Origin of the sequence: Streptacidiphilus jeojiensis (assembly GCF_042510965.1) — a bacterium.
Lineage (GTDB): Bacteria > Actinomycetota > Actinomycetes > Streptomycetales > Streptomycetaceae > Streptacidiphilus > Streptacidiphilus jeojiensis.
The window spans coordinates 280,674-336,766 of sequence record NZ_JBEUKS010000005.1; the positions used below are offsets into that span (position 1 = coordinate 280,674).

52 protein-coding genes and 1 pseudogene (2 of these 53 cut by a window edge) are annotated in these 56,093 nt (G+C 72.4%); 21 read left to right on the forward strand and 32 right to left on the reverse strand.

The genetic code is table 11. From position 1 onward, the window contains the following. On the reverse strand, positions 1-303 hold the 5' portion of the coding sequence (locus tag ABUW04_RS16255; protein ID WP_380565430.1) for a hypothetical protein. 75 nt of this gene lie to the left of the window's left edge; the window shows 303 of its 378 coding nt (coding positions 1-303); the start codon lies at positions 301-303; its stop codon lies beyond the left edge, outside the window. Between the two features lie 141 nt (positions 304-444). Between ABUW04_RS16255 and ABUW04_RS16260 the strand changes: the two genes are divergently transcribed. Both ABUW04_RS16260 and ABUW04_RS16265 read left to right on the forward strand, forming a co-directional pair. Beyond that, complete coding sequence (locus ABUW04_RS16260; RefSeq protein ID WP_380565431.1) at positions 445-915, forward strand: carboxymuconolactone decarboxylase family protein; 471 nt, start codon at positions 445-447, stop codon at positions 913-915. 187 nt (positions 916-1,102) lie between these two features. Further along, positions 1,103-1,522 carry a TOBE domain-containing protein gene (locus ABUW04_RS16265; RefSeq protein ID WP_380565433.1) on the forward strand — a complete coding sequence of 140 codons (420 nt, stop codon included), beginning with the start codon at positions 1,103-1,105 and terminating at the stop codon, positions 1,520-1,522. A gap of 156 nt (positions 1,523-1,678) precedes the next feature. Here ABUW04_RS16265 and ABUW04_RS16270 read toward each other — a convergent pair whose 3' ends face one another. From ABUW04_RS16270 to ABUW04_RS16295, 6 genes and pseudogenes are all read right to left on the reverse strand, one after another. Then, entirely contained in the window at positions 1,679-2,116 is a 438-nt protein-coding gene (locus ABUW04_RS16270) for a ricin-type beta-trefoil lectin domain protein (protein ID WP_380565645.1), read from the reverse strand. A 3-nt stretch (positions 2,117-2,119) separates the two neighbouring features. Then, a pseudogene (locus ABUW04_RS16275) lies at positions 2,120-3,391 on the reverse strand (alginate lyase family protein); the annotation flags it as partial. A gap of 269 nt (positions 3,392-3,660) precedes the next feature. Continuing rightward, positions 3,661-4,434 (reverse strand): ABC transporter ATP-binding protein, encoded by a 774-nt coding sequence (locus ABUW04_RS16280; RefSeq protein ID WP_051724827.1) that lies wholly within the window; start codon positions 4,432-4,434, stop codon positions 3,661-3,663. Positions 4,435-4,523: 89 nt separating this feature from the next. After that, a complete protein-coding gene (locus tag ABUW04_RS16285) occupies positions 4,524-5,144 on the reverse strand; it encodes a MauE/DoxX family redox-associated membrane protein (RefSeq protein ID WP_380565435.1) in 621 nt (206 codons plus the stop codon). Continuing rightward, entirely contained in the window at positions 5,110-5,652 is a 543-nt protein-coding gene (locus ABUW04_RS16290; protein WP_030249268.1) for a hypothetical protein, read from the reverse strand. Before ABUW04_RS16290 ends, ABUW04_RS16285 begins: the two co-directional genes overlap by 35 nt. Before the next feature lie 109 nt (positions 5,653-5,761). Further along, positions 5,762-5,965, reverse strand: a complete 204-nt coding sequence (locus ABUW04_RS16295; RefSeq protein WP_030249265.1) for a hypothetical protein — start codon at positions 5,963-5,965, stop codon at positions 5,762-5,764. A 176-nt stretch (positions 5,966-6,141) separates the two neighbouring features. Between ABUW04_RS16295 and lepB the strand changes: the two genes are divergently transcribed. Together lepB and ABUW04_RS16305 are read left to right on the forward strand one after the other, a co-directional pair. Next, entirely contained in the window at positions 6,142-6,657 is a 516-nt protein-coding gene (gene lepB, locus ABUW04_RS16300) for a signal peptidase I (protein WP_380565436.1), read from the forward strand. A 113-nt stretch (positions 6,658-6,770) separates the two neighbouring features. After that, a complete protein-coding gene (locus ABUW04_RS16305) occupies positions 6,771-9,695 on the forward strand; it encodes an FtsX-like permease family protein (RefSeq protein ID WP_380565438.1) in 2,925 nt (974 codons plus the stop codon). A 33-nt stretch (positions 9,696-9,728) separates the two neighbouring features. Here the strand turns inward: ABUW04_RS16305 and ABUW04_RS16310 are convergent, their stop codons facing one another. From ABUW04_RS16310 to ABUW04_RS16320, 3 genes are all read right to left on the reverse strand, one after another. Next, entirely contained in the window at positions 9,729-10,514 is a 786-nt protein-coding gene (locus tag ABUW04_RS16310; protein WP_030249259.1) for an AfsR/SARP family transcriptional regulator, read from the reverse strand. Further along, complete coding sequence (locus ABUW04_RS16315) at positions 10,511-12,424, reverse strand: ABC transporter ATP-binding protein (RefSeq protein ID WP_380565440.1); 1,914 nt, start codon at positions 12,422-12,424, stop codon at positions 10,511-10,513. The genes ABUW04_RS16310 and ABUW04_RS16315 overlap by 4 nt, the downstream gene beginning before the upstream one ends. Before the next feature lie 339 nt (positions 12,425-12,763). Beyond that, positions 12,764-15,529 carry a discoidin domain-containing protein gene (locus tag ABUW04_RS16320; RefSeq protein WP_380565442.1) on the reverse strand — a complete coding sequence of 922 codons (2,766 nt, stop codon included), beginning with the start codon at positions 15,527-15,529 and terminating at the stop codon, positions 12,764-12,766. A 203-nt stretch (positions 15,530-15,732) separates the two neighbouring features. Here ABUW04_RS16320 and ABUW04_RS16325 point away from each other — a divergent pair, with 203 nt between their 5' ends. Together ABUW04_RS16325 and ABUW04_RS16330 are read left to right on the forward strand one after the other, a co-directional pair. After that, positions 15,733-16,317 (forward strand): Uma2 family endonuclease, encoded by a 585-nt coding sequence (locus tag ABUW04_RS16325; RefSeq protein WP_030249250.1) that lies wholly within the window; start codon positions 15,733-15,735, stop codon positions 16,315-16,317. Beyond that, positions 16,314-16,514: a helix-turn-helix domain-containing protein gene (locus tag ABUW04_RS16330; RefSeq protein WP_380565444.1), complete on the forward strand. Its 201-nt coding sequence runs from the start codon at positions 16,314-16,316 to the stop codon at positions 16,512-16,514. The genes ABUW04_RS16325 and ABUW04_RS16330 overlap by 4 nt, the downstream gene beginning before the upstream one ends. Positions 16,515-16,525: 11 nt before the next feature. Here ABUW04_RS16330 and ABUW04_RS16335 read toward each other — a convergent pair whose 3' ends face one another. Both ABUW04_RS16335 and ABUW04_RS16340 read right to left on the reverse strand, forming a co-directional pair. Continuing rightward, positions 16,526-17,602, reverse strand: coding sequence for a YbfB/YjiJ family MFS transporter (locus ABUW04_RS16335; RefSeq protein ID WP_380565646.1), 1,077 nt, complete (start codon positions 17,600-17,602; stop codon positions 16,526-16,528). 172 nt (positions 17,603-17,774) lie between these two features. After that, positions 17,775-18,077, reverse strand: a complete 303-nt coding sequence (locus ABUW04_RS16340; RefSeq protein ID WP_380565446.1) for a muconolactone Delta-isomerase family protein — start codon at positions 18,075-18,077, stop codon at positions 17,775-17,777. 226 nt (positions 18,078-18,303) lie between these two features. Here ABUW04_RS16340 and ABUW04_RS16345 point away from each other — a divergent pair, with 226 nt between their 5' ends. Both ABUW04_RS16345 and ABUW04_RS16350 read left to right on the forward strand, forming a co-directional pair. Then, positions 18,304-18,717, forward strand: coding sequence for a DUF2218 domain-containing protein (locus tag ABUW04_RS16345; RefSeq protein ID WP_380565448.1), 414 nt, complete (start codon positions 18,304-18,306; stop codon positions 18,715-18,717). A gap of 207 nt (positions 18,718-18,924) precedes the next feature. Beyond that, positions 18,925-20,610 carry a beta-1,3-glucanase family protein gene (locus ABUW04_RS16350; protein ID WP_030249237.1) on the forward strand — a complete coding sequence of 562 codons (1,686 nt, stop codon included), beginning with the start codon at positions 18,925-18,927 and terminating at the stop codon, positions 20,608-20,610. A 150-nt stretch (positions 20,611-20,760) separates the two neighbouring features. Here ABUW04_RS16350 and ABUW04_RS16355 read toward each other — a convergent pair whose 3' ends face one another. After that, a complete protein-coding gene (locus ABUW04_RS16355) occupies positions 20,761-22,500 on the reverse strand; it encodes a protein kinase (RefSeq protein ID WP_380565450.1) in 1,740 nt (579 codons plus the stop codon). Positions 22,501-22,947: 447 nt separating this feature from the next. Between ABUW04_RS16355 and ABUW04_RS16360 the strand changes: the two genes are divergently transcribed. The 4 genes from ABUW04_RS16360 (at position 22,948) to ABUW04_RS16375 (ending at position 27,325) form a co-directional block, all read left to right on the forward strand. Further along, positions 22,948-24,354, forward strand: coding sequence for a PucR family transcriptional regulator (locus ABUW04_RS16360; RefSeq protein ID WP_380565452.1), 1,407 nt, complete (start codon positions 22,948-22,950; stop codon positions 24,352-24,354). A gap of 279 nt (positions 24,355-24,633) precedes the next feature. Continuing rightward, positions 24,634-24,837 (forward strand): helix-turn-helix domain-containing protein, encoded by a 204-nt coding sequence (locus tag ABUW04_RS16365; protein WP_198037251.1) that lies wholly within the window; start codon positions 24,634-24,636, stop codon positions 24,835-24,837. A gap of 130 nt (positions 24,838-24,967) precedes the next feature. Beyond that, complete coding sequence (locus ABUW04_RS16370; RefSeq protein ID WP_380565453.1) at positions 24,968-26,842, forward strand: glycoside hydrolase family 15 protein; 1,875 nt, start codon at positions 24,968-24,970, stop codon at positions 26,840-26,842. A 75-nt stretch (positions 26,843-26,917) separates the two neighbouring features. Further along, a complete protein-coding gene (locus ABUW04_RS16375; protein WP_030249224.1) occupies positions 26,918-27,325 on the forward strand; it encodes an SHOCT domain-containing protein in 408 nt (135 codons plus the stop codon). A 27-nt stretch (positions 27,326-27,352) separates the two neighbouring features. Here ABUW04_RS16375 and ABUW04_RS16380 read toward each other — a convergent pair whose 3' ends face one another. From ABUW04_RS16380 to ABUW04_RS16400, 5 genes are all read right to left on the reverse strand, one after another. Further along, positions 27,353-28,273, reverse strand: a complete 921-nt coding sequence (locus ABUW04_RS16380; RefSeq protein ID WP_380565454.1) for an SGNH/GDSL hydrolase family protein — start codon at positions 28,271-28,273, stop codon at positions 27,353-27,355. 114 nt (positions 28,274-28,387) lie between these two features. Next, on the reverse strand, positions 28,388-29,680 hold the full coding sequence (locus ABUW04_RS16385) for a class I SAM-dependent methyltransferase (protein ID WP_380565456.1): 1,293 nt from the start codon (positions 29,678-29,680) through the stop codon (positions 28,388-28,390). 137 nt (positions 29,681-29,817) lie between these two features. Then, complete coding sequence (locus ABUW04_RS16390; RefSeq protein WP_380565457.1) at positions 29,818-30,555, reverse strand: ribonuclease H family protein; 738 nt, start codon at positions 30,553-30,555, stop codon at positions 29,818-29,820. 110 nt (positions 30,556-30,665) lie between these two features. Next, the gene (locus tag ABUW04_RS16395) at positions 30,666-31,094 is read right to left on the reverse strand and encodes a hypothetical protein (RefSeq protein ID WP_380565458.1); all 429 of its coding nucleotides are present in this window, start codon (positions 31,092-31,094) and stop codon (positions 30,666-30,668) included. Between the two features lie 38 nt (positions 31,095-31,132). Beyond that, positions 31,133-31,609, reverse strand: coding sequence for a hypothetical protein (locus ABUW04_RS16400; protein ID WP_380565460.1), 477 nt, complete (start codon positions 31,607-31,609; stop codon positions 31,133-31,135). A 365-nt stretch (positions 31,610-31,974) separates the two neighbouring features. Here ABUW04_RS16400 and ABUW04_RS16405 point away from each other — a divergent pair, with 365 nt between their 5' ends. Then, the gene (locus tag ABUW04_RS16405; RefSeq protein WP_380565462.1) at positions 31,975-32,958 is read left to right on the forward strand and encodes an aldo/keto reductase; all 984 of its coding nucleotides are present in this window, start codon (positions 31,975-31,977) and stop codon (positions 32,956-32,958) included. A 48-nt stretch (positions 32,959-33,006) separates the two neighbouring features. Here ABUW04_RS16405 and ABUW04_RS16410 read toward each other — a convergent pair whose 3' ends face one another. Continuing rightward, positions 33,007-33,831 (reverse strand): PIG-L family deacetylase, encoded by an 825-nt coding sequence (locus ABUW04_RS16410; RefSeq protein WP_380565463.1) that lies wholly within the window; start codon positions 33,829-33,831, stop codon positions 33,007-33,009. Positions 33,832-33,929: 98 nt separating this feature from the next. Here ABUW04_RS16410 and ABUW04_RS16415 point away from each other — a divergent pair, with 98 nt between their 5' ends. After that, a complete protein-coding gene (locus ABUW04_RS16415) occupies positions 33,930-35,108 on the forward strand; it encodes an epoxide hydrolase family protein (RefSeq protein WP_380565464.1) in 1,179 nt (392 codons plus the stop codon). Here ABUW04_RS16415 and ABUW04_RS16420 read toward each other — a convergent pair. After that, positions 35,081-35,548 (reverse strand): VOC family protein, encoded by a 468-nt coding sequence (locus tag ABUW04_RS16420; RefSeq protein ID WP_380565465.1) that lies wholly within the window; start codon positions 35,546-35,548, stop codon positions 35,081-35,083. The two genes, ABUW04_RS16415 and ABUW04_RS16420, sit on opposite strands and share 28 nt — an antisense overlap. A 50-nt stretch (positions 35,549-35,598) precedes the next feature. On the opposite strand from ABUW04_RS16420, the gene ABUW04_RS16425 reads away from it, so the two are divergent. Further along, a complete protein-coding gene (locus tag ABUW04_RS16425) occupies positions 35,599-36,270 on the forward strand; it encodes a TetR/AcrR family transcriptional regulator (protein ID WP_380565467.1) in 672 nt (223 codons plus the stop codon). A gap of 40 nt (positions 36,271-36,310) precedes the next feature. On the opposite strand, the gene ABUW04_RS16430 is transcribed toward ABUW04_RS16425, so the two are convergent. Beyond that, positions 36,311-37,807 (reverse strand): APC family permease, encoded by a 1,497-nt coding sequence (locus ABUW04_RS16430; protein ID WP_380565469.1) that lies wholly within the window; start codon positions 37,805-37,807, stop codon positions 36,311-36,313. Between the two features lie 143 nt (positions 37,808-37,950). Here ABUW04_RS16430 and ABUW04_RS16435 point away from each other — a divergent pair, with 143 nt between their 5' ends. Continuing rightward, a complete protein-coding gene (locus tag ABUW04_RS16435) occupies positions 37,951-38,604 on the forward strand; it encodes a TetR/AcrR family transcriptional regulator C-terminal domain-containing protein (protein WP_380565471.1) in 654 nt (217 codons plus the stop codon). Positions 38,605-38,670: 66 nt separating this feature from the next. Further along, entirely contained in the window at positions 38,671-39,024 is a 354-nt protein-coding gene (locus ABUW04_RS16440) for a VOC family protein (RefSeq protein ID WP_380565472.1), read from the forward strand. Positions 39,025-39,124: 100 nt separating this feature from the next. Here the strand turns inward: ABUW04_RS16440 and ABUW04_RS16445 are convergent, their stop codons facing one another. Further along, on the reverse strand, positions 39,125-39,946 hold the full coding sequence (locus ABUW04_RS16445) for an alpha/beta fold hydrolase (protein WP_380565474.1): 822 nt from the start codon (positions 39,944-39,946) through the stop codon (positions 39,125-39,127). Between the two features lie 110 nt (positions 39,947-40,056). Beyond that, on the reverse strand, positions 40,057-40,791 hold the full coding sequence (locus ABUW04_RS16450) for an alpha/beta hydrolase (protein WP_380565647.1): 735 nt from the start codon (positions 40,789-40,791) through the stop codon (positions 40,057-40,059). A gap of 247 nt (positions 40,792-41,038) precedes the next feature. Here ABUW04_RS16450 and ABUW04_RS16455 point away from each other — a divergent pair, with 247 nt between their 5' ends. Further along, on the forward strand, positions 41,039-41,419 hold the full coding sequence (locus tag ABUW04_RS16455) for a helix-turn-helix domain-containing protein (protein WP_030249182.1): 381 nt from the start codon (positions 41,039-41,041) through the stop codon (positions 41,417-41,419). Between the two features lie 80 nt (positions 41,420-41,499). On the opposite strand, the gene ABUW04_RS16460 is transcribed toward ABUW04_RS16455, so the two are convergent. Both ABUW04_RS16460 and ABUW04_RS16465 read right to left on the reverse strand, forming a co-directional pair. Further along, positions 41,500-42,102 carry a ClpP family protease gene (locus ABUW04_RS16460; protein WP_030249180.1) on the reverse strand — a complete coding sequence of 201 codons (603 nt, stop codon included), beginning with the start codon at positions 42,100-42,102 and terminating at the stop codon, positions 41,500-41,502. Position 42,103: 1 nt separating this feature from the next. Further along, a complete protein-coding gene (locus ABUW04_RS16465) occupies positions 42,104-42,742 on the reverse strand; it encodes an ATP-dependent Clp protease proteolytic subunit (protein WP_380565476.1) in 639 nt (212 codons plus the stop codon). A gap of 201 nt (positions 42,743-42,943) precedes the next feature. Here ABUW04_RS16465 and ABUW04_RS16470 point away from each other — a divergent pair, with 201 nt between their 5' ends. Genes ABUW04_RS16470 through ABUW04_RS16480 form a run of 3 tightly spaced genes read left to right on the forward strand, consistent with a single transcriptional unit; the run spans position 42,944 to position 46,535 of the window. Continuing rightward, the gene (locus ABUW04_RS16470) at positions 42,944-43,468 is read left to right on the forward strand and encodes a PadR family transcriptional regulator (RefSeq protein ID WP_030249174.1); all 525 of its coding nucleotides are present in this window, start codon (positions 42,944-42,946) and stop codon (positions 43,466-43,468) included. Next, positions 43,465-44,199 carry an ABC transporter ATP-binding protein gene (locus ABUW04_RS16475; protein ID WP_380565477.1) on the forward strand — a complete coding sequence of 245 codons (735 nt, stop codon included), beginning with the start codon at positions 43,465-43,467 and terminating at the stop codon, positions 44,197-44,199. Before ABUW04_RS16470 ends, ABUW04_RS16475 begins: the two co-directional genes overlap by 4 nt. Then, a complete protein-coding gene (locus tag ABUW04_RS16480; protein WP_380565479.1) occupies positions 44,196-46,535 on the forward strand; it encodes an FtsX-like permease family protein in 2,340 nt (779 codons plus the stop codon). Before ABUW04_RS16475 ends, ABUW04_RS16480 begins: the two co-directional genes overlap by 4 nt. A gap of 58 nt (positions 46,536-46,593) precedes the next feature. Here ABUW04_RS16480 and ABUW04_RS16485 read toward each other — a convergent pair whose 3' ends face one another. The 7 genes from ABUW04_RS16485 to ABUW04_RS16515 form a co-directional block, all read right to left on the reverse strand. After that, the gene (locus ABUW04_RS16485) at positions 46,594-46,998 is read right to left on the reverse strand and encodes an SgcJ/EcaC family oxidoreductase (protein WP_380565481.1); all 405 of its coding nucleotides are present in this window, start codon (positions 46,996-46,998) and stop codon (positions 46,594-46,596) included. A 93-nt stretch (positions 46,999-47,091) separates the two neighbouring features. Continuing rightward, positions 47,092-49,440: a xyloglucanase gene (locus ABUW04_RS16490; protein WP_380565483.1), complete on the reverse strand. Its 2,349-nt coding sequence runs from the start codon at positions 49,438-49,440 to the stop codon at positions 47,092-47,094. Between the two features lie 110 nt (positions 49,441-49,550). Then, on the reverse strand, positions 49,551-51,539 hold the full coding sequence (locus ABUW04_RS16495; RefSeq protein ID WP_380565485.1) for a beta-galactosidase: 1,989 nt from the start codon (positions 51,537-51,539) through the stop codon (positions 49,551-49,553). Between the two features lie 2 nt (positions 51,540-51,541). Continuing rightward, positions 51,542-53,575, reverse strand: a complete 2,034-nt coding sequence (locus tag ABUW04_RS16500; protein WP_380565487.1) for a glycoside hydrolase family 31 protein — start codon at positions 53,573-53,575, stop codon at positions 51,542-51,544. Positions 53,576-53,626: 51 nt separating this feature from the next. After that, positions 53,627-54,640: a LacI family DNA-binding transcriptional regulator gene (locus tag ABUW04_RS16505; protein WP_380565489.1), complete on the reverse strand. Its 1,014-nt coding sequence runs from the start codon at positions 54,638-54,640 to the stop codon at positions 53,627-53,629. A 175-nt stretch (positions 54,641-54,815) separates the two neighbouring features. After that, positions 54,816-55,757: a carbohydrate ABC transporter permease gene (locus ABUW04_RS16510; protein WP_198037249.1), complete on the reverse strand. Its 942-nt coding sequence runs from the start codon at positions 55,755-55,757 to the stop codon at positions 54,816-54,818. 2 nt (positions 55,758-55,759) lie between these two features. Continuing rightward, positions 55,760-56,093, reverse strand: partial view of an ABC transporter permease gene (locus ABUW04_RS16515; RefSeq protein WP_232241996.1) — the end only. It continues 653 nt past the right edge of the window; 334 of the gene's 987 nt are visible here — the last part of the coding sequence; its start codon lies off the right edge, out of view — the gene reads right to left on this strand; the stop codon is at positions 55,760-55,762.

A 56,093-nucleotide genomic window follows, 5' to 3' on the forward strand; every position in this document is an offset into this window, starting at 1 on the left:
TTCGGCCTCGGCCTCGTGGGCGGCCAGGAGCTGTTCGGTCACCTGCGGACCCAGCACCTCCGACCATGCGTCGGCGACATAGCGCCGGTGGGCGCGGAGGGTCTCGATCTCACGGTCGATGCGCCAGGTGCCCAGCACCGCCAGGATCCAGGGCCGGCCGCGGAGGACCGGGTGCAGCCACTGGTCGGCGGGCAGGGCCTGGTGGAGCCAGCCGAGCGCGGCCTCGGGCAGGTCCCGGCTCAGTGGTGCGGGGAGGGCGGAGGGCCAGTCGTCAGGGGTCGGGCGGGACGAGCGTTCGCGCATACGTTCGATTCTGCCTTCATCTGCCGACACATACCAGACAGGAGACGCAGGTCACATCCAGCCGTGTCACAGCTCGCCGGGCTGTCCTGTCCTAAGGGGTGTATCCGCCGAACAGCGGCGGACAACGCCAAGGAGCGCACCATGGAAGCCCGCCTGACCGTCCTCGACAACCCGGTCGCAGCCAAGTCCGTGAAGCACATCATCGCCGCGAACCGGGCGCTCGCGGACTCGACGCTGCCGATCGCGACGCAGGAGCTGGTGCGGCTGCGCGCCAGCCAGATCAACGGCTGCTCCGGCTGCGTCGACATGCACACCAAGGAGGCCGTGCACGCCGGGGAGAGCCACCAGCGCCTGCACCTGGTCGCGGCCTGGCGCGAGGCCACGGTCTTCACCGAGGCCGAGCGCGCCGCCCTGGAGCTGGCCGAGCAGGGCACCCGCACCGCCGACACGGCCGGCGGCGTCCCGGACGAGGTCTGGGCCAACGCCGCCAAGCACTTCGACCAGGACCAGCTCGCCGACCTGGTCTGCGTCATCGCCCTGATCAACGCCTTCAACCGGCTGAACGTCATCACCCAGCAGCCGGCCGGCAACTACCAGGTCGGGCAGCACTGACGACGTCGGGGAGACGGCGAGGAGACGGCGAGGAGAGGACGGCCCGCCGATGCGGCCGACAGGGGCGACTCCCCCTCGCAGCTGCGACGGGGTCCCGGCGGGGCAGGCCGATGCTGGCTACGGTGAAGGAGACACCGCAGGCGGACACCTGCCCCCACCCCACCGCACCACGTGAGGACCGACCCCCATGAGCCTGAGCATCCGCAACCAGATCCCCGGCACCGTCACCTCGATCACCGCCGGGGAGGTCATGGCCACGGTGCGGACCCGGCTGACCGGCGGTCAGGACATCACCGCGGCCATCACCCTGGAGGCCGTCAAGGAGCTGGGGCTCGCCGAGGGCACCGCGGTGCGCGCCATGGTCAAGTCCACCGAGGTCTCACTGGCCACCGGACCGGTCCAGGGGCTGAGCATCCGCAACCGGATCCCCGGCACCGTCACCGACGTCGCCACCGGCGGCGCGATGGCCACCGTCAAGATCACCGTCGACGGCGGCGAGCTCACCGCGGCGATCACCAAGGACGCGGTCGCCGACCTCGGCCTGGCGGCCGGCAGCCGGGTCACCGCGCTGATCAAGTCCACCGAGGTCTCACTGGCCACGGTCTGACAGTTCAGCGGGAACGCATTCGGCGGGGACGCATGGGAACGGGCACGCGCCATGCCTCCGGGTCTCCCCGACGGCTGACGCGTGCCCACCCCGGCGCGACTCCCCAAGCCACGCCGGTCCGGACCCTTCACTGCACGGTGCCGGAGCCGGAGCCCGTCAGCTGGGCAGGGTCCAGGTCTGGTTGGCCGCCGCGGTGCAGGTCCAGATCTGCAGCGGGGTGCCGTTGGCGGAGCTGGGGCCGGTGGCGTCCAGGCACTTGCCGGACTGGGGGTTGACCAGTGAGCCGCTGGCCCCGGCGGTCCAGGTCTGCGATCCGGTGCCGTTGCAGTCGTACAGGTCCACCTTGGTGCCGTTGGCGGTGCCTGCGGAGGTGACGTCCAGGCACTTGCCCAGGGCCTGCAGCGATCCGTCGGACTCGACCGTCCAGGTCTGCGCGGCGGTGCCGTTGCAGTCGTAGAGGTCGATCGCGGTGCCGTTGGCGGTGCCGGCCGCGGTGACGTCCACGCACTTGCCGCCGTAGCCGGTGATCTGCCCGCTGGGGGCGGCCGGGGGTGCGGTGGTGGGCGGCGTGGTGGTACTGCCGGTGGGGACCACGTCGGGGTTGTCGGCGTTGGTGAGCGTCTGCCAGGCGACGAACAGGGCGTTGGTGCCCTGCGGGCGCATCTGCTCGGTGAGCGTCTGGGTGTTGGTCATCGCGATGCCCTCGCGGTTGTGCAGGGCGTTGAAGCCGACCTCGGTGACCGGGCCCAGGCCCTTGTTGACGCTGCCGCCGCACAGCCAGCTGGGCACGGCCGCGCCGAGTTCGTACTTCGACTGGAAGCCCAGGGCCTGCTGGAGCCTGGGGCCGACCTCGGGGTAGAGGTCCTGACCCTGGATCAGGGCGGTCTCGGCGACACTGGAGATCGAGGCGATGCCGTAACCGGTGTGGGTGAAGTCGCGGCAGGTCTCCTGGGTCAGTCCGTCGACGAAGGTCGACTGGCCCTGCCAGTAGGAGATGATCTGCGCACTGGTGGTGAGGTTCTGACTGGGCACCGTCTTGGGCAGGGCCCCGTCGGTGGACAGGTAGATGTAGGCCGGGACCCGGACCAGGAACTTGTTGACGGCCTTGGTGTAGTCGGCGGTGTCGTTGAGGTAGATGGAGATGCCGACCGCGGCCTGCATCATCACCAGTTCCCAGTTGCCGTTGCTGTTGGAGCCGTTGATGACCTCGGGCAGGTAGACGTTCTTCAGCATGGTGCCGAAGCGCGCCTGATTGGCCCAGCCGCCGGTGTAGGTGTAGCGGATGATCTCGGCGGCCTGCGGCCACATCGAGCCGGCCCAGCCGGTCTGCAGCGGGGCGTTGCTGTTGGTGTGCTCGGTGATGGTGGCCGACCAGGCGTCCATCAGCTTGATGGACTCCTGCGCGTAGGCCGCGTTGCCGGTGATGTACCAGGCCAGCGCATCGGTGTAGGCGGCGATGGCGTCCTGACGCTCGTCGGTGCAGCCGTAGTTGGGGTTGGAGACCGGGCCGCACTCGACATTGGCGCGCGGCGCGGGCACCCGGCTCAGCGAGGCGTAGGAGCTCGCCATCATCTGCGCGTAGGCGTCCTTCCAGGGCTCCGCACCGGCCTGCACCTGGGTCTTGACGTAGGCGAGCTGGGGCAGGCTGACGCCGACGCCGGGGTGGACGAAGGAGGTCGGCGCGGGGGCGACGGCCGGGGTGACCGCGGCGGCGTTCAGGCCGGCGGCGGGGGTGGTGGCCGCCAGGCTGGACGGGACGGTGAGTACACCGGCCAGCACCGCGATCAGCAGGCCGGTCAGCCCGGCGGCCCAGGCCGTCCTGCGCCGCCGGTGCGCCGGCGATCGCGGGGACTCGGGGGACGAACTCACGGGGGACGAACTCACGGGGGACGAACGCATGGGGAACGAACGCATGGGATGCCTTCCTGTGGGGGCGGAACCGATCCCGGGTTCAAGGATGTGAACTCATGTCATTGACATGAACTTGCAGGGGTAGGTCAGGAAGATAGGTCTGAACCAATCCCGCGTCAAGTCCCGTTCGATCGACCGTCAACTCATCTGCGGCGGAAGGAATCTGCGGCCGTCGTCGCGGCAGCGCCCGGACCTGCACCGATCGGCGCAGGCGGCAGGGACCGGGGTCACCGGCCGTCGGGCGCCTCCAGCCGTCCGTCCAGCAGGACCACCTTGCGCTCGCAGGTGTCCGCCGTGGCCGGGTCGTGGGTGCTCAGGACGACGGTCATCGGGTGCCGGGTGCGCAGGTCCAGGAGGAGGTCCAGGACCTCGCGGCCGGTCCTGGAGTCCAGGTTCCCGGTCGGCTCGTCGGCGAGCAGCAGCCGGGGGCGGTTGATCAGGGCGCGGGCGATGGCCACGCGCTGCTGCTGGCCGCCCGAGAGCCGGGACGGCAGCGCCGATTCGCGCCCGGCCAGGCCGACCGCGTCCAGCAGTTCCCGGGCCCGCTCGACCCGGTCGAACCCCGGCCTGCGGTAGGGCAGCACCGGCGCCAGCACGTTGTCCAGTGCGGTCAGCGCCGGCAGCAGGTGGAACCGCTGGAACACGAAACCGACACCGCGCCGGTAGGCCGTCAGCGAGCGGCGGTTGGCGGTGGCCAGGTCCAGCCCGTCCACGGTGAGCGAGCCCGAGTCGGCACGTTCGATCGCGCCGATCAGGTGCAGCAGGGTGGACTTGCCCGAGCCGCTGGGGCCGGTGAGGGCGGTGAGGCTGCCGGGCGCCAGCTCCAGGTCGACCGCGTCGACCGCGGTGAGCGACTTGCCGTCGGCGACCGGGAACGACTTGGACACTCCGACCAGACGCACCGCGGCGCCGACCGCGGCCCCGTCCTCGGTACCGCCCGGCGGGGTCCGCGGGTCGGAGCCGGACAGCGGGGCGGCGGGCGGAACTGCGCGGGAGGTCATACTGCTGGGCTCCAGGGTCCGTGCGGGAGTCGGTGTCGCGAGGCGGATCGGTGCCGCGTAGCGGATCGGTGGCTCGGTACGGGTCGGTGTCACGGTGCGGATCGGGCCGGGGGTCGGGCGTCAACGGTATCGGGCAACCGGCTTCCCGGGGCAGGGCGCAGCAGTTCGGCCAGGTCGTCGAGGCGGGCCACGGCGACGACCGGGGCCGAGGCCGCCAGCAGGCACAGCAGCAGCGCCGCGGCCGGGACCCGCCACGGCGCGGTGTCCGGTCCGGGATCCAGTGCCGCGACCAGCCCGAGGGCCAGCAGCAGCAGGTTCCTGACGATGTGTCGGACCGCCACCGGTGCCTGCGAGGCGCCGAAGCAGTTGCACGGGGCCGCGGTTCCCTGACGCAGCGTCAAGGAGAGCACCCCGGTGAACCCGCCCAGCAGCAGCACGGCCAGGGCCGGTCCGATCCGGCCCGCCCCGGGCAGCGCCCACAACGACGCGGCGACGCACTCCAGCAGCAGCACGACGGCGGCCGTCACCGAAGCGGCCCGCCCGCGCAACCCCAGCAGCGGGTCCAGCGAGCGGACGAAGGCCGACCGGGCCCGGTGGCTGCGCAGCTTCGAGGCTGCGGACGTCGCGAATACCCCGGCCAGCACCAGGTCGCAGCAGAGCACCAGGTAACGCACGTCAGTGCCGGACCAGTTCGGGAAGGTCGTCGACACCGTGCCCGGCGACCGCGACCCGGCCCCGGTCGAGCAGGTAGAAGCAGGGGTACGACTCCGCCGCGAAGGCCGTCGCCAGCGCCGAGGCGTCCGCTCCGGTGACCACCCTGGCCACCTCCCGCAGACCGGCGACGAGTTGGTCCCGGTGTCCGTCGGCCGCGCCGCGACCGGTGACCACGGCGAGCACGTCGTCCCGCCCGCCCGGCATCCGACCGGCGTAGCCGGCGGCGGCGCCGACCTCGGCCAGGCAGGAGTTGCAGGTGTCCGACATCAGCACCACCAGCCGGGTTCCCTGCCGCAGCCAGTCGGCGGTGACCGGCTGCCCGTCCAGATCGGCGGCGGTCGCCGCCCCTATCCGCGCGCCCACCGGCAGCAGCCGGTCCGCTCCGGCCACCCGTTCCAGCCGCGACGCGTGCTCGCGCAGCCGCCGGATCACGGCGAAGGTCAGAAACAGGTCGAACAGGCACAGCAGGCCCACGACGGTGACACCGGTCGCCAGGTACAGCACGCGCTCAACACTCCTTGGGGGAGGGCTCCTTGCGGGGCGGCCGGGGGCGCCCCCCCACCGCCGGGGTCGGCCCGGTGGCGGTGGCGCCGATGGGGGGACGGGGCGCGAGTCAGCCGCCGCTGCAGTAACTCCGGGTCGTACAGACCACGTTGCTGCTGGTGTAGCCGGTCGTGGTGTAGACCCACTCGCAGCCGGGCTCCCCCAGCAGGTAGCTGGTGGTGCGGTAGTAGGCCACCGTGCAGGCGGCGGCCGAGGTGCTGGGCAGCAGGACGGCGAGCATCCGGTCGCCGATCGAGCGGATTCTGCTGGTCATGCGTCTCCTCAGTGCTGTCGGTGCTGGGCCGGCCGGGTCGGCGGGCGACTGCGGCTGAGCCTGCGCCCCGTCCGTACCGACCCGCTACCGGGTCCCTACCGGACGGCTACCGACGGCCTGACGGCTCGCTACCGGTGGCGTTGAGACCGCTGGTCGGGAGCCGGAGAGTGGTCCGCATGCCGCACCGAACCGACGACCGCCCGGCCCCGCACCCCCTGGCGGCACACCCGGCGCCGTCGACCGTGGCCGTCCTGGCCGCTCTCGGCTGCGGCGCGGCCCTGGCCGTCGGAGCGCTGCTGGCGCTGCGCAGGCGGCTGCTGGTGGTGCGGGTCGACGGCGGAAGCATGCGCCCCGCGCTGGTGCACGGGGACCGGGTGCTGGTCTCCCGTACCCGCAGCCGCAACCGCAGCCGTACCCGCCCGAAGGTCGGCGACGTGGTGGTGTTCCGGCTGCCGGGCACGCCCGCCGACTACGGCGGGCGGCTGATCAAGAGGGTGGCCGCGGTCCCCGGCGACCGCGTCCCGGCGTCCGTCGCCGCCGCCGTCCCCCCGGCCGCGACCGACCGGGTGCCCGACCGCAGCCTGGTGGTGATCGGCGACGACCCGGGGAGCGTGGACTCTCGCACCTGGGGCTACCTCCCCGCCCCGCTGGTGGTGGGAGTGGTGCTGCGGCGGCTGCCCCGAACCGGTTGACGGGACGGCCGGGGCCAGGAAGCCTGGATCACAAGAGAGCGCTCTCCCCACGGTGGCGCGAGCCATGACAGACCATCATCCCACCATCGGCACAGTCCCTGGAGGTCCCCGGCGTGTGGACGGCAGTGCGGGCGCAGCTCCGCTACCGGCGGGAGCGGACGGCCGCGACCCTGCTGGCGATCCTGCTGGCGGTGACCAGCTTCGCCCTGCTCAGCTCGGCCGCCGAGGGCGCGCAGCTGCAGGCCGTCGGCACGGTGAAGGCCAACTTCCGTCCGCTGTACGACATCCTGGTCCGGCCCGCCGGCACCGCCTCCGCGCTGGAGCAGAGCCGCGGCCTGGTGCAGACCGACCAGCTCAGCTCACTGGGCGGCGGCATCACCCTCAGCCAGTGGCAGAAGATCCTGTCGCTGCCCGGGGTGTCGGTCGCGGCGCCGGTGGCGGTCGGCGGCTATGCGATGCAGACCGGTGAGGTCTCCGTCGACCTCGGCAGGTACCTCAAGCCGGGGGTCGAGAACCAGATCCTGAAGATCGACCCGACCTGGGTCACCGACCGGGGCACCAGCCGCATCCCGGACGGTCCGATCTACCTCTACGTCACCCGGGACCCGCTGCGCGGCGACCCCAAGGACCTGGTCGACCAGATGTACGCGTTGCAGCAGCACCCGGACGGCTCGGTGAGCCGGGTCTGCGTCTACGACGGTTCGGCCGCGGGCCCGTCCGCGACCGGCGGCAGTACGGTCCAGGGCCCGGCGCTGGACCCGGCCTCCCGCAGCCGCACCGCCTGCTGGTCCGGCAACCAGGACACCACCTACCCGACCTACGTCACCGACACCCCCGCGCAGAGCCGGTCCCCGCACGTGGTCATCGGTCTGACCGTGCCGATGCTGATCGCCGGCATCGACCCGGTCCAGGAGGCCCGGCTGGACGGCCTGGACCACGCCGTGGTCGACGGACGCTACCTGGCCGAGACCGACGGACCGTCGACCAGCACGTTCACCGACAGCGACCGCTACGACCGGACGGCCAACGGCCAGGTCTACAGCTCGCCCTCGATCCCGGTCCTGGCCTCGTCGACGCCGGACACCTCGGACCGGATCGACATCACCGTGAGCTCCCTGCAGCCGACCGTCGCCGACGCGGTGGCCGCGGGCAGCACCCTGATCTCCCGGCCCGACCTGCTCGCCCGACAGCCCGCGACCCCCTCCGGGAAGCTGACCGTGACGACCGATCAGGCCTACCGGCAGATCCTCGCCGCCATGGCCGCGCCACTGCCCAGTCTGGCGGCCCAGGCCTCCGGCTACGACCCGGTGGTCTCCGACATCTGGACCACCGGCAACACCACGCTGACGGCGCAGCGGGCCGGATCGGGATCGGGGCTGGCCGAGCAGCCGGTCGCCGTGCCCGGGACCGCCTGGCACAGCTCCGCCTACGACCCCGGGGCCGGCTGGCTCGGCCTGCCGGTGCAGCTGGAGGACACCGCCACCCGCACCGTGGTGGACCACTCCCCCGCCGACTCCAACAGCAACCTCTACGAGCCGGGGCCGGCGACCGACGGCGTGCACCCGCGGTCCAGCACCGAGCTGCGCAGCGTCGGGGTGTTCGACCCGGGCAAGGTGGACCTCGGGCCCTCGCTCGCCCCGGCGCCGATGGACCTCTACTCCCAACCCGGCGCCGCCGGCGCCGACGCCGCCTCCCGCACCGCCCTGGGCGGTGGCACGCTCGGCCCCGACGGCGACCCGGCCGGGCCGATCGCGCAGCGCCCCACCGTGCTGACCACGCTCAGCGCGCTGACCCGGCTGCAGAAGGCCCCCTACATCAACACCGGGACCGGTCTCGGGATCGACCCCGCCGCCCCGATCAGCACGATCCGGGTGCGGGTGAGCGGCGAGGTCGGCATCGACGCGCTCTCCCGGGCCCGGGTCAGCGCCATCGCGGACAGCATCCGCAAGGCCACCGGGCTGCAGGTCGACTTCGTCACCGGCTCCTCCGCCACCACGGTCGCCACCACCGTCCCGGCCGGCAAGTACGGCCGCCCGGCCCTCACCCTGGCCCAGCCCTGGCTGAAGCAGGGCGTGGCCGCCGTCGTGGTCACCGCCGTCAACCGCAAGAGCCTGCTGCTGGCGGTGCTGGTCCTGGTCGCCTGCGCGCTGGCGGTCGGCAACGCGTCCAGCGCCGCGGTCCGCTCCCGGGTCACCGAGCTCGGGGTCCTCGCCTGTCTGGGCTGGTCCCGGCCACGGCTGTTCCAACTGGTGTTCGCCGAGGCGGCGGCCGTGGGCGCGGCGGCCGGGGCGGGCGGCACCGGCTGCGCCTTCGCGCTGGCCCCGCTGCTGGGGGTGCACGTCAGGACCGGCTACGCGCTGCTGGCACTGCCCGCCGCGCTGCTGCTGAGCCTGCTGGCCGCGCTCTGGCCGGCCTGGCGGGCCACCAGGGCCGACCCCGGCGCCGCCGTCCGGCCCGCGGTCGCCTTCGTCCGCCGTCCCCGGCCGCGCCGCCGCATCAGCGCGCTCGCCCGCAGCAATCTGCTCCGGGCGCCCGGACGCACCCTGCTCGGGGCCGTCAGCCTGGCCCTGGGCATCGCCGCGCTCACCCTGATCGCCATGATCGACCTGGCCTTCCACAGCACCGTCTCCGGCACCCTGCTGGGCGACGCCGTGGTGCTGCAGACCCGTCCCACCGACTACCTCGCCGCCGGGGTCACCGCACTGCTCGGCGCGGTCGCCGTCGCCGACGTGCTCTATGTCAACATCCGGGAGCGCGCGGCCGAGTTCGCCCTGCTCGGGGCCACCGGCTGGAGCGAGGGCCAGCTCACCCGGCTGGCCGGCTACGAGGCCGCGGGCCTGGGCCTGATCGGCGCGGTACTCGGGGCCGGCAGCGCCCTGGGCCTCGCCGCCGTGCTTCAGCCCTCCCTGCCCCGGGCCGTCTACCTGACCGCCGCACTGGGCGCGGCGACCGCCGTGGTCCTAGCCGTCCTCGCCGCCGCCGCACCACTGCGCTCGCTGCGCGACCTGCCCACCGCCCGGCTGTTGGCCGAGGAGTGACGGAACGTCACATCTGATGCGAAGCCGAGCGGTTCAGACACCGGCCTCGACGCCGGGGGCGGCCCCGTGCCGGATCAGATGGGCCAGCCGCTGCAGCGACTGGCCGGGGCTGATCCCGAGTTCGTCCTGCAGCAGGGTCCGACCGGCCTCGTAGCAGGCGAGCGCCGCATGGCGCTGCCCCAGCCGCAGATAGGCGTGGATGACCAGTTCCCTGGCCCGTTCCCCCAGCGGATTGCTGTCGAGCTCGGGGCCCAGGTCCTCCAGCACCGCCCAGAAGCGTCCCCGGCGCAGGTCGTGGGCCGCCTTGTCCTCCAGGGCGATGGAGCGCAGCTGCTCCAGCCGCGCCGCGTGCAGCCGCACCTCGTCGCCCGGCACATCGGCGAACGCCGGTCCGCGCCAGTGCCGCAGCGCCTGGTCGAGCAGCTCGCAGGATGCCTCCGCATCCCCTGCGGCGGCGAGGGCCGAGGCCCTGCGGGCCGCCCCGGTGAACTCGTCCATGTCGCAGCAGTAGCCCTCGCCGCCCAGCTGGTACCCGGGCGGGCGGGTGACCAGCACCGCTGCCGCCGCCGCGGCGCCGGCCCCGTGCAGGGCCTTGCGCAGCGCGGAGACGTGCCCCTGCACCTTGAGCACGGCCGACCTCGGCGAGCGCTCGCCCCAGACGCCCTCGATGATGCGGTCGATCGGCACCACCGAGCCCGAGCCCAGGGCCAGCAGCGCCAGCACCGTCCTGGTCTGCGGCGCGCCGATGGCCACCGGCCTGCCGTCGACGGTCAGTTCCATCGGCCCCAGCACGGACACCCGTACCTGCGCCGCGCTCATCGCCCGGCACCGCCGCTCGGCTCCGCGGCCGCCAGCTGGTAGCCGGCCGCCTGGGTTCGGAACAGCTCCGCGTAGGCGCCGCCGCTGCGCATCAGCGCGTCGTGGTCGCCCTGTTCGATGATCCGGCCGCCGCGCAGCACCACGATGCGGTCGGCCTGCCGCACCGAGGAGAGCCGGTGCGAGATCAGCAGGCTGGTGCGCCGTGCGCGCAGCTCCACCAGCCGCGCGTGCACCTGCTGTTCGGCCTCGGCGTCCAGACCGGACGAGGGTTCGTCGAGGATCAGCAGGTCCGCGTCGCGCCGCAGCAGCGCACGGGCGAGGGCGATCCGCTGCCACTGACCCCCGGACAGGGCCACCCCGGTTCGCCCGACGTCGGGCCCGGCCCCGGGGTGCGCGGCGGGCCGTCCTTCGGGCCGGTCCTGCCGGCGTGCGGCGGTGGACGTCGCCGCGAAGGTGCGGCTGAGCATGGTGCCGTAGCCGTCCGGGAGGCCGGCGACCAGGGTGTCCACTCCGGCGGCGGCCGCGGCCGCGCGCACCCGGGCGCCGCCGTCGGTGTCCGGCCGCTCGGCCCCCGGGAGCGTGGAGACCTCACCGACGGCGATGTTCTCGGCGACGGTCAGCGCATAGGTCGTGTAGTCCTGGAACAGCACACCGATACGGCGCCGCAGCGCCGCCGGGTCCAGCTCCCTGAGGTCGACGCCGTCCCAGGTGATGCTGCCGAGCTGTGGGTCGTACAGCCGGCACAGCAGTTTCACCAGGGTCGACTTGCCCGCGCCGTTCAGTCCCACCAGCGCGACCGATCCCTCGGCCGGCAGCGACAGGGTCACTCCGCGGAGCACCCACTCCTGGTCCGGGTGGTAGCGGAACCAGACGTCCCGCAGCTGGATGCCGGTGTGCAGCGGCCCCGGCAGGCCCCCGGCCGTGGACGGCTCCGGTGCCGGTCCCGGCACCGGCCGCGCGCCGACGACCGCGTCGTAGTGGCCGTACAGGGCCAGCGCCGGACCGACCCCGCCGATCTGGGACACCAGTCCGGCGAGCGCGCCCTGCACCCCGGCCAGCGCCGCCATCAGCAGCACCAGGTCCCCCACCGGCTCCCGGCCCTGACCGACCCGGGCCGCGGTGACCAGCAGGGCCGCCGCCGAGACGGCCCCGGTGAGCAGGGCCAGCAGCGAGTCCACCCGCAGGGTGGCCCGGTCGACCGTCCGCTCCTGCTGCTGGGACCGGGTCAGTTCGCTGACCATCCGACCCCGGAACAGCGGCCCCAGGCCGAACAGCCGGATCTCCGCGGCGGCGCGCGGGTCGAGCATCAGCGAGCTGTAGAAGACCTGGCGCCGCAGCTGCGGGCTGACCTGCGACTGCACCTGGACCCGGCGCTCCGACAGCCGGGCCTGGGCTACCACCGCCGGCACCGCCGAGGCCAGCACCAGCGCGGCGGACAGCGGTGAGACGGGCAGCAGCGCCACCAGGAATCCCACGAAGGTCACCGCCGACTGGGCGCCGCCGATGAACTGCTGGGCCAGCAGCGCGTTCCCGCCGGTCGCCGCCTGCTGCGCCAGCCTGAGCCGGTCCTGGAAGCCCGGATCCTCCAGCTCGGCGACCCCGACCGGGGCCACCACGGCTCCGAACAGCCGCCCCAGGGCGTGCTGCGCGGTGCGCCGCCCCAGCTCCCGGTCGGCGTAGACGCCGAGGTACTGGGCCGTGGCCGCGGCGGCGCCGAACAGGCACAGGGCAATCAAGGGAACTTCTGCTGCCGACACTTGATGTTCCGTCAGTCGGTCGATCGCCTGCCTGGTCAGCCAGGCGACCGCGACCGGCGCCGCGCCGACGGCCAGGGCCGCCAGCACCCGTGCCGCCAGTGCCACGGGTGCCGCCCGGGCCAGTTCGGCGGAGGCCTTCGGAAGCAGTCGCACCAGGCGGGGCCGCCGGCCTGCCGTTCCCGCACGCCGATCGGCCCCGTTCCTCCGAGCGGACACAGCACTCCCCCGCCTCTCCAGCCTCTCACCCCGTCGCGCCCCTCGGCCGTACCATCCCCGAGCATCCGAGAGAGCGCTCTCCGGCCGACCCGAGCATCACTCAGGTACAGACCGCTGTCAATCGCTTGGGCAACAATCACACCTGCGGCGGGGCCGGGGCCGTACCCAACTGCAGCACTGAATACCTGGTCTGACGCCTGTTCAGCGGACGTGCGAACGCGGTTCCGGCACCGGGTCGAAGGCCCGGTGCCGGAACCGCGTCGCGGGGTGCTGCTACTACTGGTTCCAGACCTGGAACTCGGAGACCTGGCCGGCCGGCCAGCCGGTGTTGGCGGTGATGTTGGCCCGCAGGTAGCGCTGCGAGGTGGCCGGGAAGGTGATGGTGACGGTGTTGTTGGCGGACGGGGTGAAGGTGTAGGTCGCCGACGCCTTCACCGTGGTGAAGGTGGTCCCGTCGGTCGAGCCGAGCAGGGACAGCGTCTGGTCGCGTGCGCCCCAGCCCGCGGGCAGTTGCAGCACCACCCGGCTCACCGACTGGGACGATCCCAGGTCCACCTGCAGCCACTGCGGGAACGCGTTGTTGGCGCTCTCCCAGTACGAGGCCTGGTTGCCGTCGGTCGCGTTGGACGAGGCGTAGACGTCGTTGTGCGACGACTCGGCGGTCGGCCGGCCCGCGGCGAGGTTGGTGGCCACGGCCTGCCCGGTGGCGAACTGCAGGCTGTTGAGGTTCCAGCCGCCGTTGTCCTGATTGACCGTCAGCACCTGCTGTCCGGCCGGCAGCGTCACCTGGGTGCTGACGGTGGCCCAGTTCTGCCACCCGCCCGTCGCCGGCAGGCTGACGCCGCCGCTGAGGTTGGCCCCCGAGGCGTCGGAGATGTGCAGGGCTCCGGTGACCGCGCTGGGCGCGGCGATCCTCAGGTTGACCGTGTAGGTGCCTGCGGTGGCGACGTTGACGGTGTAGCGGAACCACTGGCCGCCCGAGGTCCAGCCGAGGTCGTAGCCGCCGCCGGTGTCGGAGGTGGTCTCCAGGTCGACGCCGTCCCCGCGGTAGGCGTTGCCGGTGCCGTTGACGGACGACACGTTGTATCCGAGGCCCTGGCCGCCGGTGTCGTAGTTCTCCGCCTGGACCGTGCCCGGGACGGCGGCGGCGGTGCCGCCGTACGGCCCCTCGACGGTGCCGCCGCCGTTCCAGCTGTTGCCGCTCGCGGTCGCGGTGAAGCCGGAGGAGTTGTTGACGAACGGCACCATCCCCGAGCCGAGACCGGTGACGGTGTTGCCGGTGATGGTGGCCGATCCGGTGGGTGCGGGGTAGAACGGCGGCGCGATGACGACGCCGTTGCGCCAGGGCGCGGTGACCGTGTTGTTCTGCAGCAGCGTGTTGGTCGAGGTGGAGAAGCCGATCCCGTCGTAGAGGGCGTTGATCACAGTGTTGTTGGTGGCCGTCACATGGTCGACGGTGCCGACGTTCTGTCCGTCGCCGCCGTTGCCGATCTGCAGCGCCGGCTGGCCCTGGCTGTAGCCGTTGCCGCCGGAGCGGACGATGGTGTTGCCGTTGACGGTGGCGGTGAGCAGATCGCTGCCGTTGACGCCGAAGCGTCCGGCGCCCAGGCCGATGTAGCGGGCGGTGTCGGCGATGTAGTTGTTCTCGACGTCCTGGTTGCTGCCGCCGTAGATGCCGATGCCCTTGCCGCCCCAGGGTGCGATGACGGTGTTGTGGGTCATGGTGATGTGCGACATCGCGGTGTAGTAGGTCTTGTTGCCGCTGGAATCGGTGTTGTAGTTCACCGAGTTGATGGCCATGCCGTCGTCACCGGTGCCGCGGACGAAGTTGTTGGTCGCGGTGAGGTTGTTGCCGACGGAGTTGTTCAGCGACACGTTGTTGAGGTTGATGCCGTCCGCCCACACCGCGGTGACGCGGCTGTTCTGCACCGTTCCGCCGGTGCCGGACGCCCAGAAGCCGGATTCGACGTGCTGGCTCCAGATGCTGTCGGCGACCCAGTTGGTCCCGGAGGTGTCCATGGCGCCGCCACCGCCGTCGACCATCTCGCGGCTGGTGGAGTCGGAGTCGAGGTGGAAGTCGTGGACGTCGCAGGAGGTCAGCTCGAAGGTGGCGGCCAGCGGCGTGCTGTTGGGCAGCGGCACGTCACGGTAGATGGTGCTGTACCACATGCCCGCGCCGGCGATGGTGATGCCCTGCGCCTTCAGCCCGGTGGTGCCCTTGAGGTAGAAGGTGCCGGCCGGGATCCACAGGATCTTGCCCTGGGACTCGGCCTGGTTGATGCAGTTCTGGATGGCGGCGGTGCTGTCGACGGCCGCGCTGTCCGCGGCCCCGTTGGTCGGGTTGTTGTCGGCCACCGCGCCGCAGCTGGTGATGGAGATGGAGTTGGCCGGCTGGGTCGCCGGCGCCGGCGGGTTCTCCACGTCCATGACGTCGATGTAGTAGAACGCTGCGGTGTTGGCGGCGTCCTTCTTCAACGTGATGGTGCTGCCGGGGGCGATCGCGGCGCCGGTGACGAAGGTGTGCGACTCGTCGAAGAACTCCCGCGGGTCGCCGTCGGCCGGGTTCTGGTCGCTGCCGTTGTAGTTGGTCCCCTCGTAGAACCAGCTCTGCCGGGAGTTGAGGTTCAGCGCCTGCCGGAACACGCCGTCGACGTAGAGGTCGAGGGTCGCCGTGGTACCGCCGCCGGTGGACGAGTCGGGGATGCTCTCGCGGAGGTTGAGCGCGGTGATGGGCGCGCCGGTGGTGTTGGTCCACTGCACGGCCTGACCGGTGTTGGTCAGCTGCACATAGGCGTGTCCGGAGGCCTCCACCGCCGGACTCGAGTACTGCGTCGTCGGCGCGGAGGTCAGCGACACGGCGGTGGCTCCGCCGCTGAGCGTCCCCGCCTCGGCCTCAAGGCTGGTGAACGGGACCGTCGCCCCGGCGCCGGTGGCCGCCGCGGCCGGCGTCGCCGCGACCGGGACCAGCAGCGGGCCCGCCAGTAAGGCCGTGACGGCCAGTCCGATCCAGGCGCGCGGGGCAGTGCTGGGCAGGAGTCTCATCGGGTCCCTCCCTGGGATCTGGCATGCACAGAGAAAGGCACTGTGCCGCAGGGAACGTAACCGTGTCGACATCCATCCGCAATGGTTTGATACATCTCTGCAAAAATTCAACTTCACTGCGGATTGCGACCACTACCCGACCCCGGGGTCGGACCAGGAGCGGGGAACTCCGGTATGACGATTTCGTCATGTACGGTTGACTCATGACCGCCGCCACGAAGCAGGAGATCTACCGACACCTGCGCGCGTTCGCTGCACACTTCACGCCGCCGGCGCCGTTCAGCCCCCGTGTCGAGATCAGCGACGGTCAGATCATCATGATGATGAGTCCGGCCGGCCGCCACGACCTCGCCGCACTGCGCATCGAGCGTCAGCTCCAACCGCAGCTCCCCCCGGGGATCGTCGCCACCACCTCCGGTGACATCGAAGAAGCCGCCCTGGGCCAGCTGCGCCGTCCTGACGTGCTGGTACTTCCGGAGGCGGCCATGGACACGGATGACGCCATCAGTCCCCGTGCGCTGCTGGCGGCAGTCGAGATCGTGTCGCCGTCGAATCCGGAGAACGACTACGAGAGCAAGCTGCGCCACTATCCCCAGCTGGGCATCCCGCACTATTTGATCGTCGACCCTCGCGACGGCACCTGCGTCCACTACTGGGCCATCACCACCAGGAGCGGCACCGCTGCCTACGACGCCCGTGTGCCCTATGTCTTCGGTGACAAGATCACCATCAGGGAGTGGGTCATCGACACCGGCGAGCTGCCGCGCTACGACCAGGACCCGCAGTGACGGCCGCCGAGCTGATCCGTAACAGACGCACCGCATTGGGCCTGTCACAGGCGGAGTTGGCCGCGCGAGCCGGCACCGGCCAGGCCTTCGTCTCCCGGGTGGAATCCGGCAGGACCACCCCCACCCTGCCCGTACTACAGCGCCTGGCCGCCGCACTGGACTGCGATGTGGTTCTGAACCTCGAACCGCACCGCTGAAGGATCTGCGGTCACCGCTCGCCCGGTGGGAATCCGATGCGCAGCACGGCTGCCGCTGCGGCGGCGGCGAGGACCACGGCGGCGGCCAGCAGGAGGGCCTGGTGGTAGCCGTGGTGGAGGAGGGGGGTGACGGCGACGGGGCCCAGGATCTGGCCGACGGAGTAGCCGGCGGTGAGCAGGGCGACCGAGCGCGGGAACCGCAGCTGCGCTCCGGTGGCCAGCGCGAGGGTGCTGATGCCGATGAAGGTCCCACCGAACAGGGTCGCCGAGACCAGGGCGGCGGCGATCCCACCGACCAGGGCGGGCAGGGCGATGCCGACCGCCTGCACCAGCAGCGCGGCCAGCAGCAGGTCGGGACGGGACCATCGGCGTCCCAGCCGGGCCCAGAGCGCCGCGGACGGCACCGCGGCCAGTCCCACCAGCACCCAGGCGCCGCTGCCGATCCAGCCCGGCGAGGACTGCCCGATCGCCGCGACCAGGAAGGTGCCGGCGATGATGTAGCCGATGCCCTCCAGCGTGTACGAGGCCAGCAGCCAGCCGAACCAGCGGTGGGCCCGCGGCTGTTCCCCGTGGTCGGCCGCGTCGCCGACGGGCGCCGGGCGCAACGTCCAGGCCGCGGCGGACAGCGCCGCCGCCAGTGCGGCCGCGGCCCACCAGGCTGCACGCCAGTCGGCCGCCTGACGCAGCACCAGGACCAGCAGGCCGGACAGCGCGATCCCAGCGCCGACACCGCCCAGGCCCCATCCGGGCAGCTGCGGCGGGTACTCACGCAGATGGTTGAGCAGCGAGCTGACCGCGATCACGAAGACCAGTGCGCTCGCGACACCGGCGAGCAGCCGCAGCACCGCCCAGACCGGTACGGCGTGGCTCAACGGCATCGCGGCCAGCGACCCGGTCAGCACCACCAGGGAACCGCGCAGCGCCGTGCGGGAGCGCACGGCCGCCGGGACCAGGATCCCCACCAGCGCACCCGCCAGGTAGCCGACGTAGTTGGCGGTGGCCAGGTTCGCGCCGGCCGAGGCGCTCAGCCCGGCCTGAGCGTGCATCAGCGGCAGGATCGGGGTGTAGACGAAGCGGCCGACGCCCATGGCGGCCGCCAGCGCGGCGGCGGCCCGCAGGACATCGGCCCACGGGGACCCGGCACCACCCCCGGGCCGTGCGGACGAACGGCGGCGCCCCTCGGCGGCCACGGCGGCGCCCGGGGTTGCGGAGCTCATGACGGGGTCCTCGCTCGTGGTCGGTGGACGCGGTGAGGATTGCTCAGGCGCCGGCTCCGGTCCAGCCCGGGTCGTTGGGGTGCGACTCCAGCGGTGTGATCACGGCGGTCATCCACGGTCGCAGCGGGAGGCTGCCGAGCACCTTCTCGTTCAGCTCGGCCTCGTCGGCGGCCCGCCAGATGCCGAGGCTGCGCAGTTCACCGACCGGACGCCACAGCCGCCCCAGGTTCCCGGCGGCGGCGAGTTCCCTGGCCCGGACGGCTTCGGCCGCGCGACGACGGTCCACCTCGGCCTGCTCGGTTCCCTCGGGGACGGTGGTGGTCAGCTCGACCAGGAACTCCCGCATGGCCCTCTCCCTGTCTGCCGTGGCGCCCGCTGCCGGGTGCCGTTGACTCCACCCTGACTCACCGCGGTCGGTGGCGCCACGACCGGCTTCCTCCCTGCTGGTAGGCCAAGCCTCCCAGACAGGGTGAGGACACTATGTCTTGACAGCGACACTATGTATAGCAAAACTGGCGGCGCGGCGCCTCGAAACCCTCGGCACCGCGATTCCACGACCCGGGAGGCCCCCCGTGCACCACCCCCGCTCGCACACCCCCGACCCCGCCCCGGCCGACCCTGCGCCCGCCGACCCTGCACCCGCCGACAACGGCCGCTGGCAGGGACCGGTCAGCGCCCACGCCCGCGTCCCGACCGAGCGCGGCGAGCGGTACGGCAAGCAGCTGTGCGGTCACGCCGCCTGGAAGGCGTCCCGGGCCCAGTGGACCCCGCCCGACGGAGTGATCGAGTTCCCCGGCTCCACCGGCGTCTGCCGCATCACCGCGGAGCCCGACTGCCTGCTGCTGGCCGTCGACGCCGCCACCCCCGCCGACCTCGTCAGGCTGCAGCAGATCGTCGGGGGCAACATCGAGCGCTTCGGTGCACGTGAGGACCTCACCGTGACCTGGACCGACGGACCGGGCCACGGTGCGACCAACGGTGGGTGATTGCGTTCAAGAGTTTTATTTAAGGTTGAGTTGAGAGCGCTTTCAAGCGCGGGATATTGACGATGCGTGAAGTGACGGCAAGAGTGTGCATGACACGCCAACCGGGGTTCCGTTTCCGGCGACCGGTCCACGTGCTGACTCAACCGACCACCCGTCACGACCGCCTGCGACCCCCACGCCTGGCTGTCCGGCCCCCAGGAGCAAGACGTGATCTCCCGTCGAAAACTGATCAGCGCCTCGATCGCGGCAGTGGCCGCGCCGGTCCTGCTCACCACCATCCGCCGCAGCGCCTCGGCGAGCACCACCGCCACCCTTCCGGTCCAGCTGGCCAACAACACCTCGTCCGCCACGGTCTACGCCTACGTCCTGGGCCTCGACCTGAACCAGGGCAACAGCTGGGCCTTCCTGGAGGCCGACGGCAGCACGCTCTACCACCCGCCGTCCCCCTCCGCGCCCGGAGCCGCGCTCGGTGCCGACTGCGCGATCGCGCTCAACGCCCCGGGCTCGCCTGCCAAGACCATCTACGTTCCGCACCTGGCCAGCGGGCGGATCTACTTCTCCATCGGCAGCAAGCTCACCTTCCTGGTCAACCCCGGTCCCGGCATCGCCATGCCCTCGGTGTCCAACCCCACCGACCCCAACATCGCCACGGCGTACAGCTTCTGCGAGTTCACCTACGACACCACCCAGCTGTACGCCAACATCAGCTACGTGGACTTCGCGTCCGTGCCCATCTCGTTCAACCTCCAGACGCCGCAGGGCGCCCAGACCGTGAACGGCCTGCCGGCCGGGGGGCTGGAGACGGTGGCGTCCGCGCTGCGCGCCCAGGCCGCCACCGACGGCAGCGACTGGGCCAAGCTCATCGTCACCAACTCCAGCGGGGCGACGCTGCGCGTGCTCAGCCCCAACACCGCGATAACCGCCAACCCCGCGCTGTTCAGCGGCTATCTCGACAGCTACATCGACCAGGTCTGGACGAAGTACCAGAGCACCGACCTGGTGATCGACACCCAGGCCTCCTGGGGGACCACCACCGGACGCGTCAGCAACGGCGTGCTGAGCTTCCCCGGCGTCGGCAGCTTCGCCAAGCCCAGCACCGCGGCCGTGTTCAACTGCAGCAGCGCCCCGTTCACCACCGGCAACGACGAGATGGGCAACCTCAGCGCCCGTCTGGCCGCCGCCCTGAACCGCACCACACTGCTGGCCGACGCCAACCAGCCGGACGGCGAGAACCCCTCCGCCTTCTACGCGCAGGCCCGCACCAACCACTACGCCCGCATCGTGCACCAGACCTCGACCGACCACCTGGGCTACGCCTTCCCCTACGACGACGTCCACCCCGCCGGGGTCGACTTCGAGGGCCGGGTCCAGTCGGCCTCACCGACCTCACTCACCATCAGCGTCGGTGCGGCACAGGGGGGTTCGACCACCACCTCGGCCTCCGCCTCGGCCACCCCGACCAGCGGCACCGGGACCGGGACCGGCGCCTTCGGCACCATCCAGGCCGAGTCCTACTCCGGGCAGTCCGGCACCCAGACCGAGACCTGCAGCGACACCAACGGCGGCCAGGACGTCGGCTGGATCGCCAACGGGGACTGGCTCAGCTACTCCGGCATCGACTTCGGCAGCACCGGGGCCACCCAGTTCCAGGCCCGGGTCGCCTCCGGAGCCGCCGCCGGTGTCAGCGGCCTGGTCCAGGTCCGGCTCAACAGCCCCACCGGCACGGTGCTGGGGAGCTTCTCCCTCGCCAGTACCGGCGGCTGGCAGACCTGGCAGACCGTCCCCGCCACCATCACCCGAACCACCGGGGTGCAGACCGTCTACCTCACCTTTTCCAGCGGGCAGCCCGCCGACTTCGTGAACATCAACTGGTTCACCTTCAAAGCCAGCTGACCGAACCGAAAGAGCGACGCCGGCGGCGGCAGTCCGGCCACACCCGCCGCCGGCGTCGCGGCATTCCGCTGCCCTGGGCGCAATTGCCGCGCAGCCGATTGCCGTCGGCTTACGGTCGGCTTACGGAATACCCGGAATTTCCCCGGGGATTCACGGACCGGCCACGGTGACGTCGTCGAACCAGGCGGATCCGCCCTGACTCAGACCCTGGTCGCCGAGGCGCAGTTGGAAGTCGGTCCGGGTCGCTCCGTAGGGCCTGGCCAGTGTGACCGAGACCGCCTGCCAGTCATGGCTGCCGCCGTTGGTGAACGCGGCATGGTCCGAGCCGATCTGACGGCCTGTCGAGTCGTAGAACAGGATGTCGATGCAGACCTTCTGCTGTGCCGGTCCTTCGGTCCTGACCCAGGCGGCGTAGGTCCGGGTCCCCGGTTGTGCGGCCATCAGGGTGGCGAGGCCTGCGAAGACGTGTCCGCCGGCCGGGGCCGCGAGCCTGAGCGAGCCGTCCCCGCTGCGCGAGACCGCCGGGTCCCGGGTCAGGGTCCCGCGGTTGGTGTAGCCGACCGTCTGCCAGGCGCCCGGGGCCGTGGTCGGCCCGGTACCGGCACTGGCACCGATACTGGGGCCGGTACTCGGAACGGAGCCGGCGGCATGGCTGGGACTGGAGCTGGGGCTGAGGCTCGGGTCGGGGACCGGGGCCGCCGCCGCGGTGCCGATCGCCGAGGGATGCGCGGACGCGCCGCCCGCAGCCGACGCCGACGGATGCTTGACCCCCTTGGTGCTCAGCCCCGACACCGTGGCCGCGATGACACCGGCGACCATGAGCAGCAGGATCCCGGCCCGCCAGAGCACCCCCGGCCTGCGCAGCCTGGCCTGAAGTCCAACCGGCAGCGCGGCCACCACTGCGGTCCTGAGCCCGTTCTGCGGAGCTGAGGATGACGGATGCTCAGCCGGTTCCTCGGCGCGACCGGCCTTCCGGCCCGGAGCCCGGCGCCGGCTCCACCCGGCCCGCAGCATCTCGGTCAGCCCCGCAGGCGCCTGCCGGTTGTCCGCGACCAGGGCGGCCAACCGCTCCCGGCCCCGCTCCACCCACCCCGCGTCGAAGGCCCGCGCGGTCACCTTGCCGAAGGCGGTGAGCAGGTCCGCCGCGGTCCGGCCGTCGCGGGCGTCGGGATCGTTGGCACGCTCCAGCACCGCGCGCAGCAGGTCGGGGACGCCGTCCGCCGCCGGGGAGCCCGCGTTGGCGCCGGTCCCGCTGTCGATCTGCCCGACGCAGGCCGCGAACAGCACCGCGACCGCGGAGAGGTCCGCCGCGATCGCCGTCTCCCGCCGCTCGACTCCGGCTCCTGCTTCGGCCCCCACGGTGTTTGACGTACCGTCATCACCGCCGGTCCGCCGGGCCAGCCCGACGTCGACCAGCACGCACACGCCGTTGGTGCCGACCAGGACCTGGCTCGGGTGCACGCTGCGGTGCGGCACCCCGCGCCCGTGCAGTGCGCTCAGCGCGGCCAGCACGTCGGTGACCACCACCGCGGCGGTCTGCCAGTCGAAACCGCGGGTCCGCTGCCCCAGCAGCACCGACAGCGGGGTACCGTCGACATGCCTGCGCACCACGGCGATGATGCGTCCGGTGGCGCCCACCACATAGCGTTCCGGCGGCGCCACCCGGGGGTCGTCCAGGGCCGCCAGCGCCGAGGTCTCCGCCGGGTAGGCGCCCTGGAAACCGGGGTCGGCGGCAAGCCCGACGTCCAGGCAGCGGAGCGAGGACAGCACCCCGTACTCGTCGCGCAGCAGCTGCGTGGTCCCGGCGTCGCGGTCGGATATCCAGGGCTCCGTACGGACTTCGGGGCCGGACCGCCTCAATCCGTGCTGATGCGCCATTCCAGTGGTCACTTCCGGTCCTCCCACATGAATTGCTGCTCATCATCATCAACTGGTTTGCCGCTGTCCAGTCATGACATCGACGGACCTGCCCGTAGGTGAGCGATCGCGTCGGGATATCACCGCTGCAGGTGCGAACATTTTCGGAAATCGCACCCCGGCCGGGGAAATCGGGTTCCGCATCCGCGGCGCGGATCGGGCGCCGCGCCAGCCGTCGCGCCTCCGGCGTTGAAGGGCAACTCTCTTATCAATTCCTAACGGAGGCGCTGTGCCCCGTTCCGGACGGATGACTCCCCCTATGCTCGGATCGGCCGGGTGGTCACCCGCTGACTCCTCCGGCCCAACGGCCCCGACCGGCGCCACCGGTACCGGGCGGTTGATTCACTCCCAAGGTCTGCGGGCGCCACCGGTTCGACTTCCCCGGCCGGCGGCGCCCGCAGGACCGGCGAAGGAGGTCGCATGTCCACTGCAACGCAACACGGTTCGGGCCTCGCACCCCAGCGTGCCCCGTCAGCGCATCCACCTCGGGCCGCCTCGCTCGTCGTCCGCCGTGACCGGGTGCCGGTGCCCCGGAACGCCGGACCGCAGGCAGAGGCACCGCGCACGGTGCCGCACGACGCACCCTGGGTGGCCCTGCCGCCGGGCCTGGCCCGGCTGCTGCGGGGCGAGAACCCGCGGCTGGTGTCCGAGATCGTCGAGCAGATATGCCGTCAGATACCGGAGTACGCCCAGCTCTTCGAGCAGGACGAATCCGGAGCTGTGCTGCACCGAGCCACCGGCCGGGCACTGACCCACTTCGCCGACCTGATCGCGGGCGACCGCAGTTCCAGCGCCGCCTCCGCCACCGTCCACCGCGCGCTGGGACGCAGCGAGTGCCGGGCCGGCCGCAGCCTGGACCTGCTGCAGTCCGCCTACCGCCTCGGCGCCCGACTGGTCTGGCGCAGGTACGCGATGGTGGCCCGGCACACCGGGGTCTCCCTGGGGACGCTGGCCCTGCTCGCCGAGGTGATCTTCGCCTACGCCGACCAGATCGTGGTCGCCGCAGCCGCCGGCTACACCCAGGCCCGGACCGACGAGGCCGGCACCCAGCGCTTCCTGCGCCAGAAACTGCTCAGGTCGCTGCTGGCCGGCGAACCCGCCTACCTGGTGGCCGAGGCCGCGCGCGCGGCCCGGTGGAAGCTGCCCGCCGCGCTCTCCGCGGTGGTGCTGCTGCGGCCGGGGGACTGCGACGCACCGCCCGACCGCAACACGCTGGGCCCGGGCGGCGCCGACCGGCTGCGGCGCCGGCCGGACGTCCTGGCGCAGTTGGACGGCCCCGACGCCTTCCTCATCCTCCCGGAGCCCCACGCCCCCGGTGCCAGGGAGCAGTTGGCCCGGCTGCTCGGGGACCAGCCCGCCGTGGTCGGCCCCGCGGTGCCCTGGGTGAACGCCGCCGAGTCGCTCCGCTGGGCCCGCACCGTTGCCGAGCGGCTGCCCGGCACGGTCCTGGCCAACGCCCCGGGTCCCACCTACTGCGACGAGAACCTGTCGGCGGTGCTGCTCCTCGGCGACCAGGCCCTGGTCGGGCTGGTCAGCGAACGCTGTCTGGCCCCGCTCGGCGGGCTCACCCCCAACCGCCGCCGTCATCTGGAGGCCACCCTGCTGGCCTGGCTCGGGGCCAGCAGCGGCAGCGCGCCCGAGGTGGCGGTCACGCTGGGGCTGCACCCGCAGACGGTGCGCCAGCGGATGCGCCGGCTGGAGAAGCTGTTCGGCGGCGCGCTGACCAACCCGCAGTCCCGGTTCGAGATCGACCTCGCGCTGCGCGGGCGGCTACTGAAGGAGGGAGAAGCAGCGCGGACGGCCGGGCTGCCCGTCGACCCGTCCTGACCACCCCCAACCGACTCCGACAACCGATTCCGATTCCGATTCCGACCACTCCCTACCACCCATGACCGCTCTTGACCGACGATCCTCCCCCACGGCGCTGCTCCGGCTCGTAGGAGCAGCGCCCGGCGGTGCGGGCGCCGCCTCGAATTCCCGAACCGGACACCTGCCGGTTGTGGTCATCCGCTCGCGACGCACGGAAGACTGGCAGCATCGGCCGCCCTGGCCGGAGCAGCCCAGGCACCAGGCACCGCGTCGGAGGAAGACCGCATGCTCGAGTCCATGGGACTTGACGACCATACGGAGGAGACCTACCGGCATCTGGTCTCCCGCTCCCCCGCGTCCGTCGCCGAACTCGCCGACCTGCTGGGCACCGGCGAGCGGCGGGTCCGCCGGGCCCTGGACGCCCTGGTCTCGCTGGGCCTCGCCGGCACCGAGGCCGGACGCACCGGCCGCTTCGTCGCGGTCGACCCCCGCGTGGGCTGACCGGCCCCGGTCCGGCCGCTCACCCGAACGGCACATCCCCCGCGCCGCCCGCCACCGCGGCTGAAAGGCTCGACCCGTCCGCCCGGACGATCTTCCACCCGGCCCCGGCCGGAAGAGGAGCGAGCCCGCCATGCGCCGCTATCCCCCCATCGCCGACCACGGGATCGTCGGCGACCTGCAGACCGCCGCACTGGTCTCCTCCGACGGTGCCATCGACTGGTTCTGCGCCCCGCGCTTCGACTCCCCGAGCATCTTCGCCGCCCTGCTCGACCACGACCGGGGCGGCCACTTCTGCATCAGCGCAGTCACCGCCGCCGATGCCGACGCCAGCACCGATGCAGATGCCGAGCAGATGACGGTCCGCCAGCTCTACCTGCCCGACTCGGCGGTCCTGGTCACCCGCTTCCTGACGCCGGCCGGGATCGGCGAGGTGATCGACTTCATGCCGCTGGACGAGCCGGGCGTGGCCTCGGACCGGCACCGGATCGTCCGGGCCGTGCGCACGGTGCGCGGAACCGTCACCTTCCGACTGGAGTGCCGTCCCCGCTTCGACTACGGCCGGGCCGAGCACCGCACCAGCACCCTGGCCTCCGGAGGCGTCGGCTTCCACGCCGCGGACGCCGCCGCCTACCTCCAGTCCGTCGGACCGCAGCAGCTCAGCTGCGACGACACCGACGCCACCGCGGAGTTCACGCTGCCCGAGGGCGAACTGGCCGCGTTCGTGCTGACCACCGGCGGCGCCGACGCCGCACCGCCGGAGCCGCTGACCGAGGAGGCGACGCGGGAGCTGTTCGACGCCACCCGGCACTACTGGCACCGCTGGATCAGCCGCTGCCGCTACCGGGGCCGCTGGCAGCAGATGGTCAACCGCTCCGCGATCACCCTCAAGCTGCTCACCTACGCCCCCACCGGCGCCCTGATCGCCGCCGCCACCGCCGGCCTGCCCGAGCAGCTGGGCGGGGAGCGCAACTGGGACTACCGCTTCACCTGGATCCGTGACGCCTCGCTCTCGGTGAGCGCGCTGGTCGCGCTGGGCTACAGCGAGGAGGCGGACGCCTTCCGCCGCTGGCTCGGCGCCCGGATCCGGGCCGGCAGCACCGTCGGCGGCGAGCGGCTGCAGATCATGTACCGGATCGACGGTGACCCGCAGCTGTCCGAGGAGGAGCTGCGGCACTTCGAGGGCTACCGCGGCTCCTTCCCGGTCCGGATCGGCAACGGCGCCGCCGACCAGCTGCAGCTGGACATCTACGGCGAGGCCGTCTATGGCCTGGCCCAGGCCGAGGACGTCGCCGACATGGCCGGCTACGAGGGCTGGCTGGTCGTGGCCGACCTGCTGGACTGGCTGGCCGACCACTGGGACCGCCCCGACGAGGGGATCTGGGAGACCCGGGGCGGCCGCCAGGACTTCACCTACAGCCGGGTGATGTGCTGGGCCGCCCTGGACCGCGGCATCCGGCTGGCCACCCGGTTCGCCCGCCCGGCCGACCTGCCCGGCTGGACCGCCGCCCGCGACGCCATCCTGCGCCAGGTCATGGAGCACGGCTGGAGCCCCACCCGCCGGGCGTTCGTCCAGCACTACGGCAGCGAGGTCCTGGACGCTTCGCTACTGCTGATGCCCAAGGTCGGCTTCATCACCGCGCGCGACAGCCGCTGGCTGTCCACCCTGGACGCGATGGACCGGGAGCTGGTGTCGGACAGCCTGGTCTACCGCTACGACCCGTCGGCCTCCCCGGACGGGCTGCGCGGCAGCGAGGGGACCTTCTCGCTGTGCAGCTTCCTCTACGTGGAGGCGCTGGCCCGGGCCGGCCGGCTGGACCAGGCCCGCTACGCCTTCGACAAGATGCTCACCTACGCCAACCACGTCGGCCTGTTCGCCGAGGAGATCGGACCCACCGGCGAGCAGCTGGGCAATTTCCCGCAGGCCTTCACCCACCTGGCCCTGGTCCACGCCGCCCTGGCGCTGGACGCGGAGCTGGACCGCGAGGGGAGTTCCGGGCATGCGTAACCTGATTTGCGGTGATATGACTGTTTTTCAGGCGTCATCGCCGCATCTCAGCGGGCCGAGCAGCTGGAGCTGACCATGTCGAACTACCCCTTGCTCAACGTGTTCTGGACCATGCTGGAGTTCTTCCTCTGGATCCTCTGGTTCTTCCTGCTGTTCAAGATCATCACCGACCTGTTCCGCGACCACACCCTGAGCGGCTGGGCCAAGGCCGGCTGGATCCTCCTGGTGATCGTGCTGCCGTTCCTGGGCGTGCTGCTCTACGTGATCATCCGGGGCCGCTCCATGAGCGAGCGGGACCGGGAGCAGGCCCAGCAGGCCGACGCCGCGTTCAAGCAGTACGTCCGCCAGGCCGCGGCGGCCCCCGGCGGCGCGGGCGGCGGTTCCAGCCAGGTGGACGAACTCTCCAGGCTGGCCGACCTCAAGTCCTCGGGTGCGATCACCGAGGAGGAGTTCCAGAAGGCCAAGGACAAGCTGCTGGCCTGATCCGGGCCGCGGCTACCGGGGCCGCGGCTACCGGGGGTCGAGGGCGGCGACCCGCGCCGGCCGGCCGGCGCCGTCGCGGGCACCCCGGGTCGCGGGCACCTGGGCTGCTCGGGCTGTCTGGGCCGCCTGGGCGGCGCCCTCACCCGGCCAGATGTCCAGGGCCGCGCACATGGTCGGCATCAGGGTCATCGCGGCCGCCAGATAGCCCTGGTCGGAGGGGTGGTAGCGGTCCGAGGCGAACATCTCCGGGCGGCCGGCGAACTCCGGTCCGAGCAGGGTGCCGAGCAGCACGCTGTGCCCGCCCGCCTCGACCACGGCCCGATCCTGCGCCGCCGCCAGCCGGCGGCTGGCCCGCGCGGCCAGCCAGCGCAGCGGCGGCAGGATGCCGGCCACCGCGCCCAGGTCCGGGCAGGTGCCGACGACCACCGCGGCCCCGGCCGCCCGCAGCCGGCGCACCGTGTCGCCGAGGATCCGCGCCGCCTCGGACGTCCTGACCTGCTGGGCGACGTCATTGGCCCCGATCATGACCAGCGCGAGGTCCGGTGCGGACTCGCGCCGCAGCGCCAGCTCCCGCTGCCGCTCCAGGTCCGCCGAGACGGCCCCGTTCGCCGCGACGACGGTCAGCCGCACCGGCCGTTCGGCGATCGCGGCGATGCCGCAGGCGAGCAGCACCGCCGGGGTCCGGACCGCGTGGTCCACGCCGAACCCGGCGGCGGTGGAGTCACCGAGCACCACCAGGGCCAGCGGCTCGGCGCCGTCCTCGGCCAGCTCCCGGCCGTAGCAGCCGTCGGCGGGCAGCGGGTCGCCCTGCAGGACGTCCAGCTTGACCGCGGCGAGCTTCGCCTCGGCGAGCAGCAGCCCGGCGACCCCGGCACCGAGCAGTCCGATGCCCCCGCCGCCGTAGGCCGCCGCCGTCGCCACCCGCCGTGCCACTCGTTCACGCGACATCAGTGACCCCCCAGACCTGCCACTCCCGCACTACGTGTATAGACCAATCACCACCGGGATACCCAGTCGCGGACGGTCTGGAAACCAGTGTGCCGCAACGGAACGGACACTGCGTCAGCTGCCCCAGGTACCGCGGACCAGGGGCATGCCGGAGGCCCCGCCCGCGCCGGTGCGCACCGCCAGGACCTGGTTCACGCCGATGTTGTTCTGCTCGAAGGCCAGCGCCGAGGCGGCCATGTAGAGCCGCCAGATCCGGGCCCTGCCGGGCGAGACCAGCCGGACCGCCTCGGACCAGTTCGCCTCCAGGTTGGCGACCCAGGCCCGCAGCGTCAGCGCGTAGTGCTCGCGGATGGACTCCAGGTCCCGCACCTCGAAGCCGGCCGACTCCAGCGCCGAGACGGTGCTGCCGACCGGGGCCAGCTCGCCGTCGGGGAACACGTAGCGGTCGATGAACTCGTCGACCGCGTACCCCGACTCGTCCTCCAGGGGGCGTCGGGCGATCTGGTGGTTGAGCAGCCGTCCACCCGGCCTGAGCAGCCGGTACAGCTGGTCCGCGTAGGTCCGGTAGGCCACCGACCCGACGTGCTCGGCCATGCCCACCGAGGAGACGGCGTCGAAGGGGCCGTCCTCGATCCTGCGGTAGTCCTGGATCCGGATCTCCACCCGGTCCGTCAGACCGGCGTCCACCACCCGCTTGCGGGCCAGGTCGGCCTGCTCCGCCGAGATGGTCACGCCGACCGCGTGCACCCCGTAGTGCTCGGCCGCGTGCAGCACCAGCGAACCCCAGCCGCAGCCGACGTCGAGCAGCCGCTGCCCGGGGCGCAGTGCCAGCTTGCGGCAGATCAGGTCGAGCTTGGCGGCCTGGGCCTGCTCCAGCGTCGCCTCGGGGTCGGGCCAGTAGGCGCAGGAGTAGACGAAGGAGGGACCGAGCACCAGCGCGTAGAAGTCGTTGCCGACGTCGTAGTGGTGGCTGATCGCCTGGCGGTCGCGGCCGATGCTGTGCCGCACCCCGTGCCGGCGCGGCACCTCCTCCTCGGGCGGCGCCGGCGGCAGCGACGGGCCGGCCAGCGCCAGTACGTCGGCGGCCAGCCGCAGCGTCCGGCCGTCGGGCAGCGCGCGCCGCGCCGGCGCCGGCTCGCCGCCCTGCCACACGCTGGGCGCCAGCCGTCCCAGCGCCTCGTACAGGTCGCCCTCGACGGTGATGTCGCCGGCGACCCAGGCGCGGGCCAGCCCCAGCTCGCCCGGCTTCCAGAGCAGCCGGTGCAGCGCGCGGCGGTTGCGGAAGACCAGCGTGGGCGCTTCGGCGGGCCCGGCCTCACTGCCGTCCCAGGCCCGGATCCGCAGCGGCAGCGGCCCTTCCAGCACGCCGCCGAGCACGGCGGCGAGTCGTCCTGCTGCCTGAGCCATGGAAAACCTCCTCCAAGTCAGCGCACGGCGACGACCTGCCCCGCATGGTGAGCAGCCGCCACCAGATCCAAGGGCACCTTACACATACGTTGCTATATACATCTAGTTTCCGCCGACGGGGTCCCGCTCAGGCCCGCTCAGGCCTCCGCGGCGGTGCAGCCCGGATGGCCCCAGCCGCTGCCCACCTTGGTGATCTGCTCGCCCTTGGCGTAGGACCGGCCGCACGGGCAGGTTCCGGGGTACCGCGCGGCGAGGGTGCGCGAACGGCCCCCGGCGCCGGCCGGCTTGGCAGTCCCGGCCGCCTTGGCAACCCCGCCGGCCGACTTGGCCGCCGCCCCGGCCGACCCCGCCGCGGGGCGCCTGCTGCGGGATGCCGACCCGCTGACCGGGTCCGGCACCGGGAGGTCGGGGGCGGTCCCACCGGACGCCTGCTGCAACCGCGCGGCGTCGCTGGCGGCCTTGTCGGCGATCGCGTTCAGCGGGTCTCCGTCCACCTGGTGCGCCGGCACGTAGACGAAGGTGACGTCGCGGCCCTGCAGCAGCGCGTCGATGCGCTGGATCAGTTCGCGGTTGGCCACCGGCTTGCCGCCGGCGTTCTTCCAGCCGTTGCGCTTCCAGTTGGCCAGCCACTTGGTCACCGCGTCACGGGTGTAGGTGCTGTCGAGCCGGACCTCCAGCGGGACCGCCGGGTCGGTGGCCGTCAGCAGCTGTTCCAGCGCGGTGAGTTCACCGATGTTGTTGGTGCTGTGGCCGAGCGGCCCGGCCTGCCAGCGCTGCGGCGCGCCGGCGCTGTCCGCGACCACGAAGGCCCATGCCGCCGGCCCCGGGTTTCCCTTGGCTGCTCCGTCGCACGCCGCGACGACTCGTTCGATCATGCACCCATGATGGCAGTCCGCAACGGGCACACCACTGTGCGGGAGGGGGCGCCCCCTCCCGCACAGTGGTCACCTCAGTGCCTGCCCCGGTGCCGCTACTGGCCCTGCGGCTACTGGTGCGGTGCCCGGAAGACCGCGATGCGCCAGTGGACGCCGGGCGACGCGGCTATCGCGACGGCCGAGTCCGCGGCGCGCAGCTGCCCGCGGCTGTTGTAGATGGCCCCCGGGCTCTCGTCGCAGGTGTCCACGCCCAGCAACAGCCGGCCGGACTTGTCCGCCGCATGCAGGGAGCCTTTCCCGATGCAGCTGACGGCGATGACGAAATCCCCGTCCGTACCCGTTCCCTTGATGGCCAGCGATGAATTCCCGTTTCCCTGGGTATTCAGCAGCAGCTTTCCTTCGGGAATCGATCCGCTGTATTCCTGCGGATCCACCGGGGCGGTCGCCGAAGCGGCCGCGGAGGCCGGGCCGACCGCTTTCGGGGTCGGCGCCGCGGACGGCGCCTGCTTCGCGGAGGAGCACGCCGCCAGGGCGATCACAGCCGCCGCGAGGATCCCTGCAGCGGCCGGCCCGCGGCTCAACTGGTGTGCCAGAAGGTCGGCACGTGGTACGGGAAGGTCGCGGTGCCCTGGCGGCTGATGTGGTAGACGCAGTTGCCGCCGGTGGAGCCGTACTCCCAGTGCATCTTCTCCTCGTCGGCGCCGGCGTGCAGGTAGCCGACCTTGGTGGTGCTGGGGATCTTCCAGGTCGCGGAGTAGGTCACCGACGTGGTGATGGCCTTGGCCAGCGAGGCGCTGACCGACTCCTTGGCGCTGGCGAAGATCGCCGACTCCTCGGTGGTGACGGTGCCGGTGATGGTGCCGGTGACGGTCTTGCCCGAGGTCAGCGCGATGCCGATGGTCTCGTCACTGGTGCCTTCGACGCTGCTGACCATGTCGTGGTACGTGTGGGTCACCGCGCTGAAGCTGTAGCCGGGGTCCGGCGGGCACCCGTCCGGGTGGACGGTCGCGGAGCCGGCCGCGAAGGCCGTTCCGGACACCCCGGTGACACCCATGAAAATCAGCGTTGACGCGCCGAGAACGGCAGCAACGCGCTTTGCGTTACGCATGTGTTTCCCCCATCACGGAATTGAATCCGCCGAATCGTGGCGATCGCGGTTTCGTTCGCCGAGCGCAATCCTGGGGCGGTCGACCGCTCCATGTCAAGCGATTCCCTGGCGCCGGATTCCTCCTTTGCGGCGCCCTTGTGGAACCTCAGATGAAGCTCAGGAGAAGGCCTTTCGGGGAAACCTCAAATTTAGCTCTGGTATTCGTCGGTCCGCGCTCGTACGGGTGCGGGTCCCGGCATGCTGTGCGTGGTCTGTGCACCTGCCGGAGCGTCCGTCGGGGGCTCCACGGACGACCTCAGTAGGATGCGGACATGGACGATCGCGTGCTCGGCAGGACCGGTAGGAAAGTCTCCGTCGTGGGTCTGGGGACCTGGCAGCTCGGTGCCGACTGGGGCGCCGTGCGCGAGCAGGACGCCTTCGCGGTGCTGGACGCCGCCGTGGCCGGCGGCGTGGACTTCTTCGACACCGCCGACGTCTACGGGGACGGCCGCAGCGAGCAGCTGATCGGCCGCTACCTGCGCGAGCGCCCGGACAGCGGGGTGTTCGCCGCCACCAAGATGGGCCGCCGCGCCGAGCAGCTGCCGGAGAACTACGTCCTGGACAACTTCCGCGCCTGGAACGACCGTTCGCGCCGCAATCTGGGCGTGGACCGGCTCGACCTGGTGCAGCTGCACTGCCCGCCCGATGCGGTCTACGCCGACGACGCCGTCTTCGACGCGCTGGACACCCTGGTCGCCGAGGAGCGGATCGCGGCGTACGGCGTCAGCGTGGAGACCTGCGAGCAGGCGCTGGCGGCGATCGCCCGTCCCGGCACCGCCAGCGTGCAGATCATCCTCAACCCGTTCCGGCTGAAGCCGCTGGAGCAGGTGCTGCCCGCCGCCGAGCAGGCCGGGGTGGGCATCATCGCCCGGGTCCCGCTCGCCTCCGGGCTGCTGACCGGGCGGTACACCAGGGACACCGTGTTCGGCCCCGACGACCACCGCAGCTACAACCGTCACGGTGAGGCCTTCGACCAGGGCGAGACCTTCTCCGGCATCGACTTCGAGACCGGCGTCGCGGCCGCCGCCGAGTTCGCGGCGCTGGCACCGGAGGGCGCGACCCCGGCCCAGACCGCGCTGCGCTGGATCATCCAGCAGCCCGGCGTCAGCAGCGTCATCCCCGGCGCCCGCAGCGCGGCGCAGGCGCAGGCCAACGCGGCGGCCGCCGCCCTGCCGCCGCTGACCGGGCCGACCCTGGACGCGATCCGCGACCTCTACGACCGCAGCATCCGCGCCCAGGTGCACCACCGCTGGTAGAGCAGGTCGGGTGAACGGGCGCGGGCCGGAGCCCGGGGCGGCCGCTGCCTAGCGCAGCCCGGCGAAGAGGTCGTCCTCGTGCTCCGGCACCGGCACGTCGCTGAACTGGCGGACGAAGGCCTCCTGGCCGAACGCCCGCTGCTGGCCCTCCTCGGACAGCCGCAGCATGAAGATGTTCTCCCCCTGGCTGGCGTGCGCCTCCAGCGCCTTGCGCTTGCGCTCGACGTAGGGGGAGACGTCCACGACGGTGGTGATCTCCTCGTCGGAGTTGCCGAAGTCGTCCGGCAGTTCGAAGTCCCCCACCTCGGCGCCGGTGGCCCGCAGGTACGCGAACATCTCCTCGATCCGGGTCCGGGAGATGGCCGTGTAGTAGAACTTCGCCGGGATGCCGGACCCCCTGACCGCCTTGATCGCCGCCATGGTGATCAGATGGGCCTGGATGTGGTCGGGGTGGCCGTAGGCGCCGTTCTCGTCGTAGGTGACGACGACATCGGGGCGGTAGCGCTCCATCAGCTCGGCCAGCCGCCCGGCGGACTCCTCCAGCGGGATGTTGGCGAACGCCTCCGGCCGCTGGTTGGCCTCCCAGCCCACCATGCCCGAGTCGTGGTAGCCGAGCAGCTCCACGTCGGAGATGCCCAGTTGGGCCACCGACTCCTTCAGCTCCTCCAGCCGGACCTCGCGCACCCGCGCCTCGTCGTGGCCGGGCTCCCCGGGCTTGATCCCGCCGGGGCCGTCGCCCTGCTCCCCGTTGGTGCAGGTGACCAGTACCGTGCGGAAGCCCTCGGCCGCCGCGGACGCCAGCACGCCACCCGTGGACAGCACCTCGTCGTCGGGATGGGCGTGGACGGCCATCAGGGTCAGTTGGCGTTCCATGGACTGCGGACCTCCGGGAGGGAACGGAATCAGGCAGCCCCCACCCTATGCGGTCGGTCGGGACCGTCCGGGCCGCCGGCTCCGGTAGCGTGCGTTCCATGCCGGACGCCCCGCTCCGACCGGAGCCGTTCACCCTGCGGACCGACCCCGCCGCCCTCGACGACCTACGGGCGCGGCTGCGCGCGACGCGCTGGCCGGACCTGCCCGAGGACGCCGGATGGTCGCTCGGGACCGATCCGGCCTACCTCCGCGAACTCGTCGACTACTGGGCGGACGGCTTCGACTGGCCGGCGCAGCAGGCGGAACTGGCCCGGCTGCCGCACTTCCGGGTGCCGCTCGGCGGCCTGGGCGTCCATTTCGTCCATGCCCGTGCGGTCGCGCCGACCGGGCCGGTGCTGCCGCTGGTGCTCACCCACGGCTGGCCGGACTCGTTCTGGCGCTATGCCAAGGTCGTCCCGCTCCTCACCGACCCCGGCGCCCACGGTGCCGATCCCGCCGACGCCTTCGACGTGGTCGTGCCCGACGTGCCCGGTTTCGGGTACTCCGACGGCCCCGCCGGACCGCCCCTCGACTCCATCGCGGTCGCCGGCCTGTGGGCCGAGCTCATGTCCGTCCTCGGCTACTCCCGGTTCGGCGCGGCCGGCGGGGACATCGGCAGCCATGTCAGCCGCTACCTCGCACTCGACCACCCCGACCGGGTGGTGGCCGTGCACCGCACCGACGCGGGACTGCCCCTGTTCAGCGGCGACCCGGCGGAGCTCGCACCCGAGGAGCTCGCCTGGATCCGGGAGGTCACGGCCTGGGGCGCGACCGAGGGCGCCTACGCCGCCATGCACCGCACCAAGCCGCACACCGCCGCCTTCGGGCTCACCGACTCCCCCGCCGGGCTCGCCGCCTGGATCGTCGAGAAGCTCAGCGCATGGAGCGACTGCGGCGGCGACATCGAGCGGAGCTTCACCAAGGACGAGATCCTCACCAACGTCACGCTGTACTGGCTCACCGGGACGATCGGCTCCTCGATGCGGATGTACCACGCGAACTCCGCCATCCCGCCCGAGCAGCTCGCCCGCCGGGTCGAGGTCCCGTCAGGCTTCTCGATCTTCGCCGGCGACGTGGTGCGCCCGCCGCGCGCCTGGCTGGAGCGCACGGCCAATGCCGTACGGGTGACCGAGCCCGCGCGCGGCGGACACTTCGCGCCGTTCGAGGAGCCGGAGCTGTACGCGGAGGAACTGCGCGCGTTCTTCCGCCCCTACCGGGCCGCCGCCGGTCGGCCGTAGCCCGGCCGGTCGGAGTGGTCGACGCCGTGCGCCGCCCAGCTGTACAGGTGCAGTTGCAGGCCGTCGGGGTCGTCGAAGACCAGCAGCCAGCCGACCGAGGCCTCGATCAGCGGTGAGTGCTCGACGCCCAGGCCGTCCAGATGGGCGGCCCATGCCTCGATGTCGGCGCGGTCGTCGACGGCGAAGCTGACCGGGTCGAAGCCCTTGCAGCCCTCGGCCGCCTCCCGGTTCACCCGCAACCCGAGCAGGACGTCGCCCAGCCCCGGCACCAGGCCGGCCACCCCGCGGACGACGCCGTCGGCGTCGGGGAACTCCATCGTCACGTCGAGACCGAAGACGCGGGCGTACCAGTCGACGGACCGGGTCAGGTCGGTGACCGGGATCTTGACGTGGTGGATGCCGCTCAGACGGGGCCTGGACGCATGACTCGAGCTGGACACGGGGCGCCTCCTCTTTTCGGCGCAGTACCACTGCGGCTAATATTTACAGAGTGACCCCCGATGCAGACCCCGTCAAGCGGACCTACCGTTCCCCGGCGCGCGCCGCAGCAGCGGCCGCCACCCGCGCCCGGATCCGGGAGGCGGCCGAGCGCCTGTTCGTGGAACAGGGCTACGTCGCCACCGCGCTCCGTCAGATCGCCACCGCGGCCGGGGTCGGCGAACGGACCCTGTACGACGCCTTCCCCACCAAAGCGGCCCTCTTCGCGCACACCCTCGGGGTGGCCACCGTCGGCGACGAGGAGCCGGTGCGCGTCGCCGACCGGCCCGAGATCACCGCTTCGCGGGAACAGGCCGACCCCAGGGCCGCGATCGGGCAACTGGTCGCCTACTCCACCGCACTGCTGGAACGCGCCGGGGACCTGATCATGGTCAGCGTCGAGGCGGCGGGCGCCGACCCGGACATGCGGGCAGCCTCCGACGCCGGCGCCGAGGCCACCCACGCGGTCCACCTCGCCCTCACCCGGCGGCTCCACGCCGACGGCGCCCTCCGCACCGACCTGGACCCGGTCACCGCCGCCGACATCCTCTACGCCCTGGGCTCCCCGCACATGCACCAACTACTGCGCCGCCACCGCGGCTGGACCGTCGACCACTACCGCACCTGGCTGCAGACCGCACTCGTCCACGAACTGCTCGACACCGGCCAGGACGGGCCCCGCTAGCCGGTCCGCCCCGCTGGCCGGTCCCGACACCGGGCCCGGGTCAGTGGACGGCCGGGGCCAGTTCGTCGCTGTGGTCGCCGCCGGTGCTGGCGGTGTCACGCATCCTGCGGTCCGGGCGGCGGGCCAGGAGGTAGCCGAGGCCGGCCAGGGTGACGATGCCGACGCCCAGGAGGGCGGCCCAGACCTGGTACCAGGGCGCGCCGACCGGGGCCAGGATCGCGCGGGGCCAGCAGATGTTGACCACCTCCAGGCCGGTCCACAGCACCGCGAGGGCGTTCAGCAGAGTGCCAAAGCGGCCGTACGACACCTCGCCGGACGGCTTCCAGCCGCCGCGCAGCCGGGCCACCAGGGCGACCAGGGTGAGCAGGAAGAACGGCACGAAGGTGGCCGCGCTGCCGAAGGTGATCAGGCTGCCCATCGCGGCGCTCTTGAGGCCCAGGGGCAGCGCGGCACAGCTCACCAGCGTGGCCGCGACCAGGCCGCCGATCGGCGCCCTGTGCCGGTTGACCCTGCGGACCTGGCGGGAGAAGGGGAAGACGTCGTCGCGGGCCAGCGAGTAGAGGCCGCGGGCGGCGCCGCCCTGGGAGGCCATCAGGCAGGCGGTGAAGCTGATCAGCACCACCACCACGAAGGGCTTCTCGGCCCAGCCCCCGAAGGCGCCGACCACGGCCGTGGTGACCGGGTCGAGGTCCTTGCCGGCGACCACGTCGGCGGGGTTCGGGTGGGCCAGTTCGACCGAGACCGCGTTGAGGATCACCACGGCGCCGACGCTGAGCAGCGCCCACCACATCGCCTTGGGAACCTGGCGGGCCGCGTCCTTGGTCTCCTCGGCGGTGGACACGCAGGCGTCGAAGCCGATGAAGGCCCAGCCGCCGACCGCGATCACGGCCAGGAACGCCTTGACGTCGGTGGTGCCCAGCGCGGCGGGGGCGCCGAGGGTGTCGGTGAGCAGGGAGAACCCGTGCCGGCGGAACACCAGCAGCAGCGAGAGCCCGACCAGCACCGAGGCGACCGCCTCGGCGGCGATGCCCAGCGAGACGAACCAGCGCAGGAAGTTGATGCCGTAGGCGTTGACCAGGGTGCAGAAGAGCATGAAGCCGAGGGACACCAGCACCAGTTCGGCCGGTGTCGGCGTGGCCCCGAACAGGGCGAACACCCAGGGCGAGGCCAGGTAGGCGACGGTGGTGTTGGCGAACATCACCGCGAACTGCCACATCCAGCCGCTGAGCCAGGCGAAGCCGGGCGAGGCCAGCCGGCGGCTCCACTGGTAGGCGCCGCCGGCGAGCGGCCACTGTGAGGCCAGCTCGGAGTAGACGCAGACCACCAGCGCCTGGCCGAGCAGGCAGACCGGCAGCGCCCAGACCCAGGCGGTGCCGGCGATGCTCATGCCCACCTGGGCGACGGCGTAGAGGCCGACGACGGGTGAGACGACGGCGAAGCCCATCGAGATGTTGCCGAGCACGGTCAGGCTGCGGCGCAGTTCCTGGCGGTAGCCGAGGGCTTCCAGCCGGGCGGCGTCGTCTGCGGGGGCGCTCATGAGGGGTCCACCTTGCCGTCGTGTTAAAACTAACTTAGTTAGTCCCAGGGTCGGAAGGCGACCATAGCCGCCTTTCAACGCCGAGGGAAGAGCCGAAACCAAGGGGTAACGTGACGGCCGTCAGCGGAAGAAGGGGCGGGACGATGGGGCGACCGAGCAGAGCGCTGCTGAGCCGCGAGGCCATAGCGCGGGCCGCGCTGGAGGTGGTGGACGAGGCCGGGGCGGACGGGCTCACCATGCGCGCCCTCGCCGACCGGCTCGGGGTCAAGGCCGCCTCGCTGTACAACCACGTCACCGGCAAGGACGAACTCCTGGACGCACTGTCGGAGCTGGTCAACCAGGAGATCGACCTGACACCGCTGCAGGCCGGAGAGGACGGGGAAGGGGCCGCTGCGGACTGGCGGGACGGGTTGGCCGCCTACGCCCGCGGCTACCGTGCGGTGTTCCTGAACCACCCCAACACCATCGCCCTGCTGGCCCGCCGCCGGGTCGAGGCCGAGGGACAGCTGCGCGGCTACGACACCCTGCTGGCCGCGCTCGTCCGGGCCGGTCTCACCCCGGCCGACGCCGCGGAGGCGGCCGCCGCCCTGGACTACCTGGTGCTGGGCTCGGCGCTGGAGACCTTCACGGCCGGCTTCACCCGGCCGCCCGGCGACTACCGTCCGCACTACCCCGCACTTGCCGCGTCGCTGGAGGCGGCGTCGACCCGGGGCGGCGGCCCGTCCGGCCTGGACGACCGCGGCTTCGAGCTGGCACTGCGACTGCTGCTGGACGGGCTGGCGGTCCGGACCGGCTGATCGCGGCCCGGCCGGGCGATGGTGTGGCGCCGGGCCACCCGATCGCCGTGCTGGCAGGATGGCGCCATGGAACGTGTGGTTGGAATCGGTGGGTACTTCCTGCGGGCCGCCGACCCGGCGGCCCTGGGCGCGTGGTACCGCGACTGCCTGGGCCTGGACGCCGACGAGAACGGCCTGTGGCAACCGGGAGCCGGGCCGACGGTGTTCGCGACCTTCGAGTCCGGCACCGACTACTTCGGCTCCCCCGCCCAGCAGTCCATGCTCAACTTCCGGGTCCGCGACCTGGACGCGATGCTCGCCCAACTGCGCGCCAAGGGCGCGGACGTGGCCGAGGACACGCAGGACATGGCAGGCGTCGGCCGCTTCGGCTGGGTCACCGACCCGGAGGGCAACCGCATCGAACTGTGGCAGCCCGCCTGACCGTACCGCGTCCGCCAGCTGACGCTGCGTCGATCACCCGGCGGCCGGCCGGAACTTCCACCGGCACCGACTCGCCGCTGACGGGCATTCAGAACCGGGCTCAGTCGATGACCTCACGGAGCCGGTCGGCGAAGGCGGCCGGGTTCTCCATGAAGCCGCCGTGGCCGCCCGGGAACACCACGGGCTCGATCTTCAGCTCCGTCGCCAGCGCACGGGAGGTGCGATCGCAGAACTGGCCCGCCGAAGCCTCGCCGATGCCGATGACCAGGCGGTCCGTCGTGGCGCGCAGGGCGTCCAGGTCCGGCGCCCAGCCGGCGGTGCCGCGCAGCTCGTGCAGGTAGAAGAAGCGCTCGCTGCCGACCTCCTCCGGCGACTTCTCCCCGCCGAACACCTGCAGGAACACCTCCTCGGGCATCACCAGACCGGCGTTGGCCATGAACCTGCGCACCGCGCCGAGGGTGTCCCCGCTCTCGTAGGTGGCGATCGTCTCCTCGTTGGCGGCCGACTGCTGTTCGCGGTCGTCGAGCAGTTGGGCCAGCGGGGGCTCATGGGCGACGGCGGTGCGCACCAACTCCTGGTGCGCCTGGAGCAGCGCCAGCGTCGTGACGGCGCCGCCGGAGGAGCCGAGCACCGCGGCGGGCCCGGCGTCGACATGGCGGATCAGGGCGGCCAGGTCGTCGGCGCGCTGCCGGGGGCTGGAGTCGGCGTCGGGATCGTCGGGAACGCTGCCGAAGTGCCCGCGCGGATCCATGGTCAGCACGCGGTGGTCGGCGGCCAGCAGATCGGCCAGCGGCGCGAACGGCGCCGAGTGCATCGGCGCACCGACGATCGCCACCAGCGGACCGCTACCGCGCAACTCGTAGTACAGCCGGGCGCCCGGCACGGCCAGCGTGCCGGAGGTGACGGGAACGGACGAGGTCATCGAATCCTCCACGGATCAGCGGAAACTGCGTCACTGCATTGGACGCCCGCAGCCCCCGAAACTCATCGGTCCTGGCCGGCCGGGGCGGTCGTGCCCCGGCCGGGCAGGGGCTAGCTCAGATGACGGGTGAAGAACTGGGCCGCGGAGTCCCCTGCGTGCTGCGGGACGCCGGTGTGGCCGCCCATGTTGGCGTGCAGGGACTTCTCCTCGGAGCCGAAGGCGTCGAACAGGTCCAGGGCCGCCTGCCGGTCGTTGCCCTCGTCGTCCCACTGCAGCAGGACGTGCAGCGGAATGGTGACCCGTCGGGCCTCCTCGAACATGGCGCGGGGCACCAGGCTCCCGGCGAACAGAACGGCGGCCGAGATGCGCGGTTCGACCAGCGCCAGCCGGATGCCGATGGAGATCACTCCCCCCGAGTACGCGACCGGTCCGCCGATCTCGGGCAGCGCGAGCAGGGCGTCCAGGGCGGCCTGCCATTCCGGGACGGCCCTGTCGACCAGCGGGAGGACCAGGGCGTCGACGATCTCGTCGCCGACCGGCTCGCCGGCCTCCATGGCCCGGCGCAGGTCGGCGCGGGCCTGCTCGACGGCGGGCCAACGGGGCCGGTCGCCGCTGCCGGGGAGCTCGATGGTGGCGGTGGCGAAGCCCTGCGCCGCGGAGTGCTGGGCCCGGGCCGCCAGTCGGGGGTACATCCGGCGCAGCCCCAGGGGAGGGTGGCCGAGCAGGATCAGCGGGGCCGGTACGGACGCGGAGCCGGGCGTCCACAGCAGGCCGGGGATCTCGCCGAGGGTGAATCCGCGTTCGAGGACGCCGTCGTCGAGACGGCGCTCGGAAGTGAACTGCATGGTGGTGGACTGCATGGTCGTGCCTTTCGGGAGTGCGCGTGAAACGGCGCTCCCGGACGACCTATCGCCCGACCATGACCCCGGAGGGGAGCACCCATGTCGATACGTTCACGGGTACCACCTCCTCATTCTCCTGCACGGCTTCCGGAAAGGTACCAGCGGTCGCCCTGATCCGCCAACGGGGTTCTTCACCCAGAGCAGAACGCCGCTCCCTTCCCCCGCGGCCCTGGATCCCTAGGCTGGAACGGTGAGTACTCATGTGCCGGACGAAGCCCGCGTCATCCCCCTGCGGCCGTCGGGAACCCCGTCACCGCCCGCACCGCGGGCGCCGCTCTGGCGCGACCTGGTCGGCAGCACCCTGCGGCGCGAGCGGCTCGCCCAGGAGCGCACGCTGAAGGACGTCGCGGAGACGGCCCGGATCTCGATGCCGTACCTGTCGGAGCTGGAGCGCGGACGCAAGGAGGCCTCATCCGAGGTGCTCGCGGCCGCCGCCGGAGCCCTCGGCCTCGGCCTGGCCGACCTGCTCTCGCTCGCCCAGGACGAGCTGGTCCGGCACACCCGCAGCCGGACGGTCCGCGGCCGCACCTCGCCGGCCTCGCGGCACGACGGGCTCTGCCTGGCGGCCTGACGGACCGTCAACCACTGCGGCGGGGCGCGGTCAGCGCCCCGCCGCAGCAGTGCGTGGTCCCGGGTCCGGGCCACCCGGGGTCAGGCGAACGCCAGCCGCCGGCTCAGCACCTCGTCGGCGAGCCCGTAGGCGACGGCCTCCTCGGCGGTGAGCACCCGGTCCCGGTCCATGTCGGCGCGCAGCGTCGCCACGTCGTGCTGCGTGTGCCGGGACAGCACCTGTTCCACCTGCGAGCGGATCCGCACCATCTCCTTGGCGGCCAGGCTGAGGTCGGAGACCGTGCCCTGCCGGCCGCCGCTGGCCGGCTGGCCCAGCAGCACCCGCGCGTGCTGCAGCACGAACCGCCGCCCGGGATCCCCGCCGGCCAGCAGCACCGCCGCCGTCGAGGCGGCCTGGCCGACGCAGAAGGTGGAGATCGGCGCCTGCACGAAGGTCATCGTGTCGTAGATGGCCATCAGCGAAGTGAAGGAGCCCCCGGGCGAGTTGAGGTAGATCGAGATCTCGCGCTCCGGGCTCTCCGCCTCCAGGTGCAGCAGCTGCGCGATGACCACGTTGGCGACGCCGTCGTCGATCTCGGTGCCGAGGAAGACGATCCGCTCGTTCAGCAGCCGGCTGAAGACGTCGTAGGAGCGCTCGCCCTGCGCGGTGCGCTCGATGACGTAGGGAACCGTGTACGAGCCCATGTCACAGCCCCATCCGTCGACGCGAGGAGGCCGGGCGGATGTCGGCGACCGACTCCACCACCCGGTCCACGATTCCGTACTCCTTGGCCTGTTCGGCCGTGAACCAGCGGTCCCGGTCGCCGTCGCGGGCGATGGTCTCCACGCTCTGCCCGGTGTGCTCGGCGGTGATCCGCTCGATGGCCTTCTTGGTGAACTCCAGGTTCTCCGCCTGGATCTCGATGTCCGAGGTGGTGCCGCCGATGCCCGCGGAGGGCTGGTGCATCATGATCCGCGCGTTCGGCAGCGCGAAGCGCTTGCCGGCCGACCCCACGGTCAGCAGGAACTGTCCCATGCTGGCGGCGAACCCCATCGCCAGCGTCGAGACGTCGTTCGGGATCAGCCGCATGGTGTCGTAGATGGCCAGGCCCGCGGTGACCGACCCGCCGGGGCTGTTGACGTAGAGGCTGATGTCGGTGCGCGGGTCCTCCGCCGACAGCAGCAGCAATTGCGCGCACACCCGGTTCGCCGACACGTCGTCGACCTGCGTGCCCAGGAACACGATCCGCTGGGCGAGCAGCTGCGCCGCGAGGTGGTCGTCGAAGCGGCTGGGCTGGGTGTCGCCGTCCTCCGCACGGGGCGGCGGCGAGGTGATGGGAGTCATCTGGTCCTCCTCTTCCAGGTGGGTCGTCCGGGTAGGTCATCCAGGTGAGGCAGGGATGCCGTCGAAATCCACTGTCGACCTGCGGGGCTCCCCCGATCCGCTTTCTCTGCCCGCGGCAGATTCGCTGACAGCAGAGGTGGCCCGGCCGCCTATCCCCGCCGTCTATACACATCAGCTATACCCCGTGTGTATAGTCCTCCCATGTCCCTTGGTCAGACCTTCCTCGGCCTGCTGGAGTCCCAGCCACGGCACGGCTACGACATCAAGCGCGTCTACGACGAGCACTTCGGCCGCGGCCGTTCGCTGCACTACGGACAGGTCTACGCGACCCTGTCCCGGCTGCTGAAGAACGGCCTGGTCGAGGTCGACGCGGTGGAGCCGGGCGAGGGCCCGGAGCGCAAGCGCTACTCGATCACCGACGCCGGCGTCACCGACGTCGCCGACTGGCTGTCCCGTCCCGAGAACCCCGAGCCGTACCTGCAGAGCACCCTCTACACCAAGGTCGTCCTGGCGCTGCTGACGGACCGTCCGGCGGCCGACATCCTGGACACCCAGCGCGCCGAGCACCTGCGGCTGATGCGCGAGCTGACCCGTCGCAAGATGGACGGCGACCTGGCCGACCAACTGGTCTGCGACCACGCCCTGTTCCACCTGGAGGCCGACCTGCGCTGGCTGGAGCTCACCGCCGCCCGCCTGGACCGGCTCGCCGCGGAGGTGCGCCGATGACCGCCCGGTCCGAACAGCGACCCGAGCAGCGTCCCGAACACCCGTCGGAGCAGCCGTCCCCGCTGCTCAGCGCCCACGCCCTGCACAAGTCCTTCGGCCCCACCCCGGCCCTGGACGGCGCCTCGATCACCGTCGCCGCCGGCGAGCTGATCGCCGTGATGGGCCCCTCGGGTTCGGGCAAGTCCACGCTGCTGCACTGCCTGGCCGGCATCCTGCGCCCGGAGAGCGGCACCGTCAGCTTCGACGGCCTGGAGCTCACCGGCTGCGGCGACGCCCGGCTGAGCGAGTTGCGCCGCAGCGAGTTCGGCTTTCTGTTCCAGTTCGGCCAACTGGTCCCGGAACTGACCTGCCTGGAGAACGTCGCCCTGCCGCTGCGGCTGAACGGCGTGCGCCGCAGGCAGGCCGAGCAGCAGGCCACCGAATGGCTGGAGCGGCTGGAGGTCGACGACCTGGCCGCCAAGCGCCCGGGCGAGGTCTCCGGCGGTCAGGGCCAGCGCGTCGGCGTCGCCCGCGCCCTGGTGACCCGGCCCCGCGCGGTGTTCGCCGACGAGCCCACCGGTGCGCTGGACTCGCTCAACGGCGAACGGGTGATGCAGTTGCTGACCACCGCCGCCCGCGACACCGGAGCCGCCGTGGTCCTGGTCACCCATGAGGCCAGGGTCGCCGCCTACGCCGACCGCGAGGTCGTGGTCCGCGACGGCCGCACCCGCGACCTGGCGGTCGCCCGGTGACCCGCTCGTCCCGCCGCACCGACCTGCTGCTCGGACTGCGGCTCGCCGTCGGCGGCGGCCGCGACGGCTGGAGCCGGCTGCTGCTCACCGCCGTCGCCGCCGCCCTGGGCGTCGCCCTGCTGCTGCTCGGCGCCGCCATCCCGGGCATCGACCAGCACCGCAACGAGCGCATCTACGTCCAGAACGACACCTTCACCGGCTCGGCCATCGCGACCCGCACCGACCGCACCGCGCTGATCGCCGAAGCCGACACGACCTTCCGTGGCCAGGACATCCGCGGCCGGCTGGTCCAGCCCGAGGGCGCGAACACCCCGGCCCCGCCCGGACTGACCCAGTACCCGCCGGTCGGCTCGATGGCCGTCTCCCCCGCGCTGGAACGACTGCTGCGCGCCCCCGGCAGCGAACTGCTGCGGGAGCGGCTGCCGTACCCGGTCACCGCGATCATCGGCGACGCCGGGCTGCTCGGTCCGGCTCAGCTCTCCTACGTGCTGACCAGCGACCACCTGAGCACCGCCGGTGGCGCGGTGCGCATCGACCGCTACGGTGCCAGGGCTCCGCACGAACCGATGCGGCCGATCCTGATCCTGCTCAGCCTGGTCGGCATGGTGGTACTGCTGGCGCCGGTCGGGGTGTTCCTGGCCTCGGCCGCCCGGTTCGGCAGCGAACGCCGCGACCGCCGGCTCGCCGCGCTGCGGCTGGCCGGTGCCGACCGCGGCACCACCCGCTGGATCGCCGCCGGGGAGTCACTGGCCGGAGCGCTGCTGGGGGCGGTCCTCGGTGTCGGCTTCTATCTGGCGGGCCGTCAGCTGGCCGAGCGGTTCACCTTCGGCAGCCTCAGCGTCTTCCCGCAGGACATCACCGTGCAGCCGCTGGTCGCCGTCCTGGTGCTGCTGGCCGTCCCGGTGCTGTCGGTGGCCGCGACGCTGCTGTCGCTGCGCCGGATCGCGGTCGAGCCGCTCGGCGTGGTGCGCCGGCAAGGGGGTGCCAGGAGGCGGTTGTGGTGGCGGCTGGCGCTGCCGGTGCTCGGACTGCTGGTGCTGCTGTTCGCGGTGCGCTCGCCCGAGGGCATCAACCAGGGCCGCAGCCTCGCCCTGGTCGCCGGCGCGCTGGTGCTGCTGCTGGTCGGTTCGACCGCGCTGCTGCCCTGGCTGGTGGACTCGGCCACCCGGCGCGCGCCCGTCGGCGGCCTGCCCTGGCAGCTGGCGGTGCGCCGGCTGCAGCTGGCGACCGGCCCGGCCACCACCGCCGTCAACGGCATCGTGGTCGCGGTCGCCGGGGCCATCGCCCTGCAGAGCCTGTTCCTGGGCGTGTCCGACAGCTACTACGGTCCCTCCGGCGCCCCGACCGCCCGGCAGCAGGACACGGTCGCGGCCACGGTCCGGCTCCCCGGCAGCCTCCAGGCCGGCGCCGAGGCGACCGCGCTGCGGAGGAGTCCGGGGGTGCGGTCCGCCGTCGGCTACGTCTCGCTGTACCTGGCCGCCGACGGCGGCAACGGCGCCTCGACGGACGCCCTGGTCGCGGACTGCGCCACCCTGCGCACCCTGGCCGCGCTGCCGCACTGCACCGACGGCGAGGTCTTCGATGTCGAGGCGAACGCCCCGGACGCCGGGACCTACCGGCCCGTCAGCACCGGTACCGAGCTGAGCACGCTCGACCCCGGCGGCCGCAGCCGGACCTGGCGGGTGCCCGCCGGCAGGTCCACGGTGACCCTGCTGGGCGCACCGGCGGCCCCGGGCACCATGCCCGGACCGCTGGCCTACGGCGGCCTGATGATCACCCCGGCCGCCGCTCCCGCCGCGTTCGTCGCGGCGGAGCCCGCCACGCTGAAGCTGAGCCTGGACCCGGGCGTTGCGGACGTCAGGGACCAGCTGCGCACCTCCGCCGCCCGGCTGTCCCCGCAGGCGACCGTCGTCTTCCCGGACGACCCCACGCCCAACCCCCAGTTCCACTCGCTCAGCCAGGCGTTGGCGGCCGGCATCGCGGTGACCCTGCTGCTGATCGCCGGCAGCCTGCTGGTGGGTCAGCTGGAGCGGCTCAGGGAGCAGAACCGGGTGCTGGCGGTGCTCTACGCCTTCGGCACCCGGCGCCGGATCCTGGCCCTGTCGGTGCTGCTGCAGAGCGCGCTGCCGATGGCGCTGGGCCTGCTGGTCGCCCTCTGCGGCGGCCTGGCGGCGGGGGCGGCCCTGCTGCGGCTGGGGGGTCTGCCGATCGGCTTCGACTGGTCCGCCGTCGCCACCATGTGCGCCGCCGGGGCCGCGGCGGTGCTGCTCACCACGCTGCTCAGCCTGCCGGTGCTGCTGCGCACCATGCGCCCGGCCGGACTGCGCTTCGAGTAGCACGGGCGGCCGAACAGCGGACCGGTGGTCCGCTGTTCGGCCGCCCGCAGCGGCGACCTCAGGCCGCCAGCACCGGGCTGTTGTGGTACGCGGCGATCAGCCAGCGGCCGTCCCGCTTCTCCAGGACCCAGGTCGCGTTCACCCTGCCCGCTTCCGGGACCTCGGTCTGTCCGGCGAACAGGACGCCGGACTCGCTGAGGACGATCGCGGCGTCCCTGCCCACGAAGCGCAGGCTGATCTCCCTGTTCCAGGTCGAGCTGCCCTTGAGCGGCCCCTCGAAGGCCAGCGCCATGCTCTCCCGGATCACCTCGCGGCTGCCGCGCAGCGAACCGGGGATGACGGCGCTCGCGTCCGCGGTGTAGTCGGCGACCATGCGCTCGGCGTCGCCGGCCTCCCACGCCTTGTAGGAGTCCGCCAGTACGGCCTGGATGGCGGCCTCGTCCTCGGCACGACTGTCCGACATCGGGTTCTCCCTCCGATCGGTTCGCCGGGCTGTTCCGGCGAGCTCGTCAGTACGTACCGGCGACGGGGGCGGAACTCATCGCTCGGCCGGGAGTCAGATCAGGTCGCCGTAGATGACGCCCCGTCCGTTGGTGCCGACGTAGACCCGGCCGTGGATGCGCGGGTCGCCGGTGATGCAGGTGCCGGTCCAGCCGTACTGGTGCCGGTCGTCGTTGATCCGGGTCCAGCTCCGGCCGGCGTCGTCGGAGCGGAACAGGCCGCGCACGCCGCGGATCCTGGCGCTGGTGTAGACGGCGGGGTAGGAGCGGCCCGGGGCGGCCTTGCCGAAGCCGACGGTGTCGCCCTGGTCGACCGCGGGGATCCGGGTGAATGAGCGGCCGCCGTCCGTGGAGCGCCACAGTCCGTAGACCCCGCCCCCGGTGACCGTGGAGTCCGCGCCGCCGGCCAGCCAGATCTCGCCGCGGTGGCCGGGGACCGCCTTGAAGCGGGCCGGGCCGGTCGCGGGCAGTCCGCTGGTGGCCGCGGCCGCCGTCACCGTGAAGCTCGCGCCGCCGTCCGTGCTCCGGTAGAAGGCACCGGCTGCGAAGCCGTAGAAGGTGCCGGGGTCGACCCGGTCCGACCGCACCGCCGTTCCGGCCGGGATCCCGGTGCAGGCGGTCCAGGTGGCACCGCCGTCCGCCGACCAGCTGACCGCCGCGCCGTCCGGGGCCCAGACGATCCGGCCGCCGTCGGCCGCGAGCGCGACCGCGCCCTCGCCCGGACCCGGGCCGGTGGTCCCGGTGGGCGGGGTGGTGACCGGGGTCCAGCTGGTCCCGCTGTCGGCGGACAGGCCCAGGTAGGCGGAGCCGCCGCTGCCGGAGCGCACGATCGTGGCCGGGGCCAGTTCGGCGTAGTCGAGGGTGTTGGTCGCGCCCACCGTCGGATTGGCGTACATCGGGTAGGCCCGGTCCAGTGTGGTGTGCACGAAGCCGCCGACGTCGCTGACGCCGGACAGCAGCGGCGGCCCGACCGGCGGGCTGAGCAGCGTCTGGACCGCGGTCTCCTCCAGGCCCTGGGCCCGGACCGAGATGGCCACGGTGCCGCCCTTGTCCCAGGCCGTCAGATTGTCGGCGCCGTAGATCGTCGCGCCGGTGCCGTAGAGGAAGTGGTCCGAGTCGAAGGGGTCGATCTCCAGCGCCTCGGTCATCCAGCCGAGCTTGGGCGAGGTCTCCGGCAGCGCCGGGGTGGAGTTGAAGTCCAGCCAGGGCGCGGCGGAGATGTCCAGCGAGTAGCGGAAGGTCCGCTCGGGGTAGTTGCCGAAGTCCCAGGCCCGGGTCCAGCTGGCACCGGCGTCGGTGGAACGGTAGATCACGATGTCCGGCCACCAGCTGATCTGGGTGACCACCATCAGCGTGTCCGGGTTCTGCCGGTCGATGCTCAGCCCGCTGTAGCCGAAGCCGTCGTCGCTGCTGGTCGAGGGGACCGGGCTGATGCAGGTCCAGGTGTCGGTGGCGGTGTCCAGCTTCCAGACGTCGCCCTTGGAGCCGTCGTAGGGGCCCACGGTGTTGCTGGTGGCCAGGTAGAGGCTGCCGCTGACGTGGTCGAACACCGCCTTGTGCGGCAGGTAGCCGGTCGGCTGGCCGGGGACCCGGGCCCAGGTCGCGCCGGCGTCGGTGGAGCGGTAGAGGATGTTCTCGGTGTCGGCGACGGTGACGTAGATGGTCCTGGTGGCCCGGCCGGTGCGGCCGTCGCGCGGGTCGAAGACGACCTGGAGCACCCCGGCGTTATCGCTGTTGTAGCCGCTGGTGTCGGTGGGGTCGGGGACGAAGTCGCCGACGTTGGGGAAGCTCGCCACCTGCGCCCAGGACGCGCCGTAGTCCTCGCTGCGCCACAGCCCGTGGCCGCCGCGCACGCCCAGGTAGAGGATCCGGTTGCGGTGCGGGTCGATCGCCAGCCGTTCGCCCATGCCGCGGCCCGGCATGTTGCCGCCGAGCTGGAACGGCAGGTCGGCGGTCTTCCAGGTCCGCCCGCGGTCCTCGGAGCGCAGCACCGCACCCTGGTTGGGGTCCCAGCCGGCCGCGGTGTAGGTGCCGACGGCCGCGTAGACCCGGTCCGGCTCCAGCGAGTCGGTGGCCAGCGAGACCACGCCGGTGTGTCCCCAGGTGTCCCAGCCGATCCAGTCCAGCAGCGGCACCCAGCGCCCGGTCCCCCGGTCCAGCCGGTAGGCGCCGCCGATGTCGGTGCGGGCGTACACCAGCCCCGACTCGGACTGGTTGAAGACGATTCCGGGGACGAAGCCGCCGCCGACTATCTGGGCGTTCTTCCAGGTGTAGGCACCGCCGGCGATGGAGCCGCCGGCGCCGGTGGCGGCCAGCGCCCGGCCTGCCGGGGAGAGCAGCGGGGTGGCCACGGCGGCGGCACCGACCGCCATCAGACCTCTACGGGAGATCTTCGGACTGGGCATGGACTGTCCTTTCTCGACGCTGAGAAGACGTGCGGAACCAGACGTGCAGGACCAGGGAGTGCAGGACGAGGACGTGCAGGACCAGGAAGTGCAGGGTGCTCGGGGCGGATTCAGCCCTGGCGCAGTACCGCCGCGCCGCGGGCCGGCAGGGTCAGTCCGTCGGGACCGACCTCGGTGGCCGTGAGCAGGTCGTGGCCGGCGACGTCGAGCCGGACCGGCTCGTCGCCGTGGTTGAGCAGGAACAGCCAGCTGCGTGAGCCGCCGTCGACCGACGACCTCCGCACCGCCTCGACGCCGGTCGGCAGTCCGGCCACCACCGGGGCGACCCCGGCCTGCGCCAGCACCCGTCCGATCAGCGCCGCGTACCCGGCGTCGTCCAGCCGGGTGGACGCGTACCAGCCGGTCCCGGCGCCGAACCGGTGCCGGGTCAGCGCGGGCTGACGGTCCATCACCCCGGAGGTGTAGGCGGCCAGCACCTCCGCCCCCTCGGCCCGCAGCAGCTCGCTCCAGCCCTCCGCCGACGTCCCGTCGGAGAGAGTGAGCAACTCCCCCGCCGCCAGCGGCCGGTACTCCTCCACCCGCAGGCCGAGCACCTCCCGCAGCGGACCGGGGTAGCCGCCGAGCCTGGCCTGGTGGAACTCGTCGACGGCGCCGCTGAAGTGCTGCACCAGCAGCGTTCCGCCGCCCTCCACATAGCGCCGCAGCGAGGCCGCGCCGGCGTCCGAGAGCAGGTACAGGCTGGGCGCGACGACCAGCCGGTAGCCGCTCAGATCGTGTTCGGGGTGGGCGAAGCCGACGGTCACCCCGGCGTCCCAGAGCGCGCGGTGGGCCCGGCGCAGCGCGGCGTGGTAGTCGAGCTGCGGCAGGCCGCGGTTGTCCAGCGCCCACCACACGTCCGCGTCGTGCAGCACCGCCACGTCCGCGTGCACCCGCGAGCCGGCCAGCTCGCCCAGCCCGGCCACGGCGGCGCCGGTGGCCGCCGCCTCCCGGAAGATCCGGGTGTCGGGCCCCGCGTGCGGGACGATCGCCGAGTGCCACAGCTCGGCGCCGGCCCTGGACTGGCGCCACTGGAAGAACAGCGCGCCCTCCGAGCCCCGGCCGATGTGGCCCAGCGAGTGCCGCAGGATGTCGCCGGGCTCCTTGGGCAGCGTGCCACTGGCGCTGTAGACGGTGTTGGTGCCCTGCTCGATCAGCAGCCAGGGCTTGCCGCCGCCGAAGGAGCGGGCCCGGTCGGCGCCGAAGGCGGTGTCGGCCGCGGCGTCGACGCCCGCCGCGTCGGGGTAGTGGTCGATGCCGACGAAGTCGACCTCGGCGCCGAACTTCCACAGGTCCAGGACCTGGTAGCCGGGCAGCATCAGATTGGTGGTCACCGGCAGGTCGCTGTGCTCGCGGATGGCGTCGCGCTGCTCCCGGTAGGCGGCCAGGGTCTCGTCGGACCAGAACCGGCGGTAGTCCAGGGTCTGCCCGGGGTTGTGGTGCCACTGGGTGGCGCGCGGCGGCAGCACCTGCTCCCAGGAGCCGTAGTGCTGGCTCCAGAAGGCGGTGCCCCAGGCCGCGTTGAGCGCCTCCAGGGTTCCGTACCTGGCCCGCAGCCAGTCCCGGAAGGCGGCGGCGGCGTGGTCGCAGTGGCAGACCGTGGCGTACTCGTTGTGGACGTGCCACATCGCCACCGCCGGGTGCGCGCCGTAGCGCTGGGCGAGCGCGGCGGCGATCCCGCGGGCGGCCTGCCGGTAGCCGGGGGCGGCCAGGCAGTAGGTGTCGCGGCTGCCGTGGGTGAGCCGGGTGCCGTCGGCGGTGACCGGCATGGCGTCCGGGTGCGCCAGGGTGAACCACGGCGGCGGGGAGGCGGTGGGGGTGGCCAGGTCCACGGCGACGCCGTTGGCGTGCAGCCGGTCCAGGTGGGCGTCCAGCCAGCCGAAGTCGAAGCGCCCCTGCTCGGGTTCCAGCAGCGCCCAGGAGAAGACGCCCACCGTGGCCAGGTTGACCCCGGCCTGACGCATCAGCAGGTCGTCCTCCTTCCAGACCTGTTGGTCCCACTGCTCGGGGTTGTAGTCGCCGCCGAAGGCCAGCCCGCCCAGGCGCTCGGTGATCCGACGCATCGTCAGGCCTCCGCGATCGGCAGCCGCGCACCGTCCCGCAGGAACAGCGGGATCCGCTCCAGCGGGGCGTCGACGGTGACCGTCGCCCCGCCCCGGTACCCGGTCCCGGTCCAGGCGCAGGTCCAGTCGGCGCCGGCCGGCAGGTGGACCTCGCGGGAGCGGGCACCGGCCTCGGTGACCGGGGCGACCAGCAGGTCCGGGCCGAGCAGGAAGGAGTCGTCCGCCGTCCAGGCGTCGGGGTCCTCCGGGAACTCCAGGAACAGCGGGCGCATCGGCGGGACGCCGGTCTCCGCCGCGGTCCGCATCTGCTCCATGACGTAGGGGCGCAGCCGCTCGCGCAGGTGCAGGTAGGAGGCCAGGATCGGGTACGCCTCCGCGCCGTACGACCAGACCTCGTTGGGCAGGCCGGTCATCGCCGGTTCGAGCTTCTGCTCGGCGCCGCGGAAGCCGTGCAGCCGGAACAGCGGGCAGAAGGCGCCGTACTGGAACCAGCGCACCAGCACCTCGCGGTAGGCCGGGTCGTCCGGGTCGCCGCCGTGGAAGCCGCCGATGTCGGTGGTCCACCAGGGGATGCCGGAGAGCGCGACATTGAGGCCGGCCTTGATCTGGGTGCGCAGCGAGGCGAAGTCGGTGCCGATGTCGCCGGACCACAGCGCTGCGCCGTAGCGCTGGGCGCCGGCCCAGGAGGAGCGGTTCAGCGAGACCACCTCGGTCTCCCCGGACGCGAGCATCCCGTCGTGGATCATGCGGGCGTTCTCGCGCGGGTAGAGGTTGCCGACCTCCAGCCCGGGCCCGGCCGAATAGCGCAGGTTCCCCTGGAAGTTGGGCTTGAGCTCGGGCTCGCAGGCGTCCAGCCAGAACACCTTGATGCCGTGGTCCAGGTAGTTCTTCCTGATCCGGTCCCAGACGAAGGCGCGCCCGGCCGGGTTGGTGGCGTCGTAGAAGGCGACCTGCGCCGAGTAGGCGCCGAGGCCCTTGTCGGGCCAGTCGGCGTGGGCGACCGGGCCGTACTCGGTGTTGATGAACAGGCCCTGGTCCAGCATGGCGTGGTAGTTCTCGCTGACCGGGCTGACCGAGGGCCAGACCGACACCATCAGCTTCACCCCGAGCTCGTCCAGCTCGCGCACCATGGCGGCCGGGTCGGGCCACTCGGCCGGGTCGAACTTCCACTCGCCGAGGTGGGTCCAGTGGAAGAAGTCGGAGACGATGACGTCCAGCGGCAGCCCGCGGCGCTTGTACTCGCGGGCCACCTCCAGCAGTTCCTCCTGGGTGCGGTAGCGCAGCTTGCACTGCCAGAAGCCGGCCGCCCACTCGGGCAGCACCGGGGTGTGCCCGGTGGCGTCGGCGTAGTGGCCCAGCACCTCGGCCGGCTGACCGGCCGTCACCCAGTAGTCGATCTGGCGGGCGCTGTCGGCGACCCAGCGGGTGCCGGTCTCGGCGAGCTCGACCCGGCCGATGGCGGGCGAGTTCCACAGCAGCCCGTAGCCGCGGTCGGAGACCAGCAGCGGGACGGTGACCTCGGCGTTGCGCTGCACCAGGTCGATCACCGCGCCCTTCTGGTCCAGCATCCCGTGGGTGTGCTGGCCCAGGCCGAACAGCTTCTCCCCGGTGTGGGCCCGGAAGCGCTGTTCGATGCGGTGGTAGCCGTTGCCGGTGGCGGTGTAGAGGCGGGCGCCGGGCCACCAGAAGTGGGCCGGCTCCTCGGCCAGCAGTTCGCTGCCGTCCTCGGTCCGCAGGAAGGTCAGCTGGCCCGCGGTGGCGCCGAGCTCCGGGGTGAGCTTGCCCTCGCTGAAGGCGTCGATCCGGACCGTGATGGCGCCGTTGACCAGGGTGGCGCTGTGCTCGGAGAGCTCGATCACCGGCTTGGCGCCGGCCGGGGCCGACTCCAGCAGCGCGCCGGGCAGGTCCTCCAGCAGCGGGCCGCCGGGGGTGGCCCGCACCCGTACCGAGTCCGGTCCCCAGGCCTCGACCCGCAGGGTCTCTCCCTTGGCGCGCCACTCCAGGGCGTGGCCGAGGTCGTGGAAGTGCTGCGACATGAGCTGGGTTCTCCGATACGTGGTGTGGGTGGTACGAGAATTGACGACGGGTCAGAGATGCAGCGGCGCCGGGCCGCTGCTCTCCCTGACGGTGAGCACCGGGGTCAGCAGGGTGACCTCCTGGGGCTCCTTGCCGTCGATCCGCTGCATCAGCAGGTCGACGGCGCGCCGGCCCAGCTCCTGGGCCGGTCCGGTGACGGCGGTGAGCCTGGGCGAGTACTGCTCGGCCAGCGGCTCCGGGCACAGTGCGACCACCGAGGCGTCCTCCGGGACGATCCGCCCCGCGGTGCGCAGCAGGCTCATCAGCGGGCCGATGGCGCCCTCGTTCTGGACCACGAACCCGGTGGTGGCCGGTCGGTCGGCGAGGATCCGGGAGAAGGCCCCGGCGGTGCTCTCGTAGGTGCCCTCGCAGGGGCGGTGCAGGATCCGCAGTCCGCGGGTGGCGGCCCGGTCCCGGAAGCCGGCCAGGGTGCGTTCGGCGTAGCCGGCGTGCCGCTGGTAGACGGCCGAGCCGTAGCCGATGAAGGCGACGTCGCGGTGGCCCAGGTCGGCCAGGTGGTCCGCACAGCTGGCGCCGGCCGCGAAGAAGTCGTGGTCCACGCAGGACAGCCCGGTGGAGTCCTCCGGCAGTCCGATCAGCGCGGCGTGGGTGTTGAGCGCGCGCAGCACCGGGATGCGCTCGTCCTCCAGCTCCACGTCCATCAGGATCACCCCGTCGGCCAGGCCGCTGGCGGCGACCCGGCGGACCCCCTCCGGGCCCTCGTCATTGGTGATCAGCAGCACGTCGTAGCCGTACTGGCGGGCCGCCATGGTCACCGAGATGGCGATCTCCATCATGATCGGGACGTAGACGTCGGTGCGCAGCGGCACCACCAGGGCGATGATGTGCGAGCGCTTTCCGGCGAGCGCCCGGGCCCCGGCGTTGGGGTGGTAGCCGAGCTCGCTGATGGCCTGTTCCACCCGCTGCCGGGTGGCCCCGGAGATCGTGCGCTTGCCGCTGATGACGTAGCTCACGGTGCTCGACGAGACGCCTGCGTGTCTGGCCACTTCGGCGAGTGTCACCATGGTGGAGCTCTCCCTCGAGTCGTACTGTGCGTGTGGTTCCTGCAGCGTAGTGACTGGTTGTCAGGTGTGTGGCCGGGTGTGGTGGGACCGGCCCCGTCGTACGGCTGGGGAGGGGTACGCGGGGCCGGTCCGGCTCGGGGTCGCGCTCCGGGGGTCGTGCTCCGGGATCCGGGCCTCAGCCCTTGACGGCGCCGGTGAGCACGCCGGTCCTGAAGTGCTTCTGCATGAAGGGGTAGACCATCAGGATCGGCACCAGGGTCAGCACCACCACGGCCATCTGCAGCGACAGCGGCGCGGTCTGCGCGTGGCCGGTGCCGAAGCCGTTGTTGACCGAGCCGGGCATGTTCATCCCCTGCTGCACGTACTCCAGCAGCACGTACTGCAGCGGCCACTTGCTGCTGTCCACCGGCATGTAGAGCATCACGTTGAAGAAGGAGTTCCAGTAGCCGACCGCGTAGAACAGGGTGATCACCGCGGTGACCGCCTTGGAGGTGGGCAGCACCACCGACCACAGGGTGCGCCAGTCGCCGGCCCCGTCCATCTTGGCCGCGTCGATCAGTTCGGCCGAGGTGCTGGAGTAGAAGGAGCGCAGCACCAGGATGTTGAACACCGACACCGCGCTGGGCAGGATCAGCGCCCAGTACTGGCCGTAGCCGCCGAGGCCGGTGACCACCAGATAGGTGGGGATCAGCCCGCCGCTCACGAACATGGTCAGGATCAGCACCATCAGGATGATCCGGTGGCCCATCGACCGGGACCGGGACAGCCCGTAGGCGCAGAGCACCGAGACCACCATCGAGACCAGCGTGCCGACCAGGGTGACCAGCAGGCTGACCACCAGCGCCCGGGTGACCTGGTCGTTGGTCAGCATCTGCCGGTAGGCGTCCAGGGTGAGCCCGTCCGGCCAGATCACCAGACCGCCGGCCCGGCCGATGGCGCCGGTGGTGGACAGGCTGGTCAGCACCACCACCCAGAGCGGCACCAGCACCGCCGCGATCACCACGGTGAGGACCACGCCCTTGCCGGCCTGCCCGATCGCGGTGGGCGGTTCCTCCCAGGGGGCGCGGGTGGGGGCCGCCGCAGCGGGGTTGCGGCGCAGCCGCAGTGTCGTCGCCATGCTCATTTCCGGTACAACCCGTCCTCGCCGAAGGCGTGCGCCAGCTTGTTCGCACCCAGGATCAGCAGCAGTGAGATCACGCTCTTGAAGAGCCCGGCCGCCGCACCGTAGCTGTAGTTGTTGGTGGCGATGCCGTAGTAGAAGGAGAAGGTGTCCAGCACGTCGGCGGCGCTGTGGCCGACCGCGTTGCGCTGGATCAGGAACTGCTCGAAGCCGACGGTGAGCGCGTTGCCCAGGCGCAGCACCAGCATCAGCACGATCACTCCGCGCAGCCCCGGCAGGGTGATGTGCCACATCCGGCGCCAGCGCCCGGCGCCGTCCACGGCCGAGGCCTCG

Coding starts and splice junctions, on each gene's coding strand:
- ABUW04_RS16260 (WP_380565431.1), top strand. CDS start 445: ATGGAAGCCCGCCTGACCGTCCTCGACAACCCGGTCGCAGCCAAGTCC.
- ABUW04_RS16265 (WP_380565433.1), top strand. CDS start 1,103: ATGAGCCTGAGCATCCGCAACCAGATCCCCGGCACCGTCACCTCGATC.
- ABUW04_RS16280 (WP_051724827.1), bottom strand. CDS start 4,434: ATGACCTCCCGCGCAGTTCCGCCCGCCGCCCCGCTGTCCGGCTCCGAC.
- ABUW04_RS16295 (WP_030249265.1), bottom strand. CDS start 5,965: ATGACCAGCAGAATCCGCTCGATCGGCGACCGGATGCTCGCCGTCCTG.
- lepB (WP_380565436.1), top strand. CDS start 6,142: ATGCCGCACCGAACCGACGACCGCCCGGCCCCGCACCCCCTGGCGGCA.
- ABUW04_RS16310 (WP_030249259.1), bottom strand. CDS start 10,514: ATGAGCGCGGCGCAGGTACGGGTGTCCGTGCTGGGGCCGATGGAACTG.
- ABUW04_RS16320 (WP_380565442.1), bottom strand. CDS start 15,529: ATGAGACTCCTGCCCAGCACTGCCCCGCGCGCCTGGATCGGACTGGCC.
- ABUW04_RS16325 (WP_030249250.1), top strand. CDS start 15,733: ATGACCGCCGCCACGAAGCAGGAGATCTACCGACACCTGCGCGCGTTC.
- ABUW04_RS16335 (WP_380565646.1), bottom strand. CDS start 17,602: ATGGGCGTCGGCCGCTTCGTCTACACCCCGATCCTGCCGCTGATGCAC.
- ABUW04_RS16340 (WP_380565446.1), bottom strand. CDS start 18,077: ATGCGGGAGTTCCTGGTCGAGCTGACCACCACCGTCCCCGAGGGAACC.
- ABUW04_RS16360 (WP_380565452.1), top strand. CDS start 22,948: ATGTCCACTGCAACGCAACACGGTTCGGGCCTCGCACCCCAGCGTGCC.
- ABUW04_RS16365 (WP_198037251.1), top strand. CDS start 24,634: ATGGGACTTGACGACCATACGGAGGAGACCTACCGGCATCTGGTCTCC.
- ABUW04_RS16370 (WP_380565453.1), top strand. CDS start 24,968: ATGCGCCGCTATCCCCCCATCGCCGACCACGGGATCGTCGGCGACCTG.
- ABUW04_RS16375 (WP_030249224.1), top strand. CDS start 26,918: ATGTCGAACTACCCCTTGCTCAACGTGTTCTGGACCATGCTGGAGTTC.
- ABUW04_RS16380 (WP_380565454.1), bottom strand. CDS start 28,273: ATGTCGCGTGAACGAGTGGCACGGCGGGTGGCGACGGCGGCGGCCTAC.
- ABUW04_RS16385 (WP_380565456.1), bottom strand. CDS start 29,680: ATGGCTCAGGCAGCAGGACGACTCGCCGCCGTGCTCGGCGGCGTGCTG.
- ABUW04_RS16390 (WP_380565457.1), bottom strand. CDS start 30,555: ATGATCGAACGAGTCGTCGCGGCGTGCGACGGAGCAGCCAAGGGAAAC.
- ABUW04_RS16400 (WP_380565460.1), bottom strand. CDS start 31,609: ATGGGTGTCACCGGGGTGTCCGGAACGGCCTTCGCGGCCGGCTCCGCG.
- ABUW04_RS16405 (WP_380565462.1), top strand. CDS start 31,975: ATGGACGATCGCGTGCTCGGCAGGACCGGTAGGAAAGTCTCCGTCGTG.
- ABUW04_RS16410 (WP_380565463.1), bottom strand. CDS start 33,831: ATGGAACGCCAACTGACCCTGATGGCCGTCCACGCCCATCCCGACGAC.
- ABUW04_RS16415 (WP_380565464.1), top strand. CDS start 33,930: ATGCCGGACGCCCCGCTCCGACCGGAGCCGTTCACCCTGCGGACCGAC.
- ABUW04_RS16430 (WP_380565469.1), bottom strand. CDS start 37,807: ATGAGCGCCCCCGCAGACGACGCCGCCCGGCTGGAAGCCCTCGGCTAC.
- ABUW04_RS16435 (WP_380565471.1), top strand. CDS start 37,951: ATGGGGCGACCGAGCAGAGCGCTGCTGAGCCGCGAGGCCATAGCGCGG.
- ABUW04_RS16440 (WP_380565472.1), top strand. CDS start 38,671: ATGGAACGTGTGGTTGGAATCGGTGGGTACTTCCTGCGGGCCGCCGAC.
- ABUW04_RS16445 (WP_380565474.1), bottom strand. CDS start 39,946: ATGACCTCGTCCGTTCCCGTCACCTCCGGCACGCTGGCCGTGCCGGGC.
- ABUW04_RS16450 (WP_380565647.1), bottom strand. CDS start 40,791: ATGCAGTTCACTTCCGAGCGCCGTCTCGACGACGGCGTCCTCGAACGC.
- ABUW04_RS16460 (WP_030249180.1), bottom strand. CDS start 42,102: ATGGGCTCGTACACGGTTCCCTACGTCATCGAGCGCACCGCGCAGGGC.
- ABUW04_RS16465 (WP_380565476.1), bottom strand. CDS start 42,742: ATGACTCCCATCACCTCGCCGCCGCCCCGTGCGGAGGACGGCGACACC.
- ABUW04_RS16470 (WP_030249174.1), top strand. CDS start 42,944: ATGTCCCTTGGTCAGACCTTCCTCGGCCTGCTGGAGTCCCAGCCACGG.
- ABUW04_RS16475 (WP_380565477.1), top strand. CDS start 43,465: ATGACCGCCCGGTCCGAACAGCGACCCGAGCAGCGTCCCGAACACCCG.
- ABUW04_RS16485 (WP_380565481.1), bottom strand. CDS start 46,998: ATGTCGGACAGTCGTGCCGAGGACGAGGCCGCCATCCAGGCCGTACTG.
- ABUW04_RS16490 (WP_380565483.1), bottom strand. CDS start 49,440: ATGCCCAGTCCGAAGATCTCCCGTAGAGGTCTGATGGCGGTCGGTGCC.
- ABUW04_RS16495 (WP_380565485.1), bottom strand. CDS start 51,539: ATGCGTCGGATCACCGAGCGCCTGGGCGGGCTGGCCTTCGGCGGCGAC.
- ABUW04_RS16500 (WP_380565487.1), bottom strand. CDS start 53,575: ATGTCGCAGCACTTCCACGACCTCGGCCACGCCCTGGAGTGGCGCGCC.
- ABUW04_RS16505 (WP_380565489.1), bottom strand. CDS start 54,640: ATGGTGACACTCGCCGAAGTGGCCAGACACGCAGGCGTCTCGTCGAGC.
- ABUW04_RS16510 (WP_198037249.1), bottom strand. CDS start 55,757: ATGGCGACGACACTGCGGCTGCGCCGCAACCCCGCTGCGGCGGCCCCC.